Source organism: Pseudomonas lurida (genome assembly GCF_013522705.1).
Lineage (GTDB): Bacteria > Pseudomonadota > Gammaproteobacteria > Pseudomonadales > Pseudomonadaceae > Aquipseudomonas > Aquipseudomonas quebecensis.
Genome location: NZ_JAAMRE010000002.1, coordinates 115,344 through 170,554, shown reverse-complemented (window position 1 = coordinate 170,554; position 55,211 = coordinate 115,344). Strand labels below are relative to the sequence as shown.

At 61.5% G+C, this 55,211-nt stretch carries 57 protein-coding genes and 2 pseudogenes (2 of these 59 cut by a window edge); 24 read left to right on the top strand and 35 right to left on the bottom strand.

Annotated features, from left to right (window positions below):
- Window positions 1–888, bottom strand: the 5' portion of a protein-coding gene (locus G7025_RS02445; RefSeq protein WP_181076359.1) for a sterol desaturase family protein. It extends 348 nt beyond the left edge of the window; only the first 888 of its 1,236 coding nucleotides appear in the window; it begins with the start codon at window positions 886–888; the stop codon falls past the left edge of the window.
- A 116-nt stretch (window positions 889–1,004) separates the two neighbouring features.
- On the opposite strand from G7025_RS02445, the gene elbB reads away from it, so the two are divergent.
- Complete coding sequence (gene elbB / locus G7025_RS02440; RefSeq protein ID WP_181076358.1) at window positions 1,005–1,673, top strand: isoprenoid biosynthesis glyoxalase ElbB; 669 nt, start codon at window positions 1,005–1,007, stop codon at window positions 1,671–1,673.
- 23 nt (window positions 1,674–1,696) lie between these two features.
- On the opposite strand, the gene G7025_RS02435 is transcribed toward elbB, so the two are convergent.
- Together G7025_RS02435 and G7025_RS02430 are read right to left on the bottom strand one after the other, a co-directional pair.
- Window positions 1,697–2,152 carry a YaiI/YqxD family protein gene (locus G7025_RS02435; RefSeq protein WP_181076357.1) on the bottom strand — a complete coding sequence of 152 codons (456 nt, stop codon included), beginning with the start codon at window positions 2,150–2,152 and terminating at the stop codon, window positions 1,697–1,699.
- A gap of 2 nt (window positions 2,153–2,154) precedes the next feature.
- Window positions 2,155–4,050 carry an FTR1 family protein gene (locus G7025_RS02430; protein ID WP_181076356.1) on the bottom strand — a complete coding sequence of 632 codons (1,896 nt, stop codon included), beginning with the start codon at window positions 4,048–4,050 and terminating at the stop codon, window positions 2,155–2,157.
- A 266-nt stretch (window positions 4,051–4,316) separates the two neighbouring features.
- Between G7025_RS02430 and G7025_RS02425 the strand changes: the two genes are divergently transcribed.
- From G7025_RS02425 to G7025_RS02410, 4 genes are read left to right on the top strand one after another with little or no spacing between them, the layout of a single operon-like run.
- The gene (locus tag G7025_RS02425) at window positions 4,317–5,714 is read left to right on the top strand and encodes a COG3014 family protein (RefSeq protein ID WP_181076355.1); all 1,398 of its coding nucleotides are present in this window, start codon (window positions 4,317–4,319) and stop codon (window positions 5,712–5,714) included.
- A 10-nt stretch (window positions 5,715–5,724) separates the two neighbouring features.
- Window positions 5,725–6,096 carry a YcfL family protein gene (locus tag G7025_RS02420; RefSeq protein ID WP_181076354.1) on the top strand — a complete coding sequence of 124 codons (372 nt, stop codon included), beginning with the start codon at window positions 5,725–5,727 and terminating at the stop codon, window positions 6,094–6,096.
- A gap of 29 nt (window positions 6,097–6,125) precedes the next feature.
- A complete protein-coding gene (gene lpoB, locus G7025_RS02415) occupies window positions 6,126–6,713 on the top strand; it encodes a penicillin-binding protein activator LpoB (protein WP_181076353.1) in 588 nt (195 codons plus the stop codon).
- A 3-nt stretch (window positions 6,714–6,716) separates the two neighbouring features.
- The gene (locus G7025_RS02410; RefSeq protein ID WP_181076352.1) at window positions 6,717–7,457 is read left to right on the top strand and encodes a penicillin-binding protein activator LpoB; all 741 of its coding nucleotides are present in this window, start codon (window positions 6,717–6,719) and stop codon (window positions 7,455–7,457) included.
- Between the two features lie 73 nt (window positions 7,458–7,530).
- Here the strand turns inward: G7025_RS02410 and G7025_RS02405 are convergent, their stop codons facing one another.
- From G7025_RS02405 to G7025_RS02395, 3 genes are all read right to left on the bottom strand, one after another.
- Window positions 7,531–8,163, bottom strand: coding sequence for a LysE family transporter (locus G7025_RS02405; RefSeq protein WP_181076351.1), 633 nt, complete (start codon window positions 8,161–8,163; stop codon window positions 7,531–7,533).
- Between the two features lie 87 nt (window positions 8,164–8,250).
- A complete protein-coding gene (locus G7025_RS02400) occupies window positions 8,251–8,817 on the bottom strand; it encodes a mechanosensitive ion channel family protein (protein WP_181076349.1) in 567 nt (188 codons plus the stop codon).
- A complete protein-coding gene (locus G7025_RS02395) occupies window positions 8,817–10,727 on the bottom strand; it encodes an ATP-binding cassette domain-containing protein (RefSeq protein WP_181076348.1) in 1,911 nt (636 codons plus the stop codon). The genes G7025_RS02400 and G7025_RS02395 overlap by 1 nt, the downstream gene beginning before the upstream one ends.
- A gap of 50 nt (window positions 10,728–10,777) precedes the next feature.
- Here G7025_RS02395 and G7025_RS02390 point away from each other — a divergent pair, with 50 nt between their 5' ends.
- Window positions 10,778–11,245 (top strand): TIGR02444 family protein, encoded by a 468-nt coding sequence (locus G7025_RS02390; RefSeq protein ID WP_181076346.1) that lies wholly within the window; start codon window positions 10,778–10,780, stop codon window positions 11,243–11,245.
- Here G7025_RS02390 and G7025_RS02385 read toward each other — a convergent pair.
- A complete protein-coding gene (locus G7025_RS02385; RefSeq protein WP_181076345.1) occupies window positions 11,242–12,297 on the bottom strand; it encodes an AlgP family protein in 1,056 nt (351 codons plus the stop codon). The genes G7025_RS02390 and G7025_RS02385 overlap by 4 nt on opposite strands.
- Window positions 12,298–12,489: 192 nt before the next feature.
- Between G7025_RS02385 and G7025_RS02380 the strand changes: the two genes are divergently transcribed.
- Complete coding sequence (locus G7025_RS02380) at window positions 12,490–13,167, top strand: FKBP-type peptidyl-prolyl cis-trans isomerase (protein WP_181076343.1); 678 nt, start codon at window positions 12,490–12,492, stop codon at window positions 13,165–13,167.
- Between the two features lie 51 nt (window positions 13,168–13,218).
- Here G7025_RS02380 and rsd read toward each other — a convergent pair whose 3' ends face one another.
- The 8 genes and pseudogenes from rsd to G7025_RS26970 form a co-directional block, all read right to left on the bottom strand.
- Entirely contained in the window at window positions 13,219–13,677 is a 459-nt protein-coding gene (gene rsd / locus G7025_RS02375) for a sigma D regulator (protein ID WP_181076342.1), read from the bottom strand.
- Window positions 13,678–13,884: 207 nt separating this feature from the next.
- Window positions 13,885–14,406 carry a disulfide bond formation protein B gene (locus tag G7025_RS02370; protein ID WP_181076340.1) on the bottom strand — a complete coding sequence of 174 codons (522 nt, stop codon included), beginning with the start codon at window positions 14,404–14,406 and terminating at the stop codon, window positions 13,885–13,887.
- A gap of 236 nt (window positions 14,407–14,642) precedes the next feature.
- On the bottom strand, window positions 14,643–15,884 hold the full coding sequence (locus G7025_RS02365; protein ID WP_181076339.1) for a heme biosynthesis protein HemY: 1,242 nt from the start codon (window positions 15,882–15,884) through the stop codon (window positions 14,643–14,645).
- A gap of 5 nt (window positions 15,885–15,889) precedes the next feature.
- A complete protein-coding gene (locus tag G7025_RS02360) occupies window positions 15,890–17,002 on the bottom strand; it encodes a uroporphyrinogen-III C-methyltransferase (RefSeq protein WP_181076337.1) in 1,113 nt (370 codons plus the stop codon).
- Window positions 17,003–17,043: 41 nt separating this feature from the next.
- The gene (locus tag G7025_RS02355) at window positions 17,044–17,793 is read right to left on the bottom strand and encodes a uroporphyrinogen-III synthase (protein WP_181076335.1); all 750 of its coding nucleotides are present in this window, start codon (window positions 17,791–17,793) and stop codon (window positions 17,044–17,046) included.
- On the bottom strand, window positions 17,790–18,731 hold the full coding sequence (gene hemC, locus G7025_RS02350) for a hydroxymethylbilane synthase (protein WP_181076334.1): 942 nt from the start codon (window positions 18,729–18,731) through the stop codon (window positions 17,790–17,792). The genes G7025_RS02355 and hemC overlap by 4 nt, the downstream gene beginning before the upstream one ends.
- A gap of 138 nt (window positions 18,732–18,869) precedes the next feature.
- Window positions 18,870–19,616, bottom strand: coding sequence for a LytR/AlgR family response regulator transcription factor (locus G7025_RS02345; protein ID WP_181076332.1), 747 nt, complete (start codon window positions 19,614–19,616; stop codon window positions 18,870–18,872).
- A pseudogene (locus tag G7025_RS26970) lies at window positions 19,613–19,729 on the bottom strand (sensor histidine kinase); the annotation flags it as partial. The pseudogene G7025_RS26970 and the gene G7025_RS02345, both read right to left, overlap by 4 nt.
- A gap of 393 nt (window positions 19,730–20,122) precedes the next feature.
- Here G7025_RS26970 and argH point away from each other — a divergent pair.
- Window positions 20,123–21,517 (top strand): argininosuccinate lyase, encoded by a 1,395-nt coding sequence (gene argH / locus G7025_RS02340; RefSeq protein WP_024078056.1) that lies wholly within the window; start codon window positions 20,123–20,125, stop codon window positions 21,515–21,517.
- Between the two features lie 36 nt (window positions 21,518–21,553).
- Here the strand turns inward: argH and G7025_RS02335 are convergent, their stop codons facing one another.
- The gene (locus G7025_RS02335) at window positions 21,554–22,213 is read right to left on the bottom strand and encodes a glutathione S-transferase family protein (protein ID WP_181076330.1); all 660 of its coding nucleotides are present in this window, start codon (window positions 22,211–22,213) and stop codon (window positions 21,554–21,556) included.
- 127 nt (window positions 22,214–22,340) lie between these two features.
- On the opposite strand from G7025_RS02335, the gene G7025_RS02330 reads away from it, so the two are divergent.
- The 3 genes from G7025_RS02330 to G7025_RS02320 all read left to right on the top strand — a co-directional run bounded on the left by G7025_RS02330 (window position 22,341) and on the right by G7025_RS02320 (window position 25,985).
- Window positions 22,341–22,625 carry a hypothetical protein gene (locus G7025_RS02330; RefSeq protein WP_181076329.1) on the top strand — a complete coding sequence of 95 codons (285 nt, stop codon included), beginning with the start codon at window positions 22,341–22,343 and terminating at the stop codon, window positions 22,623–22,625.
- 96 nt (window positions 22,626–22,721) lie between these two features.
- Window positions 22,722–22,976, top strand: a complete 255-nt coding sequence (locus G7025_RS02325) for a TIGR02647 family protein (protein WP_181076327.1) — start codon at window positions 22,722–22,724, stop codon at window positions 22,974–22,976.
- 168 nt (window positions 22,977–23,144) lie between these two features.
- Window positions 23,145–25,985 (top strand): class I adenylate cyclase, encoded by a 2,841-nt coding sequence (locus G7025_RS02320; RefSeq protein WP_181076326.1) that lies wholly within the window; start codon window positions 23,145–23,147, stop codon window positions 25,983–25,985.
- Here the strand turns inward: G7025_RS02320 and rnk are convergent.
- From rnk to cyaY, 3 genes are all read right to left on the bottom strand, one after another.
- Window positions 25,982–26,395: a nucleoside diphosphate kinase regulator gene (gene rnk, locus G7025_RS02315; protein ID WP_181076324.1), complete on the bottom strand. Its 414-nt coding sequence runs from the start codon at window positions 26,393–26,395 to the stop codon at window positions 25,982–25,984. The two genes, G7025_RS02320 and rnk, sit on opposite strands and share 4 nt — an antisense overlap.
- A gap of 131 nt (window positions 26,396–26,526) precedes the next feature.
- The gene (locus G7025_RS02310; RefSeq protein ID WP_181076322.1) at window positions 26,527–26,745 is read right to left on the bottom strand and encodes a DUF1289 domain-containing protein; all 219 of its coding nucleotides are present in this window, start codon (window positions 26,743–26,745) and stop codon (window positions 26,527–26,529) included.
- 2 nt (window positions 26,746–26,747) lie between these two features.
- Window positions 26,748–27,080: an iron donor protein CyaY gene (gene cyaY, locus G7025_RS02305; RefSeq protein ID WP_181076321.1), complete on the bottom strand. Its 333-nt coding sequence runs from the start codon at window positions 27,078–27,080 to the stop codon at window positions 26,748–26,750.
- 238 nt (window positions 27,081–27,318) lie between these two features.
- Here cyaY and lptM point away from each other — a divergent pair, with 238 nt between their 5' ends.
- From lptM to G7025_RS02275, 6 genes are read left to right on the top strand one after another with little or no spacing between them, the layout of a single operon-like run.
- Entirely contained in the window at window positions 27,319–27,489 is a 171-nt protein-coding gene (gene lptM, locus G7025_RS02300; protein ID WP_181076319.1) for an LPS translocon maturation chaperone LptM, read from the top strand.
- A 9-nt stretch (window positions 27,490–27,498) separates the two neighbouring features.
- Window positions 27,499–28,746, top strand: a complete 1,248-nt coding sequence (gene lysA / locus G7025_RS02295) for a diaminopimelate decarboxylase (protein WP_181076318.1) — start codon at window positions 27,499–27,501, stop codon at window positions 28,744–28,746.
- A 3-nt stretch (window positions 28,747–28,749) separates the two neighbouring features.
- Entirely contained in the window at window positions 28,750–29,580 is an 831-nt protein-coding gene (gene dapF, locus G7025_RS02290) for a diaminopimelate epimerase (RefSeq protein WP_181076317.1), read from the top strand.
- Window positions 29,581–29,593: 13 nt separating this feature from the next.
- Window positions 29,594–30,310, top strand: coding sequence for a DUF484 family protein (locus G7025_RS02285; RefSeq protein WP_181076316.1), 717 nt, complete (start codon window positions 29,594–29,596; stop codon window positions 30,308–30,310).
- A 2-nt stretch (window positions 30,311–30,312) separates the two neighbouring features.
- Complete coding sequence (gene xerC / locus G7025_RS02280; protein WP_181076315.1) at window positions 30,313–31,212, top strand: tyrosine recombinase XerC; 900 nt, start codon at window positions 30,313–30,315, stop codon at window positions 31,210–31,212.
- Complete coding sequence (locus G7025_RS02275) at window positions 31,209–31,904, top strand: HAD family hydrolase (protein ID WP_181076314.1); 696 nt, start codon at window positions 31,209–31,211, stop codon at window positions 31,902–31,904. Before xerC ends, G7025_RS02275 begins: the two co-directional genes overlap by 4 nt.
- Window positions 31,905–32,059: 155 nt before the next feature.
- On the opposite strand, the gene sutA is transcribed toward G7025_RS02275, so the two are convergent.
- From sutA to glnK, 4 genes are all read right to left on the bottom strand, one after another.
- Entirely contained in the window at window positions 32,060–32,395 is a 336-nt protein-coding gene (gene sutA / locus G7025_RS02270) for a transcriptional regulator SutA (RefSeq protein ID WP_181076313.1), read from the bottom strand.
- A 101-nt stretch (window positions 32,396–32,496) separates the two neighbouring features.
- Window positions 32,497–32,922: a secondary thiamine-phosphate synthase enzyme YjbQ gene (locus G7025_RS02265; protein ID WP_181076312.1), complete on the bottom strand. Its 426-nt coding sequence runs from the start codon at window positions 32,920–32,922 to the stop codon at window positions 32,497–32,499.
- 210 nt (window positions 32,923–33,132) lie between these two features.
- Window positions 33,133–34,470 carry an ammonium transporter gene (locus tag G7025_RS02260; RefSeq protein ID WP_181076311.1) on the bottom strand — a complete coding sequence of 446 codons (1,338 nt, stop codon included), beginning with the start codon at window positions 34,468–34,470 and terminating at the stop codon, window positions 33,133–33,135.
- A 34-nt stretch (window positions 34,471–34,504) separates the two neighbouring features.
- Window positions 34,505–34,843, bottom strand: a complete 339-nt coding sequence (gene glnK, locus G7025_RS02255) for a P-II family nitrogen regulator (RefSeq protein WP_002555808.1) — start codon at window positions 34,841–34,843, stop codon at window positions 34,505–34,507.
- A gap of 419 nt (window positions 34,844–35,262) precedes the next feature.
- On the opposite strand from glnK, the gene G7025_RS02250 reads away from it, so the two are divergent.
- Both G7025_RS02250 and G7025_RS02245 read left to right on the top strand, forming a co-directional pair.
- The gene (locus G7025_RS02250; RefSeq protein ID WP_181076309.1) at window positions 35,263–35,523 is read left to right on the top strand and encodes an accessory factor UbiK family protein; all 261 of its coding nucleotides are present in this window, start codon (window positions 35,263–35,265) and stop codon (window positions 35,521–35,523) included.
- Between the two features lie 166 nt (window positions 35,524–35,689).
- Window positions 35,690–37,186: a YifB family Mg chelatase-like AAA ATPase gene (locus tag G7025_RS02245; protein WP_181076308.1), complete on the top strand. Its 1,497-nt coding sequence runs from the start codon at window positions 35,690–35,692 to the stop codon at window positions 37,184–37,186.
- Window positions 37,187–37,210: 24 nt separating this feature from the next.
- On the opposite strand, the gene G7025_RS26965 is transcribed toward G7025_RS02245, so the two are convergent.
- From G7025_RS26965 to G7025_RS02235, 3 genes and pseudogenes are all read right to left on the bottom strand, one after another.
- Window positions 37,211–37,933 carry a methyl-accepting chemotaxis protein gene (locus tag G7025_RS26965; RefSeq protein WP_375139320.1) on the bottom strand — a complete coding sequence of 241 codons (723 nt, stop codon included), beginning with the start codon at window positions 37,931–37,933 and terminating at the stop codon, window positions 37,211–37,213.
- 180 nt (window positions 37,934–38,113) lie between these two features.
- Window positions 38,114–39,187, bottom strand: a pseudogene (locus tag G7025_RS26960) (Cache 3/Cache 2 fusion domain-containing protein); the annotation flags it as partial.
- Window positions 39,188–39,364: 177 nt separating this feature from the next.
- Window positions 39,365–40,285 carry a LysR substrate-binding domain-containing protein gene (locus tag G7025_RS02235; protein WP_181076304.1) on the bottom strand — a complete coding sequence of 307 codons (921 nt, stop codon included), beginning with the start codon at window positions 40,283–40,285 and terminating at the stop codon, window positions 39,365–39,367.
- Between the two features lie 153 nt (window positions 40,286–40,438).
- On the opposite strand from G7025_RS02235, the gene G7025_RS02230 reads away from it, so the two are divergent.
- The gene (locus tag G7025_RS02230; protein WP_181076580.1) at window positions 40,439–41,842 is read left to right on the top strand and encodes a NorM family multidrug efflux MATE transporter; all 1,404 of its coding nucleotides are present in this window, start codon (window positions 40,439–40,441) and stop codon (window positions 41,840–41,842) included.
- Between the two features lie 27 nt (window positions 41,843–41,869).
- Here the strand turns inward: G7025_RS02230 and G7025_RS02225 are convergent, their stop codons facing one another.
- Entirely contained in the window at window positions 41,870–43,543 is a 1,674-nt protein-coding gene (locus G7025_RS02225) for a putative bifunctional diguanylate cyclase/phosphodiesterase (protein WP_181076303.1), read from the bottom strand.
- A gap of 268 nt (window positions 43,544–43,811) precedes the next feature.
- On the opposite strand from G7025_RS02225, the gene rep reads away from it, so the two are divergent.
- Both rep and G7025_RS02215 read left to right on the top strand, forming a co-directional pair.
- Window positions 43,812–45,821, top strand: coding sequence for a DNA helicase Rep (gene rep / locus G7025_RS02220; RefSeq protein WP_181076301.1), 2,010 nt, complete (start codon window positions 43,812–43,814; stop codon window positions 45,819–45,821).
- 58 nt (window positions 45,822–45,879) lie between these two features.
- Window positions 45,880–46,452 carry a xanthine phosphoribosyltransferase gene (locus G7025_RS02215; protein WP_181076300.1) on the top strand — a complete coding sequence of 191 codons (573 nt, stop codon included), beginning with the start codon at window positions 45,880–45,882 and terminating at the stop codon, window positions 46,450–46,452.
- Between the two features lie 135 nt (window positions 46,453–46,587).
- Here G7025_RS02215 and G7025_RS02210 read toward each other — a convergent pair whose 3' ends face one another.
- The 6 genes from G7025_RS02210 to dadA all read right to left on the bottom strand — a co-directional run bounded on the left by G7025_RS02210 (window position 46,588) and on the right by dadA (window position 52,680).
- Window positions 46,588–48,510, bottom strand: a complete 1,923-nt coding sequence (locus G7025_RS02210; RefSeq protein WP_181076298.1) for an acetyl-CoA hydrolase/transferase family protein — start codon at window positions 48,508–48,510, stop codon at window positions 46,588–46,590.
- Between the two features lie 136 nt (window positions 48,511–48,646).
- A complete protein-coding gene (locus G7025_RS02205; protein WP_305437754.1) occupies window positions 48,647–49,057 on the bottom strand; it encodes a c-type cytochrome in 411 nt (136 codons plus the stop codon).
- Between the two features lie 181 nt (window positions 49,058–49,238).
- Window positions 49,239–49,787, bottom strand: coding sequence for a cupin domain-containing protein (locus tag G7025_RS02200; RefSeq protein ID WP_005792468.1), 549 nt, complete (start codon window positions 49,785–49,787; stop codon window positions 49,239–49,241).
- Between the two features lie 114 nt (window positions 49,788–49,901).
- The gene (alr, locus tag G7025_RS02195; protein ID WP_181076296.1) at window positions 49,902–50,975 is read right to left on the bottom strand and encodes an alanine racemase; all 1,074 of its coding nucleotides are present in this window, start codon (window positions 50,973–50,975) and stop codon (window positions 49,902–49,904) included.
- A gap of 78 nt (window positions 50,976–51,053) precedes the next feature.
- Window positions 51,054–51,407 (bottom strand): RidA family protein, encoded by a 354-nt coding sequence (locus G7025_RS02190; protein WP_181076295.1) that lies wholly within the window; start codon window positions 51,405–51,407, stop codon window positions 51,054–51,056.
- A complete protein-coding gene (gene dadA / locus G7025_RS02185) occupies window positions 51,379–52,680 on the bottom strand; it encodes a D-amino acid dehydrogenase (protein ID WP_181076294.1) in 1,302 nt (433 codons plus the stop codon). The genes G7025_RS02190 and dadA overlap by 29 nt, the downstream gene beginning before the upstream one ends.
- Before the next feature lie 155 nt (window positions 52,681–52,835).
- On the opposite strand from dadA, the gene G7025_RS02180 reads away from it, so the two are divergent.
- Window positions 52,836–53,324 carry an Lrp/AsnC ligand binding domain-containing protein gene (locus tag G7025_RS02180; RefSeq protein WP_003176896.1) on the top strand — a complete coding sequence of 163 codons (489 nt, stop codon included), beginning with the start codon at window positions 52,836–52,838 and terminating at the stop codon, window positions 53,322–53,324.
- Here G7025_RS02180 and G7025_RS02175 read toward each other — a convergent pair.
- Window positions 53,321–53,674 (bottom strand): YkgJ family cysteine cluster protein, encoded by a 354-nt coding sequence (locus G7025_RS02175; RefSeq protein ID WP_181076292.1) that lies wholly within the window; start codon window positions 53,672–53,674, stop codon window positions 53,321–53,323. The two genes, G7025_RS02180 and G7025_RS02175, sit on opposite strands and share 4 nt — an antisense overlap.
- A 115-nt stretch (window positions 53,675–53,789) precedes the next feature.
- Between G7025_RS02175 and G7025_RS02170 the strand changes: the two genes are divergently transcribed.
- Window positions 53,790–55,082, top strand: coding sequence for an NAD(P)/FAD-dependent oxidoreductase (locus tag G7025_RS02170; RefSeq protein WP_181076291.1), 1,293 nt, complete (start codon window positions 53,790–53,792; stop codon window positions 55,080–55,082).
- Here the strand turns inward: G7025_RS02170 and G7025_RS02165 are convergent, their stop codons facing one another.
- Window positions 55,083–55,211, bottom strand: the 3' portion of a protein-coding gene (locus tag G7025_RS02165) for a DUF1127 domain-containing protein (protein WP_181076289.1). Its footprint extends 96 nt past the window's final position; the window shows 129 of its 225 coding nt (coding positions 97–225); the start codon falls outside the window, past its right edge; the stop codon is at window positions 55,083–55,085. It abuts the gene before it with no gap.

Sequence of the window (55,211 nt, the reverse complement as noted above, 5' to 3'; positions counted from 1 at the left end):
CAGCGGCACCTCGAACTTGCTGAACTGGCTCAGGTCCGGCTTGGCCAACGGGTACTTGGCCTTCACGTCCGCCGGGCGCCAGCCGGTACGCATGAACCAGATGCGCAGCTTGTCCCATAGGCTGTGCGTGCGCCGCGCATCGCTGCACAGTTGGGCATAGAACTGCAGGTTGGCCCACAGCGGGTTCCAACTGGCCAGCGGCGTGGTCACGCCGAAGATCACCGGTTCGTTTTCGTCCTCTTCCTGGAAGCTGCCGAATAGACGGTCCCAAATAATGAACACCCCGCCGTAGTTGCGATCCATGTAGAGAGCATTCTGCGCATGATGGGCCCGATGATTGGACGGCGTGACGAAGAACCACTCGTACCAACCCAGCTTGGGCACATGCCGCGTATGCACCCAGAATTGATACAGCAGATTGAGCGACGCCACGCTGATAAACACCACCAACGGCACACCGAGCACAGCCAGGGGCAGGTAGAAGATCCAGCTCAGCAAAAAGCCCGTGCTGGTCTGGCGCAGGGCAGTGGTGAGGTTGTAGTCCTCGCTCTGGTGATGCACCGAGTGTGCCGCCCACAGGATGTTGCGCTCATGCCCCAGCCGATGCAGCCAGTAGTAGCAGAAGTCATAGAACACGAACGCGAACAGCCACGTCCATGGGCTCTGCGCCGGCAACTCCAGCAGCGCCAGATGCTCAAGGGCAAAGGCATAGGTCAACACGCCCACACCCTTGGTCAACAGGCCCGTGGTGGTGGACAACACACCGGTGCTCAGACTGTTGATGGCATCCGCCACCCGGTAATTGCGCTGGCCGCGCCAACGGTCGGCGAGCAATTCCACCACGATCAAGGCAATGAAAAACGGTACCGCGTAAGGCACGAAGTCCATGGGCAAGTCCGGTCTATTTTTGTTACATCAAGATTAGGTGCAGCGCTGTGAGATCCCATTGGCAACAGGTTACAAATTAGTAGACATTTAACGCCAAGAACTCAGGAGAAACGCCCATGAGCAAAAAGATTGCAGTGATCCTTTCCGGCTGCGGCGTGTATGACGGCGCAGAGATCCAAGAAAGCGTGATCACCCTGCTGCGCCTGGATCAGCGCGGCGCTCAGGTCCAATGCTTTGCACCCGATATCGCCCAACACCATGTGATCAATCACCTGACCGGCGAAGAAATGCCCGAATCACGCAATGTACTGGTGGAGTCGGCGCGCATCGCCCGTGGCGAGGTGAAGGACATCAGCCAGGCCAATGTCGACGACTTCGACGCACTGATCGTGCCCGGCGGGTTTGGCGCGGCGAAGAACCTGTCGAATTTTGCCAGCGAAGGCACCGCCTGCAGCGTCAACCCGCAGGTACTGGCGTTGGCGGAGGCCTTTGCCGAGGCGAGCAAGCCCGTCGGGCTGATCTGCATCTCGCCGGCCCTGGCCGCGAAGATCTATGGGCCGGGCGTGACATGCACCATCGGTAACGATCCCGATACCTCGGCCGCCCTCAATAAAATGGGCGCTACCCATCAGGAGTGCTCGGTAGAAGACATCGTCGAGGATAAAGCGCGCAAACTGGTGAGCACGCCCGCCTATATGCTGGGCAAAAACATCAGCGAGGTGGCGTCAGGCATCAACAAACTGGTGGATCGCGTGCTGGAGTTGACCCACGAGAACGATGAGTGAGCGCCTGATCGCTACAGGCCCGCTCACTCCTGACGCATCAACTGCGTGAGGATACGATCCAGCGCGTTGGCAAACGCCTGCTTGTCCTTCTCTCCATGGGGCGGTGGTCCGCCGCCCATCTGGCCCTGTTCACGCAGGTCGGTGAACAGGTTGCGCACCGCCAACCGTTCGCTCATGTTTGCCGGGCTGAACTCCTTGCCTCGCGGGTCCAGCGCCGTGACGCCCTTTTTCACCAAACGATCAGCCAGCGGTACGTCGCTGCAAATCACCAGTTCGCCGGGCACCGCATGTTCCACCAGGTAGTCATCGGCGGCGTCCGGGCCGCTCGGCACCACGATCAATTTCACGCAGGAAAAGCCAGGCTTGATCTGGCTCTGCCCGGCTACCAGCACCACTTCGAACTGGCGCTTGAGGGCGAACTTCACCACCAGGTCCTTGGCCGCGCGTGGGCACGCGTCGGCATCGATCCACACGCGCACGTCTAGACCGCCACTCGACGTCTTTCGGCCAGGCGGCTTCGGCCGTACAGCACCACAATCGCCAGGATCGCCACCACCTGCGCACTCAGCGAGTAGGCGTCGGCGTGGATGCCCAGCCAGTCGAAGTCAAAGAACGCCACCGGCCGCGTGCCGAAGACACCGGCCTCCTGCAATGCCTTGACGCCATGCCCGGCGAATACCACCGACAGCGCGCACAGCAGCGCCGCGTTGATACCGAAGAACAGCGCCAGCGGCAGCTTCGCCGAGCCGCGCAGGATCACCCAGGCCAGGCCCACCAGCAGCACCAGCGCCGTGGCGCCCCCCGCCAGCACCGCGTTATGTCCGGCCGGACCGGCTTGCAGCCATAGGGTTTCGTAGAACAGGATCACTTCGAACAGCTCGCGGTATACCGAGAAAAACGCCAGCACCGCAAAACCAAAGCGCCCACCGCCGCCTACCAGGCTGCTTTTGATGTAGTCCTGCCAGGCCGCTGCGTGGCGTCGGTCGTGCATCCAGACCCCCAGCCACAGCACCATCACGCTGGCGAACAACGCCGTGCACCCTTCCAGCAATTCACGCTGGGCGCCGCTGACGTCGATCACATACGCGGCCAGTGCCCAGGTAGCCAGACCGGCCAACAGCGCCAAACCCCAGCCCGCGTTGACGCTGCGCACCGCCGACTGCTGGCCGGTATTACGCAGGAAGGCCAGGATCGCCGCCAATACCAGGATCGCCTCCAGGCCTTCCCGCAGCAGGATCAGCAAACCGGAGATGTAGCTCAACGACCAGCTCAGGCCATCGCCACCGAGCAAATCGGCCGACGCGGTGAGCTTCGCCTTGGCGACGTCCAGGCGCTGTTGCACTTGCTCGATCGGTAGCCCGTCCTGCAACGACTGTCGATAAGCCATCAACGCCTTCTCGGTGTCCTTGCGCACGTTGGCATCGACGTTGTCCAGAGAGCTTTCCACCAGCTCGAAACCTTCCAGGTAGGCCGCTACCGACAGGTCGTAGGCTTGTTCGTGATCGCCATTGCGGTACGCGGCGAGGCTTTTGTCCAAGGTCGTCGCGGTGTAGTCGAGCAACTGCGCCGGGCCGCGCTTGACCTGTGGCGGCTGCGCGCGCTGAGCGCGGAAGGTCGCGGCAGCAACGGCGCCGTCGGCGGCCAGCACTTCATTGGGCGTACGCCGGGCCAGGTCAGCGAGGTTGAATGGCTGCTCGCTCTTGGCGGCCGCCGGGTCGGCGGTAAACCCGGCGATGTAGGTGGCCAGGTCCCAACGCTGACGGTCGTCCAACTGATCGGCGAACGCCGGCATGTCGGTACCTTCGACGCCCAGGCCCAAGGTGTTGTAGATCGCGTAGAGGCTCAGGCGATCCAGCCGCGCGGCATCCCGTAGATTCGCCGGCGGCGGCGTAAGGCCCACGCCCGCCGGGCCATCGCCGGCGCCGGCGGTGCCGTGGCATACCGAGCAATGCTGGGCGTAGAGCGGTGCGCCACGCGTCGGGTCAGGCGTAATGGCCGGGGCCTGGCTCACTTCATAGGCCACCGCCAGCTTGGCGCCCAACTGCCGGGCCTGACGGGCAACGGTGGCACCGTCCTGACGAGCGGTCACCGCCGCGCGCAGTTCTTCGACGCCCGTTACCAGCTCGGCGCGTTCCGGCTTGGCCGGCAAGTCCGCCACCAAACCTTGCAACACCCCAAGAAACTCAACCTGCTCGCGGTATTCCGAGGTGTCCACCACCCTGCCCGCGTCCACGGTCGGCGGGTAATCAGCACCGATGTAGTCCAGCAAATGCAGGGCTTGGGGCGCGCCCTCGGCCGTCGCGGCCAACAGGTTGAAGCTGCACGACATCAACGCCGGCAACACCAGCCAGGCGAGAAAACGGTGGGGGGCAGTCATGAATGAATCTCAAAGGGAAATACGAAGTAACACATTGTTTAACGATAAGGGATTTGACTCAAGCCGTTCGTGACCTGGAACACCTGAGCGCATCGGTTTACGTGTTCAGTAGTGGCATTCTGTGGAGCACATCACAGCAAAAAGCCATTGTTTTGCCAGTTATGGCGCCTATAATGCCGCGCCCTGTTAGTGCGAAAGGGAATGTCATTGCCGTTTTTTATGCGCAATGACCACATTGGCTGACTACTTTCAGGGAAGAAATCTGCATGGCATTTCGCGCCTTAACTCCGCTTGCGCTCGCGGCGGTGACCTTGCTGTCCGGCTGTTCGATGTTGCGCAGCTACGACACCGAGCTGCAAGCCACTAACCAGCAACTGGCCACCGGCAACGTCGATGCAGCATTGACTCTGCTGGAGAAGAACAACACCGGCGAAGACAAAGACCTGCTGTATTTCTTCGAAAAAGGTGAGCTGCTGCGCGCCAAGGGCGACCTGACCGGCAGCCAGACCGCCTGGCGCAGCGCCGACCTGCAAGTCTACAAATGGGAAGAGTCGGTCAAGTTCGACAGCGCCAGGTACCTCGCCCAGTTCGGTAGCTTCCTGGCCAACGACAAAGTGCGCCGCTACGAAGGCTACGACTACGAAAAAGTCATGCTGACCACCCAGATGGCTTTGAACCTGCTGGCGGTGAACGACTTCGACGGCGCCCGCACCGAGATCAAGAAAACCCACGAGCGCGAAGCCGTGATCGCCGATCTGCGCGACAAGGAATACCTCAAGCGCGAAGACGAGGCCGAGCGCCAGGGCGTGACCACCCAGCTCAAAGACCTCAATGGCTACCCGGTGGCGGCCCTGAACGCGCCGGAAGTGGTCGGCCTGAAAAACAGCTACCAGAGTGCGTTCAGCCACTACCTGGCCGGCTTCGTCTACGAAGCCCTGGGCGAAAAAGACCTGGCCGCGCCCGGTTATCGCAAGGCGGCCGAGCTGCGCCCCAATACCCCGCTGCTGGAGCAGGCCTTGCGAGACCTGGACAAATCCAAGGTGGGCGCCAATGAAACCGACGTGCTGATTGTGGTTCAGAGCGGCCTGGCGCCGGCCCGCGACTCGATCCGCCTGCCGTTGCCGATCCCCATCAACGGCAACCTGGTGATCACCCCGCTGTCGTTCCCCGTGATTAAGGCCGACACCTCCACCGCCACCTTCGCTCAGATCGGTGTCGACGGCCAGCAACAGAACCTCACCGCGCTCAACAGCACCACCGCCATGTCCCGCCGCGCCCTGCGTGACGACATGCCGGGGATCATCCTGCGCACCACCGTACGCGCAGTCAGCCGTGGCGTGGCGCAGAACAACCTGAACAAGACCAACCCCATGGCGGGCCTGGTACTGGGCATCGCTTCGGCCGTGACCGAGGGCGCCGACACCCGCACCTGGCGCACCTTACCGGACATGACCCAAGTGACGCGCCTGCGCCTCAAGCACGGCGAGCACCAGGTCAGCCTGCCCAACGCGCTGGGCGGCACGCTGGTGACGGTCAAGGCCGATCAGCGCTATCAGGTGATCACTCTGCGCGTGGTCGGCAACCAAGTGTTTGCCGGTGGCCTCGCGGCCCATGTCGTGCCGAGCAGCACGCCTCAGGCAATCGCCACCCTTAAACAACCGTAAGGAGCACGCTATGCGTCATTTCATCCTCGGCGCTTTGGCGCTGGTCCTGCTCGTCGGCTGCGCCACCCCGCCGCCACCGGCGCCCGGCAGCGCCGCCAGCAAAATCGTAGTGATGGGCAAGTTCAAGGGCATCGCCGTCGGCGCTATCCGCGTCGCGCGCGAGAACGGCTTCCTGACTGCCAAAGTGCAACTGAGCAACATCACCAGCAGCAACCAGACGATGTATTACCGCTTCGCCTGGCTGGGCGCCGATGGCTTCCCGGTAGGCGACGAAGAGACCTGGAAAGTGCTCAACCTGTACGCCAACCAGGCCACCTTCCTGCCGGCCATCGCCAACCTGCCCCAGGCGGCGGACTTTCGTCTTGAAGTGAAAACCCCTTGAGCCGCTCACCCTTTCTGAGAGATTTCCCCATGTTTGCACGCTTCTCGATGCTCGCCGTGGTCGCCGTCCTGGCCAGCGGTTGCGCCAATACCTCGCCGGTACTCGGCAGCAAGCACATCAACTACGGCGACACCAAGGCCGTGGAAACCGTGACCAACGAGTTCGGCTCCACCGACCTGCAGATGATCGCCGAAAGCATGACCCGCTCCCTGGCGCAGTCCGGCGTGCTGCGAGGTCGCCCGGTGGTGCAGGTGTACGACGTGAAGAACAAGACCAGCGAGTACATCGATACCCGCGAGATCACCACGTCGATCAAGACCCAACTGATGAAGACGGGCACCGCGCGCTTCGCCAGCGACAATACCGACATGCAGAGCCAGGTCGACCAGCTCAAGCTGCAGAACCAGAGCGGCCTGTACAAGAAGTCCACGGTCAGCAAGACCGGCAACATGGTCGCTGCCCAGTACCGTCTGGAAGGCTCCATCAGTTCCATCGTCAAGCGCAGCTCGGACTACAAGGACGTGTTCTACAAATTCAGCCTGCAGTTGATCGACGTCGAGAGCGGCGTGGCCGAATGGATGGACGAAAAAGAAATCCGCAAAACCACGGAGCGCTGAACAATGCGTGCATGGATCGGCATGATCGGCCTGCTGTGCGCCTTTGGCGCCTCGGCCGCGCCGAAGATCGCAGTGACCGACCTGGCCTACGAGGCGCGGGTCGAGGAGTACATCCACCAGGTCTCGGCCAGCGACACCTTTCAGGCCAGCGCCTACCACGCCAGTGGCGCCTCGAATTACAGCGAGTACGAAAGCCGTACCAGCTATATCGAGCAGACCGAGCTGCGTAAATTCAGCGGTGATATCAAGGGGGAGATCCTCAAGTCGCGGCAGTTTCAGCTGGTGCAGGGCACGCCCTATACCGCCGATGCCAAGGGTGACGTCTACGACGTCATCAAGCGCATCAAGGCCGGCCACTTCAAGGGGGCCGATTACGTGCTGTTCGGCACTTTGTCGGATATCGACTTCACCCAGGACATCAACGCCCTGGACCACACCAACAGTTATTCGGCTGTGCTGGGCCTGACGCTGGTGGCGGATTTCAGCCTGATCAACACCCGCACCTACGAGATCACGTCGGCGTTCACCGCCATGGGCGAAGGCCAGGACACTAAACTGGTGAACAGCCGTGACATCCGCGTGAGCTTGAACCGGCCACGGGTGGTGAAGGAAGTGTCCAAAGCGTTGGGTGAGGATGTGGCCAGGCAGTTGGCAGAGCAATTGGGCGGTGGCTATCAGGAACCTGGCCAGCCGACACCGCGTAGCAATCTGCCAAGGGACGAAGCGCCGAAGATTCTGCGCTGACCGTTAATCCTCCAGGCAACACAATGTGGGAAGTGGCCAGCCTCCTCCCACATTCTTGACTCGGTTTGGCCAGTTACGCCGTTGCGCGATGCAGGCTGGCCAGAAACCCCGCCGCTCCCACGAACAACCCGGCAAACGTACGATTCACGCGTTTTTGCTGCGTGGGCGTGCGCAACAGGCGCAACACTTTCGACGCCAGCCCGGTGTAGCCCGCCATCACGATCATATCGACGCTGATCATCGTCGCGCCGATGATCAAATATTGAACCAGCAACGGCGCCTGCGGGTTCACGAACTGCGGCAACACCGCGAGCATGAACACCAAGGCCTTGGGGTTGCTGGCATTGACCAGAAAACCACGGAACATCATCGCCATCGGCTTGCCGACGGGGCGCACGGCCGCATCGTTGGCCATGTCCAGAGGCAAGGCACGCCATTGCTTGATGGCCAGGTACACGAGGTACGCCACACCGAACCACTTGATCGCATAGAACGCGGTGGACGATGCGGCGAGAATGGCACCCAACCCGCCCGCGACCACGGCAATCTGCATCGCCAGGCCCAGTTGCAGGCCGATGGCATTCCAGTAGCCGCGCAGAAAGCCGTATTGCAGGCCACTGGACATCGAGGCGATGGCGCCGGCGCCGGGAGAAAGGGAGATGATCCAACTGGCCAGGAAAAAGGCCAGCCACGTATCGAGTGCCATGACACACCTCGCAGAAAGTTAGCGGTTGTGCCTAAAGCTAACGCCAGCGACCAACGGCTGGCTATCAATTTTTACTCGATATGAACGCTAGCGGTCGCCCGGGAACACATGGGTGCCCGGCCAACGTCGCACCGAGCGCTGGAAGAATAGACTGTTAGGCACCTGCACGATCGCGCTGTCGGTGCCTGCGGCCTCCACTTCGACCAGCGTGGTATAGAGCAGATTGATTGCCACTACCCGCCCCTTGACGCCCGGTTTGTCGACGGTATCCACCAATTCCACAATGTCACCCAGACGAAACGGTCCGACCGTAAAGATCAGAATCGCGCAGAGCAGGTTGGACAACACCGACCACATGGCAAAAAACGCCACGGCGGCGACCGCCACAAACCCCGACAACGCGGTCCACAACACCGTGGCGGACACACCGAGGCGGCCGAGCACGAAGATCAGCGCGCTGCCCATGATCAGCCAGCGCAGGCCGCCCCGCAGCGGCATCAGCAGTTGCGGCGGGAATGGGTAGCGCTCGCCTAGGCGCGTGAGGCCCTTGCCCACAAAGCGCTGCGCCAGGTAACCGGCCAGCAGGATCAACAGGATCTGCGCGCCAATCCACACAGGCTCGACCCACTCTGCCGGCAGTTGCAATGCCTCCATCAGGACAGCGCCTCCAGCTCCGCCTGCAGGGTTTCAAGTAGTTCGAGGGCTTCCATCCAGGCTTCCTCCAATTGCCCTTCGCGCACCTTGAGCTTGGCCTGTTCGGCCAGCAGGTCGCGCAGTTCGTCTTTGCGTGCGGCTTCGTACACGGCACTGTCACCGAGGCTGGCTTCGATTTTGGCCAACCGCTCGTGCACCTTGCCCAGCTCGGCCTCCAACTTATCGGCTTCGCGCTTGTGCGGCGCCAATTGCTGGCGCAACGCAGCGGCGGCCTGGCGCTGGGCCTTTTTGTCGGTCTTGTCCGGGTTGACCGGCGTGTTGCTGGCCGGCGCATTACGCAGGCGGTAATCGGTGAGCCAGCGGGCGTAGTCGTCGAGGTCGCCATCGAACTCTTCGACTTTGCCATCGGCCACCAGCAGGAAATTATCCGTGGTGCTCTTGAGCAAATGGCGGTCGTGGGAGACCACCAACACCGCACCGCTGAACTCCTGCAAAGCCATGGTCAGCGCCAGGCGCATTTCCAGGTCCAGGTGGTTGGTCGGCTCGTCGAGCAGCAGCAGGTTCGGGCGATCCCAGGCGATCAGGGCCAGGGCCAGACGGGCTTTTTCGCCGCCGGAGAAATTCAGCACCGGCTCATCGATGCGCGCGCCACGGAAGTCGAAGCCACCCAGGAAGTCGCGCAGGGTCTGCTCGCGCTCGGTCGGTGCCAGGCGCTGCAGGTGCAGCAACGGGCTGGCCTTGGCGTCGAGGGAGTCCAACTGATGCTGGGCGAAGTAACCCACCACGGTGTTTTCGCCACGGGTCAGGCGGCCGGCCAAAGGCTCCAGTTCACCTGACAGGTTCTTGATCAATGTCGACTTGCCCGCGCCGTTAGGGCCGAGCAAACCGATCCGCGCACCCGGCGTGAGTTGCAGCTTGACATTCTCCAGGATGGTTTTATCGCCATAGCCCAGGCGCGCGTCAGAAAGATCCAGCAATGGACTGGAGATTTTCACCGACTCGCGGAACACGAAGTCGAACGGCGAATCGACGTGGGCCGCCGACAGCTCTTCCATGCGCTCCAACGCCTTGATCCGGCTCTGGGCCTGACGGGCCTTGGTGGCCTGGGCCTTGAACCGAGCGATGTAGCTTTCCATGTGCGCGCGTTGCGCCTGCTGTTTCTCGTAGGCCTGTTGCTGCTGGGCCAGGCGTTCGGCACGTGCACGTTCGAACGCAGTGTAGCCGCCGCGGTACAGGGTGATTTTCTTCTGTTCGACATGGGCGATGTTATCGACCACCGCGTCAAGGAAGTCCCGGTCGTGGGAAATCAGCAGCAAGGTGCCCTGGTAGCTCTTGAGGAAATCTTCCAGCCACAGGATCGCATCGAGGTCCAGGTGGTTGGTCGGTTCGTCGAGCAGCAACAGGTCCGAGGGGCACATCAGCGCCTGGGCCAGGTTCAGGCGCATGCGCCAGCCGCCGGAGAAGTCGGCGACCGGGCGGTCCATCTGTTCGTTGGTAAATCCCAGACCGGCGAGCATCTTGCGGGCACGAGCGTCGGCAGTGTAGCCATCGGCGCTGTCCAGCTCCGAGTGCAGGCGCGCCTGGGCGGCGCCGTCCTGAGCTTTTTCGGCTTCGGCCAGGTCGTGCTGCACCTGGCGCAGGCGCAGGTCGCCATCGAGCACGTAGTCGATCGCGATGCGGTCCAGGGTGTCGATCTCCTGGCGCATATGAGCGATGCGCCAGTCGGCCGGCAGCAGGCAGTCGCCGGAGTCCGGGGTCAGCTCGCCCAGCAACAGCGCGAACAACGTGGATTTGCCGGCGCCATTGGCACCGATCAGGCCGGCTTTGTGACCGGCGTGCAGGGTCAGCTCGGCGTCTTCGAGAAGACGTTGCGGGCCACGCTGTAATGTTAGGCTTTGAAGTCGGATCATAATGGCGGCGGAGTCTACCAGCTTCGTTGGCCGCTGGCTTGGGTGTGACTATGTGCGCTGACCTGTGGAGCTTTGCTCTTTCGATGTATGCCCGCCCGGGCATAGAAGCCGCCTGCCTGCGCCTTCAGGCCCAAGGGGCGGACGTGTGCCTGGTGCTCTGCGGCGCATGGCTGGAACAACGCGGCGTTATCCAGACCGCCGAGCGATTGCAGGCGCTCAGGCAAATTGCCGGCCCTTGGCAGACGCAGGTGATCGAGCCGTTACGCCAGTTGCGTGTGCAATGGCGAACGAACGCGCAGCAGGACAAGCCTTTGGCTGCCTTACGGGAACGGATCAAGTCGATGGAGTTGGAGGCCGAACGGCACTTGTTGATGCGTCTCGAAGAGTTGATCGAAACATGGTCATCTGGCGAGCGGGCTGATCAACAGCACTGGCTGGAAAGACTGGCGGCTGAGGATGCCGCCAACCTTGACCACGACGCGCTGCAGCAGCTGCGCGTCGCGGCCACCGGCACTTAAGAGGCGCTGGTTGGGGTAGCGGTTGGCGTCGCCGATGCAGGGGTGCTGCTGGCCGGTGCGGTTGCAGCGGTGGATGCTGCCGGGGTCGCTGCTGGAGTAGCGGGCTTGGCCGGCGAAGGCTTCGCAGCGGCCGGTTTGGCGGCAGCGGGTTTAGCCGTTGGCTTGGCTGCTGGCTTGACGGCAGTCGTTTTAGCCGCAGGCTTGGCAGCCGGTTTAGCGGCAGCGGTTTTAGCTGCTGGCTTGGTTGCTGGTTTAGCGGCAACGGTTTTGGCTGCAGGCTTGGTTGCTGGCTTGGCGGCAGCGGTTTTAGCTGCTGGCTTGGCTGCTGGTTTAGCGGCAGCGGTTTTAGCTGCTGGCTTGGCTGCTGGTTTAGCGGCAGCGGTTTTGGCTGCAGGCTTGGCTGCTGGTTTAGCGGCAGCGGTTTTGGCTGCAGGCTTGGCTGCTGGTTTAGCGGCAACGGTTTTGGCTGCAGGCTTGGCTGCTGGTTTAGCGGCAGCGGTTTTAGCTGCAGGCTTGACTGCTGGTTTAGCGGCAGCGGTTTTAGCTGCTGGCTTGGCTGCTGGTTTAGCGGCAGCGGTTTTGGCTGCAGGCTTGGCGGTTGGTTTGGCCGATGGCTTTTTAGCGGTGCTTGCTGCAACAGCTTTCACGGGGGTACGAGCACCCAACGCCTTAGCCACTGCTTCTTTCACACGACCAACGCCCTGGGCCAGCTTCAAGCTTTCCTGAGCATCTTTTTTCAGTTGGGAAATGTAGGCACGGGTTTCGGCCTGGCGATCCTTGAGGGCGTCCAGCAGGTCCTCAAGTTCTTTGACGGCGTCTTTGGCCTTGGCTTGTGCCTTGGCTTTGCCGGCAGTGGCGGCATCTTGCAATTTGGTACGGGATTTGTGCAGCTTTTCTTGCGCCTTACCGCGTTGTTTCTCCAGCTTGGCGAGCAGTTTTTCTGCATCAGCCAACGCTTGGGAACATGCGCTTTCCAGATGTTCGAGCAAGCTGCCCGAGAGTTGTTGGAGTAAGTGCAACGGGGTATTAACAGGCTTCTGTTTGGCCGACATGGTTTACCTCCTGGCTGACGTGGGTGCGGCTCATACTAGCCCTCTGCTCTTACCGCCGCTAGCGCATGTTGACAGTATCGATAGCCTTGCGTTGCACCGTACGAAAATTCTTATTGGGATGACGAAAATACCCAGCACTTTTTACCTTTCCACACTGGCATAATCCGTCGCACTTTCGGCTGGAGGATGCCCATGTTGCGCTACCTTTTTCTTGTGCTTGGCCTGGCGATCCCAGTGGCCGGTGCGAGCGAATCATCGCCGTCCAAGACCAACGACCAGGATCGGCACGACCTCGCCTACAGCGTGGGTGCCAGCCTCGGCGAACGCCTGCGTCAGGAGGTTCCCGACCTGCAGATACAAGCCCTGATCGACGGCCTCCAGCAGGCCTATCAAGGCAAGCCACTGGCGCTGGACGCTGCACGCATCGAGCAGATCCTGGCGCAGCACGAGGCGCAGATCGAAGCCGCTGCCCAGATCCCCCAAAGCGAAAAGGCACTGGCCGCCGAGCAACAATTCCTCGCCAGGGAAAAAGCCTCAAAAGGCGTTCGTGAATTAGCGGATGGAATCCTGCTCACCGAACTCACGCCCGGCACGGGCAACACGCCGTCGGCCAATAGTCAGGTTCAAGTGAAATACGTCGGCCAACTGCCCGATGGAACAGTCTTCGACAAGAGCAACCAACCACAGTGGTTTCGCCTGGACAGTGTGATCAACGGCTGGAGCAGCGCGTTGCGACAGATGCCGGTGGGCGCGAAATGGCGCCTGGTGATTCCATCGGCCCAGGCGTACGGCGCCGACGGTGCCGGCGAGTTGATCCCGCCTTATACGCCACTGGTTTTCGAGATCGAACTGCTGGGTACGCGTTCCTGAAGCCAAAAAAAACGGTGCGACCCGCGCACCGTTTTTATCGCATCCCCCAGGTCAGGCCTGGGCGACGGTTTGTTCCTTGTGCGCGTTGTGCAGCACTTCGATCAGGCAGTCTTCCAGCTCGAAGCGCTCGTGAAGCAGCGCACCCAATTCTTTGAATTTTTCAGCGACGCATTTGCCTTGATCACAGAGTTCGGTAAACGTCAGCAACATCTCGGTAATCACATCGATACGCGGGTAAAGGGTCTTTGCGAAATCCAGGCCACGCCGGTCATCGAACGCTTCGGCCTCTTTGGTGAGTTGGGTGTAAATGCTCAAATGCCCAGCCGATACGTAATCCACCAGTACAACGCAGAAGTCCTGCAACGGTTCGCGCTTCTCGGCCAACGCCTCGGGCTCGGCACCCAGCGCATCGAAAGCCCGAATCAGTTCATGGCGTGCCTTCAACCAGCTGTCGATCAGCTTGTGCACCCCACCCCAGCGTTCCCGAGCATTCTTGCAACGTTCCAACATGATGATCTCTCTTCCCTAATAGGGGGCGCTGCCGCCTGATGCCCGCGCTCTTCAAGGATAAGCGGGGGCGGAACAAGGCTGCATCTGACAACCGGTTTGAATAACGCGTGCGGGCCAGATTATGCCCGCACGACTGTGGCTTCAAGGTACGCAGGACAGAAAGTTCATACAAGTGTTTAATCCCCTCCTACAAACCACCGCCGGGTTTTAATGCCTCGCAGGGTGCAGGCCTCGCCTGAGCAGCAACCGTGAAAACTGCATGATGCCCAGGATCAGCATTCCCACGAAAAACAGCAGGCTCCACTCAGGGAGGCTCAAATCAAACAGCGTCCAGCTGATTTCCATGCAGTCGACGGTGCCTTTGACCGCCAGCTGCAGCGCCTGCCACCACGAAATATCTTCGAGCATGTGGCTGGCGTTCGGCCAACAATTGGCGGCCTGCCCAGGTGCGGAATTTTGCAGCAAGACCTGGCGCACGGCGGTGGCCGCCCCCAGTAATGCACAGCCCATGCTCGCCACGCCGTACACGTAGATGATGGGACGCCTGGGGTTATGGAGCGCGGCCACCAGATTGACCAACGTGAACGCCGCTAGAAATACGCGCTGCATTTGGCACAGAAAACACGGGCGCAGCGAGGCTCCGAATTCGAGGTAATAGGAAGCGCCCAACGTCAGCGTACCCGCCATGAACGCCAGAAAAAACAAGGAACGTGAAGGGGCCAAAGACATGCTTTATCCGCATCGCGAAAGACAGGTGGCTACGGTAGAGGAAAGGCCTGACTCCTTTCAATACGCGACAGATCAGCCGATTCCGTGAGCGCTTAAGGAGATCCCGCCAGAACCTGGAAGACTTTAAGCCACTGTGTGTAGGAGGCTGCCGCCAGCAACGCCCGGCCGAGTTTTGACCTCCCAGAAAGGGCTGACGCTCAGACGCATCTGAGGCAGCCCTCGGCTCTGTTCCTACATCAAACTCGCGCGGGAACTGGCAAGGGGGACGCCAGCAGACGGCTATCCAGCAAGCCCAGGCCTTCCTGGAACAGTTGGTTGCTGCGCTCGGTATCCCCCAGTTGCGCCAACAGGCGTGCCAGTTCGGCGCAGGCCTCGGGGTTGCGCTGCACCTGCAGGCTGCGTTCGAGGTAGTCGCGCGCCTTGCCCCACAAGCTGTTCTGCAGACACAAGCGACCCAAGGTCAGCAGCAGGCTGGCGTCGCCTGGATGCTCCTTGAGCCGGCCTTCGGCAAACTTCAACTGGCGCGCCGGGTCATTGCCACGCAGGAGGCCATACAGTCGCATCAGGTGGCTGTTGTAGTCGCGTTTGATCGCTGCACGCAGGGCCTCCTCGGCCTTGGCGTCTGCGCCCAACTGGCGCAACTGTTCGGCATAGGCCAGCACCAACTGTGGTTCCTGGCGCTGGGCGGAGGTGAGTTGTTGCCAGGCGCGCTCCAGCGACTGCAACCCCGCCTCGCCCTGCTCTTCGCGCTGAGCAGCCAGGCTCAGGTTCTCACCCCATGCGCGACGTTCCAATTCGGCCAGTTCAGCGGCGGGTAACACCTTGTCCTTACGCAGTTCCGGCAGCAGCCGGATCACTGAGGACCAGTCGCCACGCTGCTGATGCAAGCGCTGCAATTGGCGCAGGAGTTGCGCGTTATGCGGGTGGCGCTCATGCATCGCCTGCAGGGTGACCAGGGCCCCGTCCGTGTCGCCACGGTCCAGTTGCAGTTGGGCGTGGCTCAAGGCGACCGCCAATTCAGCCTGGGGCTGACGCTCAAGGGCCCGCTCGAGCAAGCCGTCGGCCTCTTCGTAGCGCCCCTGCTCGTTGGCCGCACGCGCGGCGCCGAGATAGTAGAGCAACGGTTGGCGCTCAGCTTCGGCAGCCCGATGCAAATGGCGTTCAGCGCTGGCCCAACGTCCCTCGGCGAGGTCCATCTGGCCCTGCTCGATAGCAATCTGCACACGACGGCTGCGGTTACGCCGCGACCAGGGGTTGACCACACCGCTCGACGTGGTGACCAGGCTCAGCGCCACGCGGATCAGATAGATTGCCAGGGCGATGCCACATACCGCGATCAGGGTCGCCCAAAGGCTCGACTCGTAATGCAACACATGGGGGTAGGTAATCAGCACGTAGCCGGTATGTTTCGAAATGCCCACGGCCAGCGCCAGGGCGATGGCAATCGCCAGCACCAGGATCACATAGAAACGCTTCATCGGCTCTACTCCTGGGTCGCCGGCTTGGCAGCCGCCTTGGCTTCATCGGCGGACAAGTGACGACGATCAAGATACGCCTGCACGGCCGCCAGGCTGGCGGCCAGATCGGGCGTCACCACCGAAACGGCTTTAGGCTCAAGCTCGGCAATACGCGCCAGCATCGCTTTGCTCTGGGGATTATCCTGATTGAAGTTGTCCTGCAGCACACTGCGCGCTTCTGCGAGCGAGCGACTGTACACCGCCGACTCGCCATTGAGCGCAGCCCATTGTGCTTGCTCAAGAGCCAGACTCAAGGCCAGGCGAACCTGGTTCAAGCCTTGCCCGGCGAGCAGCGGACGAATGTTGTCGTCCGGGTTGAAATCGATACGGAAGTAGCGGGAAATCTGCTCCCACCATTCGCTCCAACGGCTTTGTGTGTCAGTGGTCGGCCGCCCATCGCTGGATGGCTCGGTCAACTGATACTCCGGCGCAATCGCCGCCAGCTGCACCACTTGGTCGCGCAGGGCGGCCAATTGCAGGTAAAGCCCGGTGCGATCCGGTTGTTCGGTACTGCGCAGCGCCACCAGGCTCTTGGCCAATTGCTCACGCGCGGCGTACGCACCTGGGTCGCTTTGCTCGCGAAGAATCTCGTCGGCGCCCTGCACCAGCGCCAGGGCGCTGTTGATGTCCTGTAACGCCGACAGACGCAGGCTCGCCAGGCGGATCAAGTGCTCGGCCTCGGCCAGGCGCCAGTCCTGACGACTGGCACCCAGCACGGTCTCCAGCCGCTGGCTCAAGTGTTGTTGATCGGCCTGCAACTGCGTCACCAGGCGACGGCGCTCTTCCAGCTCGTCCGCAGCTGGCAACTGGGCCAGACGCGCGGCCAGTTGCTGCTGGTTCTGCTTGAGGGACTGGGATTGGTCGTCCAGGGCCTGCACCTGACCGGTCTGCTGCTGGCCGCTGGCTTGCAGGGCACGGACCTGCCAGATGCCCCAACCGCCGGCGGCCACCCCGGCAACGCCGAGCAGCAAGGCGACGACTGCCAGGCCATTGCCACGGCGCGGCGCGGTGACCGTTGACTCGACCGGCGCTTGAAGTGCGGGTTGAGCTTCATCTTTAGGCAAGGCTGTTTCGCTCACGTATCCGTCCTTTGCGTATCAGAGAGTGGGGCGGGATCTTTTTATAAGACAATGCCGCGTAACGCCACTAACAACGCCGCAGCGCTCGCGCCACGACAATCCACAACTTTTTCTGCGCCGGCAGCCTGCGCCATCTGCTGGACTCGCGGGCTGGGTACGAACAATGGCAGTTGTGCCACCTGTGGCCAATCGGCACCGGCCAGGGCTTGCAGATGCAAAAAACCCTGCCCACTGCTGACCACCACGCCGTTCAAGCGTTCCAACTGGATGCGCCGCGTCAGTTCACCGACGTCGTACTCAGGCAGGAGCCGCCGGTACAACTCCAGATAATCGACACTAACACCTCTGGCGCGCAACTGTTGCGCCAGCAACTCGCGACCGCCCTCACCCCGCACGATCAGCACTCGCGCATCGGGGCGAGCAATCGCCTCGCGCAACGCCGGCAGTTGCAGCAAAGCCTCGCTGTCGTCGCCGGTTTGCGGGTAATCAACCCTGTAGCCACGCTCGGCCAACACCTGCGCGGTGGCCGCGCCGACACTGAACCACTGCACCTGAGGCCATTGCCTGTCCAGGTGTTGCAAGGCCAGGCGCGCGGCCGGCTTGCTGACCACGATTACCGCGCAGTAACGGCCCAGATCACGAAGTACCGCCTGCCGTTCCGGGCTGACAGGCAGCGGCTCGATGTCCAGCAAAGGCAGGCTGCTGCTGTAGATCCCGACGTCGGATAACGCCGCCGCCAGCGCCACCGATTCCTCGGCGGGCCGCGTCAGCAGCAAGCGCCAGCCGATCACTGCGGCCCGGCCTCGCCATAGACTTTTTGCAGGATGGCGCCGGCGCCCTTGGCCAGCAGCTCTTCAGCCACCTGGACCCCCAGTGCCGTCGCATCGCGTTGCGGACCACGCACCTCGGCGGTCAGCAACGTGCCGCCGTCGGGGTCGCCCACCAGGCCACGCAGCCACAGGTTATCGCCTTCGAGCACCGCGTAGCAGGCAATCGGCACCTGGCAGCCGCCATTGAGGTGCTTGTTCAGGGCACGCTCGGCCGTGACGCGCACTTCAGTGTCGTAGTGATCCAGAGGCTTGAGAAGCGCGTGAATTTCGCTGTCCGCGCTGCGGCACTCAATGCCCACTGCGCCCTGCCCACCCGCTGGCAGGCTGTCTTCGACACTGATGGCCGAAGTGATGCGGTCCTCGAAACCGAGACGGATCAAACCGGCGGCGGCGAGGATGATGGCGTCATATTCACCGCTGTCCAGCTTGGCCAGGCGGGTGTTGACGTTTCCGCGCAGAAAGCGGATCTGCAGGTCGGGGCGGCGGGTCAGCAGCTGAGCCTGGCGTCGCAGGCTCGACGTGCCGACGATGCTGCCCAAAGGGAGGTCATCCAGCGATGCGTAGTTATTGGAAACGAAGGCATCGCGCGGGTCTTCGCGCTCGCAGATGCAGAACAGGCCCAAGCCTTCAGGGAAGTCCATCGGCACGTCTTTCATCGAATGCACGGCGATGTCGGCTTCGTTCTCCAGCAGCGCGGTTTCCAGCTCCTTGACGAACAAGCCCTTGCCGCCGATCTTCGACAGCGGTGAGTCGAGCAGCTTGTCGCCACGACTGACCATGGGCACCAGGGACACCTTGAGGCCCGGATGGGCAAGCTCCAGGCGTGCTTTGACGTATTCGGCCTGCCATAGGGCCAAGGCGCTTTTACGGGTGGCGATGCGGATTTCGCGAGAGGACATGAATCAATCCGTACTGAATAGATACGGCAGATAATAACAGCTCAGGCAAATACGCCTTGATTTGAATCAGCAAGTGCGGGGCCTCCCTGGCCTCGTCGCACCGGGATAAGGAATGCAAATTGCGCCACAGCCCTCGAGCTAAAGCTGCTGCATCATCTTGCGTACGCCGGCGACATGCCGTCGGCTGACGATCAAGGCATCGCCATTGAGCCCTTTGAGGAACAACTGGAAGTGCCCCAATGGCGTGCGTTGCAGGCGTTCGATACGCTCTCTGGCCACCAGCGCATTGCGGTGGATCCGCACGAAGCGGTCGCCGAACTCATCTTCCAGGGCCTTGAGCGGCTCGTCGAGCAAGACTTCTCCCGCTTCGTGACGCAAGGTCACGTACTTGTGGTCGGCAATGAAGTACACCACTTGATTCAGGGGAATCAACTCGATGCCCTTGCGGGTACGCGCACTGATATGACTGCGGGGGCCGTTGCCACTTTGGGCGGCAGGCTGGGTCAAGGCGGCGAGCTGGGCGCGGCTGGGGCGCTCGGCCTTTTTCAGGGCCTTGAGCAGCGCTTCGGCCGTCACCGGTTTAGTCACGAAACTCACACCGCTGTCTTCCAGCGTCTGCGCGGGAAACTCTTCCTGGGCCGCACACAGCACCACGGCCGGCGGTGATTCGCGTTCACTCAGGCGGGCGGCAACCTGCAGACCATCCAGGCCCGGCATGCGGATATCGAGCAGCAGTACATCCGGCTTGAGGCTGTCGATCAGCGTCAACGCTTCCTCACCGCTGGTGGCGCTCGGTTCTAGGACTGTATAACCCTCGAGCTCACCGACCAGACGGCTCAGTCGGTCGCGGGCTTGGGGTTCGTCATCAACGATCAGGACATTCATATTGCGCTGGATTCCTGCGTGAGTCTCGCACATGGATAACGTAGACAGGTGCGGTGACTTGCGTCACAGCGATCCACGCTAAGACTAGTGCGAGCGGCAAAAAGTGCCCCGACGGTGGCACCCATATTTACCCGGATCTGTTCAAGAGTGCCCAAGACCTGCAGCCTTCGGGCATCGTCGTAGGGTTTGCTGATACACAATCCGAATACCCCCCTTGTTTAATGGTTAGTCTGGGCTCTGACCGCAATAGCCGACTTTGGTGCATTCATACACTCTCAGTCCAACTGTAGACGCTCGCCGAGGCGACATTGCTCAATCGTCAAATATCGTTTCAATAAGCGTCTTTCTCCAGTCTCGTCCCGGACGTGATCGGCGGCAAGGCACTTAGCCATCCTTTGTACAAATAAAAATGCCGACGACCCTCGCCACCGCCTCCGCGAGCAACCCTGTTATGATCGGCGTCACACGTCCATGCCTTTTACTTACAGCAAATCACGAGCGAATCCATGAGCACCGACAAGACCAACCAGTCCTGGGGCGGCCGCTTCAGTGAACCCGTCGACGCCTTCGTCGCGCGCTTCACCGCCTCCGTCACCTTCGACCAGCGCCTGTACCGCCACGACATCATGGGCTCCATCGCCCACGCCACGATGCTGGCCAAAGTCGGCGTGCTGACCGACGCCGAGCGCGACAGTATCATCGACGGCCTGACCACCATCCGCGGTGAGATTGAAGCCGGCACCTTCGACTGGCGCGTCGACCTGGAAGACGTGCACATGAATATCGAGGCGCGCCTCACCGACCGCATCGGTGTGACCGGCAAGAAGTTGCACACCGGGCGCAGCCGTAACGATCAGGTGGCCACCGATATCCGCTTGTGGCTGCGCGATGAAATCGACCTGATCCTGGCCGAGATCACCCGCCTGCAAAAAGGTTTGCTGGAGCAGGCCGAGCGTGAATCGGACACCATCATGCCCGGCTTCACCCACCTGCAGACTGCGCAACCCGTGACATTCGGCCACCATCTGCTGGCCTGGTTCGAAATGCTCAGCCGCGACTATGAGCGCCTGGTGGACTGCCGCAAGCGCGCCAATCGCATGCCCCTGGGCAGCGCCGCGCTGGCCGGTACGACTTACCCGATCGACCGTGAGTACACCGCGCAATTGCTGGGCTTCGATGCCGTGGGCGGCAACTCTCTGGATGGCGTGTCGGACCGCGACTTCGCCATCGAATTCTGCGCCGCCGCCAGCATCGCGATGATGCACCTGTCGCGCTTCTCCGAAGAGCTGGTGCTGTGGACCAGCGCGCAATTCCAGTTCATCGACCTGCCGGACCGCTTCTGCACCGGTAGCTCGATCATGCCGCAAAAGAAAAACCCCGACGTGCCTGAGCTGGTGCGTGGCAAGAGTGGCCGTGTATTCGGCGCACTGATGGGCCTGCTGACCCTGATGAAAGGCCAGCCATTGGCCTATAACAAGGACAACCAGGAAGACAAGGAACCGCTGTTCGACGCCGCCGACACGCTGCGCGACTCGTTGCGCGCGTTTGCCGACATGATCCCTGCGATCAAGCCCAAGCACGCCATCATGCGCGAAGCGGCTTTGCGTGGGTTCTCGACGGCGACTGACCTGGCGGACTACCTGGTGCGCCGTGGCCTGCCGTTCCGCGACTGCCACGAAATCGTCGGCCACGCCGTGAAATACGGCGTGGACACTGGTAAAGACCTGGCGGAAATGAGCCTGGAAGAACTGCGCCAGTTCAGCGACCAGATCGAGCAGGACGTGTTTGCCGTGCTGACCCTGGAAGGTTCGGTCAACGCTCGTAACCATGTGGGCGGTACGGCGCCGGCACAGGTGAAGGCAGCCGTCGTGCGCGGCCAGGCACTGCTCGCCAGTCGCTAAGACATATGGGAGGGGTTTTGCCCCTCCCATACTTGATTACTTTTTGGCCGCAACCATCGCCATGAACCCCGGCATCGCGGCCTGCCTGTCAGCCTCTACCTTCCGGGCGTTAGGCATGTCATTCAGACGTTCCAGCAATGCCTTGGCCGCCGGCAGCTGCGCCAGCAGGTCCAGGCCAAACAATTTATCCCCCACCCCGCAGGCCAGGTTCAGGCTGTACATAAAGTACAGATCCGCGATCGTGAAGCTGTCTCCCGCCACATACGGCGCAAACTTGCCGTGCCTTCCCAGCGAAGCGATGCCCAGCAGCAATTCCGTCCTGGATTTTTCCTTGATCGCCTCCGGCACTTGCATGCCAAAAAATGCCTCGCCAAAACACGCCCGCGCAGGCAACTCGATGTACAGTTCGATCTCCCTGCACAACGCCAGCACCTGGGCTCGCTGGAACGGGTCGGCCGGAAGCAGCGCAGGCCCTTCCTGAGTCTGTTCGATGTATTCGAGAATTACGCTGGTTTCATTGATAAACCCCTGCTTCACCCCCAATACCGGCACCTTGCCGCGCGGGCTGACGGCCAGAACGTCAGGGGTTTGTCCGGCATAAAACGGCACTTCTTCAAAGGACAGGCCCTTCTCCAGCAGCGCCAGTTTCACCATGTTGTAGTAGTTGCTGACCGAAAATCCGTAAAGCTTGAGCATCGCAAAGCCTCCAGGCCGTGTGCGGGGTTGGCTGCAAGCGTTATAGACGCCGCCGGGCCATCTGACCAGCAGCATCACCTGGCTGAATGGGGGTAGACTGGCGCCCTTTCCTTGAAGGAGTCCCGCCATGAGCGAGCCCATCGATATCGATAGCGACGAAGAAACATTCACCGAAAATATGTTGATCGAAGCGATCGAAAACCAGATCGAAAACGACAACCCGCCTGCCGCCAAGGCCACGTTCAACAAGTTGACGCTGGTGGGTTACGAGCGCGAGGAGATTCTGAATCTGATGGCTCATGTGCTGGCGTTCGAAATCGACGCCATGTTGGATGAGGACCGCGCGTTCGATACCCAATGGTATGAAACAGCGCTGCGCGCACTGCCCGATCTGCCGCCTGAAAAGGATTAATCCCGACACGCAGCAACGCTGCTGGACAGTTCGGCAAAGTGCGTTCACCTTATGGTCTGCTAGCCTCTAATAAATTTTAGAAAGTCTGGAGTCCTTATGTCGTATACCCCTGAGTTGGTTGCCGAACTGGAAATCCTTGTACTCTTCCCCTTGGACAGCACCCAGGAAGGCCTGAAAGTCCATCAGACCGCCGCTCCCGCTGCCATCGCCGCGGCCAAGCGCCTCCACGCGAAAGGGCTGATCGATCAAGCGGATGGAGGCTACCTGACCAGCCTTGGCCGAGACGCTGCAGAGCAGGCCCAAACCCTGCTGACCATCCTCACCACCGCCAGCACTAAAGAAGCAGCCTGAGAGCGTACGCCGCCCATGGAGTCCGCTTCCTGCGGATTCCGAGGGCCGCATTATGGAGCGTCTCGATTTTTAACCTCGAAAGCCATTTCCCTCTAAACCTCCTACGTTTCTGGCTGTAAACTCCTACACGGCCGCCCATGCCGGGCCCTGCGAGCCGCCGAGTTCTACATGACCCGCACCCACGAAATCCGCCCCGACCTGGACGAAGGCATCGACCGCAAGGTGCTGGCCCAGTTGCGTGCGCGGTTCATGACCCTGAACGAAGGCCGCATGGCGCGAGCCGTCGAGGGGCTGACGCCACGCCAGCAGAGCGTGCTGACGCTGCTACCGCTGTTTTTTCATGTTAATCATCCGCTGCTGCCCGGTTATGTATCGGGCAGCACGCCGGCCGGGCTGTCGAATTTCGAGCCCGACGCCCAGGCCCTGGCCGAAGCTCAGCGCCTGACCCGCTCGTTCTCCTATAAGCCACGCCATGGCAACCCGCCAAGGCCGATTCACGGGCTGTACCTGATGGGCAGTCTCGGCACGCTGGCGCAGGCCGACCAGAGCGATATGGACGTGTGGGTGTGCCACGCAGCTGACCTGGGCGAGAGCGAACTGGCCGAATTGCGCAGGAAATGCCAGTTGCTGGAGACCTGGGCTCTGAGCATGGGTGCCGAGGCGCATTTTTTCCTGATCGAGCCGACCCGCTTCGTACTCGGTGAGCGCGATACGCAGCTCAGCTCCGATGATTGCGGCACCACCCAACATTACCTGTTGCTCGACGAGTTCTACCGCACCGCCATCTGGCTGGCCGGGCGCACGCCGATCTGGTGGCTGGTACCGGTCTATGAAGAACCTCGCTACGCCGAGTTCACTCACACGCTGCTGTCCAAACGCTTCATCCGTGCCGACGAGACCCTGGACCTGGGCCACTTGGCACACATCCCGGCGGGCGAGTTCATGGGAGCCGGGCTGTGGCAACTGTTCAAAGGCATAGAATCACCTTACAAGTCGCTGCTCAAACTGCTGCTGACCGAAGTCTATGCCAGCGAGCACCCACAGGTGCATTGTCTGAGCCTGCGATTCAAGCGAGCCGTGTTCGCCAATCAGGTTGACCTTGACGAGCTGGACCCCTACATCGTGGTGTACCGCCGCATCGAGGAATACCTCACGCAGCGCAACGAGCCCGAACGCCTGGAGCTGGTAAGGCGCGCGCTGTATCTGAAGGTCAATCGCAAGCTCAGCAGCGGCCAGCGCACGACCAGTTGGCAGCGCCTGCTGCTCGAACGTCTCGCCGATGAGTGGGGCTGGGACCATCGCCAACTGGCCCTGCTGGACAGCCGCAGCCAGTGGAAAGTACGCCAGGTGGCCTCTGAACGCCGTGCCCTGGTCAACGAGCTGAACCACAGCTACCGCTTCCTGGCCCAATTCGCGCGCACGGAGCAGACCGTCAGCCTGATCAACAAGCGCGACCTCAACGTGCTCGGCCGCCGGCTGTATGCAGCGTTCGAGCGCAAGGCCGGCAAAGTCGAGTTCATCAACCCTGGCATCGCCCCGGACTTGGCCGAGGACACCCTCACGCTGGTGCAGTCGCCCGTCCGCAAAGAGCCTGGCCAGCACCATTGGGGCTTGTATAACGGTAACCTCACCGCGCTCGAATGCGAGCACTTCGCGCCGATCAAGCGCAGCCGCGACCTGCTGGAAATGCTCACCTGGTGCCATCGCAACGGGGTCATCGACAGCAGTACGCGCCTGGCCCTGCATCCTGGCGTCAGTGACATGACCGAGTTCGAGTTGTTCAACCTGCTGGGCAGCCTGCAGCAGACCATCGCCCTGCCCCTGACCAGCGTTGATGAGGAGCGCCTGCTGCGCTCGGCGGTGCCCGAAGAGGTGCTGTTGCTGATCAACGTCGGCGTCGACCCGCTCAAACACCACCGCGACCTGAATATCCTGATGACCACCGAGCGCACCGACTCCCTGAGCTATGCCGGGGTGCGCGACAACCTGGTGCTGACATTGGACCAGGTGACCCTCAACAGCTGGAACGAGGTCATGGTCAGCCGCTACGACGGGCCGCACGCGCTGCTCGACTGCCTGCGCGATTACCTCAACCAATTACCGCCGAATCACCTGCCGCGCCTGCGGGTGCGCTGCTTCTGTCACAACCGTGCACAATTTATCGCGCAGCGCGTGGAAGAAGTCTTCGACACCGCGCAGAACCTGCTGCTGGGTCGCTCCAACCATCGCTACCTGTTGCAAGTGCAGCAGCATTACCACGTGATGGAGTTGACGCCGGGCCAGGCCGTCCACGTTTCATTGGCCACTCAAGAGGCGTTGATCGCGTACCTCAGCGAGGAACTGGCCAGCTACAGTCCGTTGCACCTGGACGCCATGGCTTTGGAAGACCACGACCTGGCGCTACTGTTACCCATGGGTATGGCGGACTGTGTGCAGGTGTTCTACCGGGTCAACGAAGGGTTCGCGGAGCTGTATGTGCTGGATGAATTCAACGCACTCTGGCAACAGCGCCTGCCTTTCCACGATGAGCAAAGCCTGTTGGTGCCGTTGCAGCGCTTTTTGCAATCGATCATCTACCGCCGCGACGCGCTGTCGCCACTGGACCCGCAACAGCCGATGAGCGCCGTACAGACGCTGTATTACCAGCTGTTGCCATCCGGCAGCGGACGCGCCCGTGGCATCGAGCCTCGGCCTGTGCCCTTGGCCTCGGAGAACAAACCGTTCTATGACGTGCAGGCCATTATCAGCAAGGCGGCACCCGGTCAGGTGGGCATCACCCTCTACTGCAATCAGCGCGAGTTCTCCGAACTGGAGTTCGGTGACCAGCTGTTCACCGTGGTCGCCCGGGAGATCGTCGGGCAGCGCCGCGAAACCGAGCGCTACCGCTGCTACATCACCGACCTGGACTTGTCGGGCCTGCTCGCCGATGTGCAGAGCCCGAGTAATCTGTACCTGCGCTATAAGGCCGAGCTGGAGCTGTCGCTCAATGAGGCGCTGCGCCAGATTTAGAGCGGGAAGGCGCCCCCATCCTTGGGCTGGCCTTCAACGCTGAGCAATTCAAGCTTGAGAGTCTTGCCGCCGGGTGCCGGCCAGTCGATGTGCTGGCCCACTTGCAGGCCGAGCAACGCGCTGCCCACTGGCGCCATGATCGAAATCTTGCCTTCGTCGGCATTCGCATGCTTCGGGTAGACCAGGGTCAGGTGGTAGTCCTTGCCGCTGCCTTGCTCGCGGCAATGCACGCTGGAGTTCATGGTCACGACACCCGCGGGCACTTCATCGTGGCCAACCACCTCTTCGGCGCGGTCGAGTTCGGCCTGCAACGCTTCGACGCCGGGAGACTCGTCGCCCAAACGGTCGATCAGTTGCTCCAGACGCTGCACGTCAAGGCGGGTGAGGATGATGGACGGTGCGGTGGTCATGATTCAGGCAGACTCCTTTTTTCTGCACAAAAAAGCAAAACCCCGCCAGAAAAAGGCGGGGTTCTCACGGGCCTCGATGAGTGGAGGCGTAACCGGACACTAACACAGCGTCACAAATAAACAAGACAGCCTCAGGCGTGGGCCTTGCGTCGTTCGGCCTGGGCGCAGATCACACGGCGTCGATCGTCGTCGGCCGAGCGCCATTCGCGGATGTCTTCCACATGGCGAAAGCACCCGAGGCAGACTTTTTGCTCATCCAGGCGACACAAACTGATACAAGGTGACGGCACCGCCGGGCTGACGTTGCTGAACAACGGCTTGGGCGGGCGTACGGGGGCGGGCTGGCTCACGATCAGATCTCGTCGAAGTCCAGCTCTTCGCCGGTATAGTCCTGGACCAGGCGCGCGAGCATCTCGCCCAACAACTCTTCACTCTTATCGCACTGCCATTTGCGGCTTTCTTCGTCGTAGTCAAAGTGGATGCCACCGGAGCGCGCCGCCAGCCAAAGCTGACGCAGCGGTTCCTGGCGACTGAAGATCAGTTGCTGGCCACTCTCGAACTTGACAGTCAACACACCGGCCGATTGTTCCAGATCCACGTCCAGGTCGCTGTCGTCGAAAATATCTTCCAGCTTCTCCTGGGTGGCATCCACCAGGTCGTGAAAACGGGCTTCGGTCAAACTCATTGTGGCAACCTCAAAAGTGTCTGGTTTTGCTCAAGCGCCGCACGATACGGGCGAGCCTCGCCGATTGCAAAGGATACCGATTTCATCGCAGATGGCGGTATGAAATATCCCCTTCCAGCGTAGTCCGCTTCCCTACCATCTCGGCAAACCCCCGCCGGACGGGTATTCCAGCGCATAGGCAAGGTGGCGGGTGGTCGGTATACTCGGGCGCAATTAATGCATATTCAAGGATTTCGCCATGAAGCGCCTGATCTCTTCCCTTGCTGCGCTCGTCGCGGTCGCCTGCCTCGTTAGTGCCTGTGGTCAGAAGGGCCCGTTGTACCTGCCCGATGACAGCAAAGACCCTGACGATCAGGCGCAATCGTCGCAAAAGCCAGCCAAAGCGCATAAGCACGACACCTTCGAATAAGGGAACCCCATGGACGCTTTTAACTACCGGGACGGCGAGCTGTTCGCGGAAGGCGTGGCGCTGTCCGCGGTTGCCGAACGCTTTGGCACCCCGACGTACGTGTACTCGCGTGCGCACATCGAAGCGCAGTACCGTTCGTTTACCGATCCGTTGAATGGCGTGCCGCATCTGGTGTGCTACGCGGTCAAGGCCAACTCGAACCTGGGTGTGCTCAATGTCCTGGCGCGTCTGGGCGCCGGTTTCGACATCGTGTCCCGTGGCGAGCTGGAACGGGTGCTGGCCGCCGGCGGCCAGGCCGACAAGATCGTGTTTTCCGGCGTCGGCAAGAGCCGTGAAGACATGCGCCGCGCCCTGGAAGTCGGCGTGCATTGCTTTAACGTCGAGTCCACCGAAGAGCTGGAACGCCTGCAAAAGGTGGCCGCCGAGATGGGCGTTCGCGCGCCGATCTCCCTGCGCGTCAACCCGGACGTCGACGCCGGCACCCACCCCTACATCTCCACCGGTCTCAAAGAGAACAAGTTCGGCATCGCGATTGCCGACGCCGAGGATGTGTACATCCGCGCCGCCCAGTTGCCGAACCTGGAAGTGCTGGGCGTCGACTGCCATATCGGCTCGCAACTGACCACACTGCCACCATTCCTCGATGCGCTCGACCGCCTGCTGGCGCTGATCGACCGCCTGGGCGAATGCGGTATCTACCTGCGCCACATCGATCTGGGTGGTGGTGTCGGCGTGCGTTACCGCGACGAAGAGCCGCCGCTGATTGCCGACTACATCCAGGCCGTGCGGGAGCGCATCGAAGGCCGCGACCTGACGCTGATGTTCGAGCCGGGCCGTTACATTGTCGCCAACGCCGGCGTGCTGCTGACCCAGGTCGAGTACCTCAAGCACACCGAACACAAGGATTTCGCCATCGTCGATGCGGCGATGAACGACCTGATCCGCCCGGCGCTGTACCAGGCCTGGATGAATGTCACAGCGGTAACGCCTCGCAACAGCGCTGCGCGCGCCTATGACATCGTCGGCCCGATCTGTGAGACCGGCGACTTCCTGGCCAAGGATCGTCAGCTCGCCCTGGAAGAAGGCGATCTGCTGGCCGTGCATTCGGCCGGTGCCTACGGGTTTGTCATGAGTTCCAACTACAACACCCGCGGCCGTACCGCCGAGGTGCTGGTGGACGGTGATCAAGCGTTTGAAGTGCGTCGCCGCGAGACGGTAGCCGAGTTGTATGCTGGCGAAAGCCTGCTGCCGGAGTAAGCCATGCTGCTGCGTTTTACCAAGATGCACGGGCTGGGCAATGATTTCATGGTTCTCGACCTGGTCAGCCAGCACGCGCACATCCTGCCCAAGCACGCCAAACAATGGGGCGACCGTCATACCGGCATCGGTTTCGACCAACTGCTGATTGTCGAGGCCCCGACCAATCCGGAGGTGGATTTCCGTTATCGGATCTTCAACTCCGACGGCTCCGAAGTGGAACAGTGCGGCAACGGCGCGCGCTGCTTCGCGCGCTTCGTGCTGGACAAGCGCCTGACCGCCAAGCGACAGATTCGCGTCGAGACCAAGAGCGGCGTGATCGAGCTGGACATACGCAATGACGGCCAGATCAGCGTCAACATGGGCGCGCCACGTCTGGTACCGGCGGACATTCCGTTCCAGGCCAGCGAGCAGGCGACCAGCTATGCGGTAGACGTCGATGGCAACGTGCTGGACCTGGCGGCCGTGTCGATGGGCAATCCCCACGCCGTGCTGCGCGTCAACGACATCAACAACGCGCCCGTGCACGATCTGGGGCCGAAAATAGAACACCATCCGCGCTTTCCGGCGCGGGTCAATGTGGGCTTTTTGCAGGTGATCGAGCGTAACCGCGCGCAACTGCGCGTATGGGAACGCGGCGCCGGCGAAACCCAGGCGTGCGGCACCGGTGCTTGCGCCGCTGCCGTCGCCGCGATCAGCCAGGGGTGGATGGATTCGCCGCTGCTGATCGACCTGCCCGGCGGACGTTTGTCCATCGAATGGGCAGGCCCGGGCCACCCGGTGATAATGACCGGGCCGGCCACGCGCGTATACGAAGGACAGGTCCGTCTATGAGAGAGCCAATCCAATGACCGATAAGCCTCAAGTACCCGCACAAGCATCCCCGGGCGAAACTCTGGAGGCCGCTGCCGTCGCGGCGTACCTTGAGGCTCATCCGGATTTCTTCGTCGAACACGACGAACTGCTGCCGGCCCTGCGCATCCCGCACCAGCGTGGCGACACCGTGTCGCTGGTGGAGCGGCAGATGAAAATCCTGCGTGAGCGCAACATTGAAATGCGCCACAAGCTCTCGCACCTGATGGACGTGGCCCGCGATAACGACCGCCTGTTCGACAAGACCCGTCGCCTGATCCTCACACTCCTGGACGCCGCCAGCCTGGAAGAAACAGTGATGGCCGTGGAAGACAGCCTGCGCCAGGATTTCCAGGTGCCCTTTGTCAGCCTGATCCTGTTCAGCGACAACCCGATGCCGGTGGGCCGCTGGGTCAGCGGCAGCGAAGCCCAGACTGCCATCGGCGGCCTGCTGTCCGAAGGCAAGACCATCAGCGGCACCTTGCGCGAGCACGAGCTCGACTTTCTGTTCGGTGCCGAACAGCGCAAGCAGATCGGCTCCACCGCCGTGGTCGCCCTCAGCCATCAAGGCCTGCATGGCGTACTGGCCATCGGCAGCCGCGACCCTGCGCATTACAAAAGCTCGGTGGGCACGCTGTTCCTGACCTACATCGCCGAAGTGCTTGGCCGCGTCCTGCCGCGCTTCACCACCGCCCTGCGCGCGGTGCGCTAGCCATGGAACGGCAACTGGACGCTTACTGCGCTCACCTGCGCAACGAGCGCCAGGTGTCGCCCCATACGCTGCAAGCCTACCGGCGGGATTTGAATAAGGTCCTGGCCTACTGCGAAAAGCATCAGGTTGCCAGCTGGAAAGCCTTGGACATTCAAAACCTGCGCAGCCTGATCGCGCGGCTGCACCAGCAGGGGCAGTCCTCGCGCAGCCTGGCTCGCCTGCTGTCGGCGGTGCGCGGGCTTTACCATTACCTCAATCGCGAGGGCCTGTGCGATCACGACCCGGCCACCGGCCTGTCACCGCCCAAGGGTGAACGACGACTGCCCAAAACCCTGGATACCGATCGCGCCCTGCAGTTGCTGGAAGGCGCCGTGGAAGATGACTTCCTCGCTCACCGTGACCAGGCCATCCTTGAGCTGTTCTATTCCTCGGGCCTGCGCCTGTCGGAGCTGACCAGCCTGAACCTCGACCAACTGGACCTGGCGGACGGCCTGGTGCAAGTGCTTGGCAAGGGCAGCAAGACCCGCGTTTTGCCTGTGGGCAGCAAGGCTCGCCAAGCGTTGCAGCAATGGCTGGCGCTGCGTGCGCTGGCCAACCCGGTAGATGACGCCGTGTTTATCAGCCAAAAAGGTCGGCGCCTCGGCCCACGGGCCATTCAGGTCCGGGTCAAGGCCGCGGGCGAACGCGAGCTGGGGCAGAACCTGCACCCGCACATGCTGCGACACTCCTTCGCCAGCCACCTGCTGGAGTCGTCCCAGGACCTGCGCGCCGTGCAGGAACTGCTCGGCCACTCCGACATCAAGACCACGCAGATCTACACCCATCTGGATTTCCAACACCTGGCAACGGTGTACGACAGCGCCCATCCACGAGCCAAACGCATCAAGGACAGCGACTCATGAGTATCAAGCTGATCACTTTCGACCTGGATGACACACTCTGGGACAACGTGCCCGTCATCATCAGCGCCGAAGCATCGATGCGCGAATGGTTGGCGACCCATGCATCCAAAGTGGGCGACCTGCCCCTGGAGCACTTCGCCAGCCTGCGCCAACAGGTGCTGCAACGCCACCCGGAGCTAAAGCACCGCATCAGCCTGTTGCGCCATCGGGTATTGATGCATGCATTCGAAGAGGCCGGTTATCCACAGCCCGAAGCCACCGAAATGGCTGATGTGTGCTTTGAAGCGTTCATCCATGCACGTCATCAACTGACGGTCTTCCCAGAAGCCGAGCCTATGCTGCAGGCGCTGCGTCGCCAATATCTGCTGGGGGTCATCACCAACGGCAACGCCGACGTGCAGCGTGTAGGCCTGGCGGACTACTTTCACTTCGCGTTGCGCGCCGAAGATATCGGCATCGCCAAACCGGATGCGCGGTTGTTTCAAGAGGCATTGCAACGGGGCGGAGTGGATGCCAGCGCGGCGGTGCATGTGGGCGATCATCCTGGGGACGACATTGCCGGCGCGCAACAGGCGGGGCTGCGTGCAGTGTGGTTCAACCCGACGGGCAAGACTTGGGCGGCGGATACGCGCCCGGATGCGCAGATTCGCAGCCTGACGGAGTTGCCGGAACTGCTCCATAACTGGCAATAACCGTGGAGATTTAACTTTGGAAGCCGGGGACTGATACACCGCTACCGGGGGCAAGCCCACCTTCCACAGTTGAATCGCATAAGACTCAATAAATCATCAGGCATGAAAAAGCCCGCAGCGACGGCGGGCTTTTTCTTAAAAGCAGGTGGCTGGCCTCAGATAGGACGGCTGCCGTACTTGTTATCCGGTTTCTTGGGTGGATCGGCTACCACGTTGGGCTCGACCTCGACCACTTTGCCGCCTTTCGCGAGAAACTCTTCCATCGCACGGGCCAGGGCATCACGCTCTTTGTTCTTGGCCTCAACGCTCGGCAACTCATCGACCGACACTGCGGCCTTGGCTTTGCCTTTGGCCTTGGGAGCAGCGTCATCGCCTACACTGTCATCGGCCTCGTCAGGCACGTCGTCAACCGCCGCCGCTTCGAGGCTATCATCAGCCTCGTCTTCGTCACCGACTTCAAGGTCGTCGTTTTCCAGATCATCGTCGCTCATGTTCTACCTCATGACTTGCGAAAAGCAGATTAGTTATAGCCCAGCTTCACCCTCTGTCGAGCTCGCCGGAAAAAAATCACATCCACTGGATTACCAGTGGCTTACGCCTCATCACCCTGCAGGGTGGCGAGGACTTTGCGAGCACCGCCATGATCACGGTGCTCGCCCAGGTAAACGCCCTGCCACGTCCCGATCGCCAAACGGCCGGCCTTCACCGGCAAACTCAGCTGACAGCCCAGGAGACTGGCCTTGAAGTGCGCCGGCAGATCGTCCGGACCTTCGTCGTTGTGTTCAAACCCTGCGCGGCCTTGCGGCACCAGCAAGTTGAAAAACCGTTCGAAGTCACGGCGAACCGCCGGGTCGGCGTTCTCGTTGACGGTCAACGAGGCCGAAGTGTGCTGCAACCACAGGTGCAACAGTCCTACGCGACACGCCTTTAATTCAGGCAAGCCGGCAAGCAACTCGTCGGTCACCAGGTGAAAGCCCCGGGGCTTGGCCCGCAGGGTAATCAGGGTCTGTTGCCACATACAGTTCTCCGCCCATCGGCGCGCATTCTAGCGCGCTCTGGGAAAAAACAAAGTGTCGAATACGCCTACATGCCTGTAAGACATTCGCATGCTGAAAAATGCTCTATACGTCCCGACGCAAACATGACGCAAAAACCGCCGGAGCCTGTATGACTGACAAACGCCAGGCAAAAAAATGCCCGGCAAGCCGGGCATCTTTTTTTCGCGTACTTACAAGTTGTAGCCGCGCTCGTTGTGTTGCGCCAGATCGAGGCCGACCGCTTCTTCCTCTTCGGTAACGCGCAGCCCCATGACCATATCCAGCACCTTGAGGATGACGTAGGTGACGATCGCCGTGTAGATCACGGTGAAGCCCACGCCTTTGCACTGGATCCAGACCTGTGCCGCTACGTCCGTCACGGTACCGAAGCCGCCCCATGCAGGCGCTGCGAACACACCGGTAAGGATCGCGCCGACGATACCGCCGATACCGTGCACCCCGAACGCGTCCAGGGAGTCGTCATAGCCCAGCTTGCGCTTGAGGCTGGTGGCGCAGAAGAAGCAGATCACACCGGCCACCAGGCCAATCACCAGGGCGCCCATCGGGCCCACGGTGCCTGCGGCCGGGGTGACGGCAACCAGGCCCGCCACCACGCCCGAGGCGATGCCCAGTGCGCTCGGTTTACCGTGGGTGATCCACTCGGCGAACATCCAGCCCAGTGCTGCGGCAGCGGTAGCGATCTGAGTGACCAGCATCGCCATGCCGGCGGTACCGTTGGCGGCCGCCGCGGAACCTGCGTTGAAACCAAACCAACCAATCCACAGCATGGCCGCGCCGATCAGGGTGTAACCCAGGTTGTGCGGCGCCATCGGCGTGGTTGGGTAACCTTTACGCTTGCCGAGCACGATGCACGCCACCAGGCCAGCCACACCCGCGTTGATGTGCACCACGGTGCCACCGGCGAAGTCCAGCACGCCCCAGTCCCACAGCAGGCCGCCGTTGCCGCTCCACACCATGTGTGCGATCGGTGCGTAGACCAGAGTGAACCAGATGGCCATGAAGATCAGCATGGCGGAGAACTTCATACGCTCAGCAAACGCGCCGACGATCAGCGCCGGTGTGATGATCGCGAAGGTCATCTGGAAGGTGATGAACACCGCCTCAGGGAACAGTGCCGCCGGACCGGTAATGCTGGCTGGGGTGACACCGGCCAGGAACGCCTTGCCCATGCCGCCGACGAAGGAATTGAAGTTGACCACGCCCTGTTCCATACCGGTGGTATCGAACGCGATGCTGTAACCGTAGATAACCCACAGGATGCTGATCAGGCCAGTGATGGCGAAGCATTGCATCATCACTGAAAGAATATTTTTGGAGCGAACCATGCCGCCGTAGAACAGCGCCAGGCCAGGGATGGTCATGAACAGCACCAGCGCGGTGGATGTGAGCATCCACGCCGTGTCGCCGGAGTTGAGGACTGGAGCAGCCACTTCGTCTGCCGCCATGGCCAGGCTTGGCATTACGATGGACAACAGGGCTCCGAGCCCTGCGAATTTACGCAGAGTCATATTGTTTTCTCCTGGGGCGTTGGGGTTTGGCGGCTTAGATTGCGTCGGTATCGGTTTCGCCGGTACGGATGCGAATAGCCTGTTCCAGATTGACCACAAAGATCTTGCCGTCACCGATCTTGCCGGTGTTGGCAGCCTTGGTTATCGCCTCGATAACCCGGTCAAGATCCTTGTCGTCAATGGCGACATCAATCTTCACCTTCGGCAGGAAATCCACTACATATTCCGCGCCGCGATACAGCTCGGTGTGACCCTTCTGCCGACCGAAGCCTTTGACCTCAGTAACGGTAATGCCCTGCACGCCGATCTCGGACAACGACTCGCGTACATCGTCCAACTTGAACGGCTTGATGATGGCAGTGACTAGCTTCATGAAAACTCTCTCCCGAATTGGTGGACTTGCCCCAGGAAAACAAACCCGTCTCAAGTCTAAGCGCAGTGCCTGGCTTTGTAACGCGTCGTCGCCTCGGCATGCCGTTGCGACGCCAGCTAACCACTGGTGACAAACCTGTACCCCTGATCCATCGGCGCACTGCATTCGTCACAGCGACTGCATCAGTGCATGGGTCATGATCGTCTAAGCAGAAACCTTGCCAGCTCCGTGAAACTCACTGAAATCAATCCTTTGCTCACTTATGCCCACCTGCGGGGCGATGTGGCGAGCCTGATGCGCACAAAAACGGTGCGCAGCCCGCCGGAGCCCTGCGCGAAAAGCGTGCGCCCAAGGCCGTGAAAAAGACTATAGACGGTGCGTGATACACTGCCCGCCAACTGTTTTCCGGAATATTTCCCATGCTCGCGCCCAAAGATTTCCTCGATGCCCTGAGCGGCCACGCCTCTCGCCTGTTCAGCGGCGAAACTCCGCTGCCCCGCAATGAAATCGAAAGCCAGTTCAAGGCCTTGCTGCAAAGCGGTTTCAGCAAGCTCGACCTGGTCAGCCGTGAAGAATTCGACAGCCAGATGGTCGTGCTCGCCCGCACGCGGGCACGGTTGGAGAGCCTGGAGACGAAGGTGGCGGAGCTGGAGGCGCGGCTGACGCCTGACCAGAAATAACCCACACGCCTTTGTACAAACGAGCTTGTTCGCGCAGATCTTCGCGAGCAGGCTCACCTCGCCACGCCCAAGATACGTTCTGTAAAACCTCCCCGCCCCGCGCTGACTTGCCTCGTCTACCCTTGAAAAACCGCAGGAAGCGGCCCTCATTTTTCAAGGAACGAGCATGTCACTGGCCATCGTCCACAGCCGCGCCCAAATCGGTGTCGAAGCCCCCGCCGTCACCGTCGAAGTGCACATGGCCAACGGCCTGCCGTCCCTGACGCTGGTAGGCTTGCCCGAAACCGCAGTCAAAGAAAGCAAGGACCGCGTGCGCAGCGCCATTCTCAACTCCGCGCTGCAATACCCGGCCCGTCGCATCACCCTCAACCTCGCGCCCGCCGACCTGCCCAAGGATGGCGGGCGTTTTGATCTGGCGATTGCCCTAGGCATCCTGGCCGCGAGTGTGCAGGTGCCGACGTTGATGCTCGACGACGTGGAATGCCTGGGCGAATTGGCGCTGTCCGGCGAGGTACGCGCCGTCAAAGGCGTGTTGCCGGCGGCGCTGGCTGCGCGCAAGGCCGGGCGCACTGTGATAGTGCCGCGCGCGAATGCGGAGGAAGCATGCCTGGCATCGGGCTTGAAAGTGATTGCAGTGGATCACTTGCTGCAGGTCGTGGCGCACCTCAATGGGCACGTGCCGATTGAGCCCTACACATCCGACGGTTTGCTGTACCTGAGCAAACCGTACCCGGACCTGAGCGAAGTGCAGGGCCAGATGACGGCCAAGCGGGCATTGCTGATCGCCGCGGCCGGCGCACACAACCTGCTGCTGAGCGGCCCGCCGGGCACCGGCAAGACCTTGCTCGCCAGCCGCCTGCCCGGCCTGCTGCCGCCTTTGAGCGAGCAGGAAGCACTGGAGGTCGCGGCGATTCAATCGGTGGTCAGCCTGGCGCCGTTGAGCCACTGGCCCCATCGACCGTTTCGCCAACCGCACCACTCAGCCTCCGGGCCGGCCTTGGTGGGCGGCGGCTCAAAACCCCAGCCGGGGGAAATTACCCTGGCGCATCACGGCGTGTTGTTTCTGGATGAACTGCCGGAATTTGATCGCAAGGTGCTGGAGGTTTTGCGTGAGCCGCTGGAGTCAGGGCATATCGTGATTTCCCGCGCGCGCGACCGAGTGAGCTTCCCGGCGCGCTTTCAACTGGTGGCAGCGATGAATCCATGCCCCTGTGGGTATCTGGGCGATCCTACCGGCCGTTGTCGCTGTACGCCGGAGCAGGTCCAGCGCTATCGCAACAAACTGTCCGGGCCGCTGCTGGACCGGATCGATCTGCACCTGACGGTCGCGCGTGAAACCACGGCGCTGAACCCCACCCAAGCGCCCGGCGATAACACCGCGACGGCGGCCGCACAGGTTGCCGACGCTCGAGAACGGCAGGAAAAACGCCAGGGCTGCGCCAACGCGTTTCTGGATCTGCCAGGGCTGCGTGAGCATTGCAGGCTGGCGAAGGCCGATGAAAGCTGGCTGGAACATGCCTGCGAGCGGCTGACACTGTCCTTGCGCGCGGCTCACCGGCTGCTCAAGGTCGCCCGTACCTTGGCCGACCTGGAGCAGGCGGAGGCGATCACTCGCGAGCATCTGCAGGAGGCACTGCAATACCGCCCTGCAGCGGTCACTTGACCCTCGTTTTTACCCGTCAGTGCTTCAGCGGAAGCGGTCCACCTCATGCCGCAAGCCCGACGCCAGGGTCTCCAGCTCCTTGGCGGTGATCGCCAGGTTCGACACCACTTCGCGTTGTTCGCTGTTGGCCAGCGCAATGCTCTGCAGATTACTGCTGAGCAGCGTTGCGGTGCTGCTCTGCTCCTGGGTGGCGGTGGTAATTGCGGCGAACTGCTGGCCGGCCGAGCGGCTTTGCTCGTCGATTCGCGCCAGGGCCGAGGCCACATCGGCATTGCGCGACAGGCCTTCCTGCATCAGCACCTTGCCCTGCTCCATGGTGCTGATGGCGTTACCGGTTTCCTTCTGGATGCTTTGAATCATTGCGGAAATTTCGTCGGTGGCTTCGCGGGTACGCGAAGCCAGGTTGCGCACTTCGTCCGCCACCACGGCGAAACCACGCCCCTGTTCACCAGCACGTGCCGCCTCGATGGCTGCGTTGAGCGCCAGCAGGTTGGTCTGTTCGGCGATGGCCGTGATCACGCCGACGATCCCACCGATTTCCTGGGAGCGCTGGCCCAGGGTGTTGATCACTGTGGCGGTGCTGTTCAACGCCGTGGCGATATGCTCCAGCGAAGATGAGGCCTCCTGCATCGAGTTGCGACCGATGCGGGTTTGCTGGGCGTTCTCCTGAGCCAGGCGTTCGGTGTTGCCCATGTTGTCGGCAATGTTCAGCGACGTCGCACTGAACTCTTCCACCGCGCCGGCCATGCTGGTGATTTCGCCGGACTGCTGCTCCATCCCTTCATAGGCGCCGCCGGACAAACCGGACAGCGCCTGTGCACGGCCATTAACTTCTTCTGCGGCCTTGCGGATATGCGACACCATGGTCGACAGCGCTTCACCCATCTGGTTGAAGGCGCGCGCCAGTTGGCCGATTTCGTCGTGACTGGAAACGTTCAGGCGTGCACTCAAGTCCCCCGCACCCAAGGCTTCAGCCTGGCGCACCAGATCGCCCAGCGGCGCCAGCTTGCTGCGCAGCAACCAGACCGTAGCGCCCACCGCCAGCAACATCGCCAACACACTGCCGATGACCAGACGCAGGCCGACGGCCCAGGTAACCGCACGAATTTCCGCCTTGGGCATGCTGGCAACGACCGCCCAGGGGCCACCGTCGAAGGGCACCGATACACTATAGAAGTCTTCGCTCTTATCGCTCCAGAACCGCCCCTTGCCCGGGGTTTTGGCCAGGTCCAGCATTACCGGCACCGCCTGCTCCGGGGTCTGTACGCCGGCCGGTGGCACCAGCCAGTGTTTCTGTTCATCCAGCAAGGCCAGCGAACCGGTCTGGCCGATACGGAAGCGCTTGAGATTCTCGAACTGGGCACTCTGCGCGTCCGTGTAGTCGAAGCCGATGAACAGCACGGCGATGACTTTACCGCCGGCGTCCCGCACCGGGCTGTACTGCGTCATGTAGGAGCGATCGAAAAGTACTGCCCGACCAATATAAGGCTGTCCGCTGAATACTCGCGCATAGGCCGGACCCTGACGGTCCAGCACGGTGCCAATCGCGCGGCTGCCGTCCTGCTTGGTCAGGGAAGTGCTGACCCGGATAAAGTCATCGCCACTGCGCACGAACACCGTAGCGACGCCGCCGGACATCTGCTTGAACTCGTCCACTTCGGTGAAGTTGTTGTTCAACACATCGCTGCCCAGGTACAGGCTCGGGGTCTGCACACCGGCGACGGCGATCGGCTGGTCCGCGCGCACGCTCAAACCGGCACTGAAACGCTGCTCGAACAGCCCGGTCAGGCGCTGGGTGCTTTCACGCAACGTGCTGTGGAACGTGTTGAGCTGGTCGGCGAGCAAGCGTGCCTCACTGGCCAAGTGTTCCTCGCGGGTATCAAGGTTGGCGGCATCCAGGGAACGCAAGGCAAAAACAGTGCTGCCGCCGATGGCGACAGCCAGGATCAAGGCGAGGGCAATACCCAGTTGTGAGGCGATCCGAGCGCGAGGTTGAGACATGACAGCTCCTGGCCGAGGCCAGGATCATCCTGATCTCTTAGCGATGCTCGGCAAATTATCCAGTGGGGTACGTCGGCGCACAGTGGCTCCAATACTGCTACTTCGGCGGGATGAGCAAATACTTGAGCAGATCGCAGGGGTATCACGCAAACGGTTGCGCAGCAGGCGCTGCGGGCTTCAATCCAGGCGTTCCACCGCCGGCAGGAGCATGGCCTGAACTTCACTCTGAAGAAAATCCGCCAGGCGTCGCAGGCGTTCGCCACCGGGACGGGTCTTTGGCCAAACCAGGTAATAGTTTTCTCCACTGGCCACGGCGGTCGGCCACGGCAGGCTCAACCGGCCCTGGGCCACGTCTTCGGCGACCATAAGCAGGTCCCCCATGGAAACCCCATACCCACGCGCCGCGGCAATCATGCCCAACTCCAACGTGTCGAAGACCTGTCCGCCCTTGAGCGACACTTGAGACGACAGCCCCATGCGCTCCAGCCAATAGCGCCAGTCACGCCGATCGGGCGTGGGGTGCAGCAGCTCGGCCGTGGCCAGGCGCGCCACATCCCAGGGACCATCGTCCAGCAGGTTCGGCGCGCCAACCGGAATCAGCATCTCGGGAAACAAGTGGCACGCCTCCCAGTCCGTCGGAAAATGGCCGTTGCTCAGCAGCACCGCGCAGTCGAACGGTTCCTGATTGAAGTCCACTTCATCGACGCTCATCCATGCGCTCGTCAATTGCACCTCGTTGCCCGGCTGCAAATGCCGGAAGCGGCTGAGCCGCGCCAGCAACCAACGCATGGTCAGGGTCGAGGGCGCCTTCATGCGCAGGATGTCGTCATCGGTGTTCAGGGTGTGGCAGGCCCGCTCCAGCGCGGCAAAGCCTTCGCGTACGCCAGGCAGCAGCAGCCGTGCGGCTTCGGTGAGTTGCAGATGGCGCCCGCTGCGCTGGAACAGGCGACAGGCAAAATGCTCTTCGAGGGTGCGGATATGCCGGCTCACGGCGCTTTGCGTGATCGATAGCTCATCCGCCGCCCGGGTGAATGAGTTATGCCGGGGGGCAGCCTCGAATGCCCTCAGGGCATACAGCGGAGGAAGACGACGAGACATAAGGAAAGCTCCGACAACGCAATAAGAGAACCGTACCAGAATCCACAGATGCATGAGTTTTAATCATGTGAACGATCGCATTTATCCCTTTGTGCAATAGGCCGGGAGCGCCGAGAATCAACCCTCCCCCCATTCCATGACTTTTCGAGCGTGATGATCATGCAGCATCCGGCACGTACCGAACTCTGGGCCATCCTGCGGCTGTCAGGGCCGCTGATCGCTTCGCAGTTGGCCCACATGTTGATGGTGCTGACCGATACGCTGATGATGGCGCGCCTGAGCCCCGAAGCCTTGGCCGGCGGCGGCCTGGGCGCGGCGAGCTATTCGTTCGTGTCGATTTTCTGCATCGGTGTGATCGCCGCCGTGGGTACGCTGGTAGCCATCCGCCACGGCGCGGGCGACATCGAAGGCGCCACGCGCCTGACCCAGGCCGGGCTCTGGCTCGCCTGGCTGATGGCCCTGGCAGCCGGCCTGCTGCTGTGGAACCTCAAGCCCGTGTTGCTGCTGTTCGGCCAGACCGAAACCAATGTGCATTCTGCGGGGCAATTCCTGACGATCCTGCCCTTCGCCCTGCCCGGCTACCTGAGCTTCATGGCGTTGCGCGGTTTCACCAGCGCCATCGGCAAGGCCACGCCGGTCATGGTGATCAGCCTTGGCGGCACGGTGCTTAACTACTTGCTTAACCACGCGCTGATTGAAGGTCTGTTCGGCTTGCCGAAACTGGGCCTGATGGGCATTGGTCTGGTCACCGCGATCGTCGCCAATGGCATGGCGCTGGCACTGATGTGGTACATCCGTAGCAATCGCGCGTATGCGGCTTACCCGCTGAGCAGCGGCCTGCTGCGTCTGAACACCCATTACCTGCGCGAATTGTGGCGCCTGGGCCTGCCGATCGGCGGCACCTATGCGGTGGAAGTCGGATTGTTTGCCTTCGCGGCACTGTGCATGGGCACCATGGGCAGCACGCAACTGGCCGCGCATCAGATCGCCCTGCAGATCGTCTCGGTGGCGTTCATGGTGCCGGCGGGCATGTCCTACGCGGTGACCATGCGCATCGGCCAGCATTACGGGGCCGGGCAGTTGCTGCAGGCACGCCTGGCGGGGCGCGTCGGGATCGGTTTCGGTGCCTTGGTGATGCTGGGTTTTGCCGCCGTGCTGTGGCTGTACTCCGACCCTCTGATCGGACTGTTCCTCGACCATAACGACCCGGCATTCCATGACGTCATTGTATTGGCCGTCAGCCTGCTGGCCGTGGCGGCCTGGTTCGAACTGTTCGACGGCGTGCAGACGATCGCCATGGGCTGTATTCGTGGGCTCAAGGACGCCAAGACCACCTTCCTGGTGGGGCTGGCTTGCTATTGGCTGATCGGGGCGCCGTCGGCATGGTTGATGGCGTTCACCCTGGGCTGGGGGCCAACCGGCGTGTGGTGGGGCCTGGCGCTGGGGCTGGCCTGCGCGGCGGTGAGCCTGACGTGGGCGTTTGAAGCAAAGATGAAACGCATGATTCATCAGGAACCTGCGACTCAAGGCGTGTTTCAGGCTGCGCAAGCAGACTGAAAGGCCAACTTCACCGGCTCCACCGCGCTACATAACCGCGCCCGGCATGGCCTGCTGGCCATCGCCGACGGTCAGGTAAGCCACCAGCTCAGGCAATGGCAATGGCTTGCTGATCAGGTAGCCCTGGGCCTGATCGCAGCCAAATAACCGCAACAGCGCCAGTTGTTCCTGGGTTTCCACGCCTTCGGCCACCACCTCCAGGTTGAGGTTGTGGGCCAGGTTGATCATGGCGTGTACCAATTTGCGGTTTTCTTCACGCTCCTCCATGCCGCCGACAAAACTCTTGTCGATCTTCAACAGGGCAATCGGCAGGCTGTTGAGGTGCACGAACGAAGAGAAACCGGTACCGAAGTCATCCAGGGAAAACCGCACGCCCAGGCGACCGAGGGCATCCATGGTCTGTTTGACCAAATCGCTGCGGCGCATCACGGCGGTTTCGGTCAGCTCGAATTCCAGCCACTGCGCCTCTACCCCACGTTCCGCAATCAGACGGCTGAGGGTGGAAAGCAGTTGGCTGTCCTGAAACTGGCGAAACGACAGGTTCACCGCCATGTGCAGCGGCGGCAGGCCGCGTTCGCGCAAGTCCTGCATGTCGCGCAGGGCACGGGAGATCACCCAATAGCCAAGCGGTACGATCAGGCCGCTTTGTTCGGCCAGCGGTACGAACTCGCTGGGCGGCAACAGGCCACGTTCGCCGTGGCGCCAGCGCACCAAGGCTTCGAGGCCGACAATGTGGCCGTCGTCCAGGTCCAGGCGCGGTTGGTAGTGCAGCTCCAGCTCATCACGCCGCAGGGCACGACGCAGTTCGCTTTCCAGGTCGGCCAGGCTGCGGGCGTTGCGGTTGATGCGTTCGTTGAAGATATGAAAGGTGCAGCCTTGGGTGCTCTTGGCCTGCTGCATGGCGATATGGGCGTGCCACATCAGCGGGTCGGCTCCGGCGCGAGCGCGGGCATGGGCCACGCCCAGGCTGCAGCCGATCAGCAGGCTTTCGCCATCCACCCAGTAAGGTTCGGCCATGACTTGCGTGATGCGTTCGGCCATCCACTCGGCACGTTGGGGCGCGCGGCGGGTATCTATCAACAGAGCGAATTCATCGCTGCCCAGGCGGGCGAGTTGGTCGCCGACTTCGAGTTGGCTCTTGAGCCGCGACACTACCTGCAGAATCAGGCGGTCGCCGGCCTGGTGGCCAAGGGCGTCGTTGGCATGTCGGAAATTGTCCAGGTCCAGGTGACCGAGAGCCAGGCCGCGACCGTCGTTCTCGGCCAGTCGCGCGGCCAGCAAGGTCAGGAAGCCCTGACGGTTGGCGATGCCGGTCAGCGGGTCCTGTTCGGCCAGGCGTTGCAGGGTTGTTTCCAGCACACCGCGCTCGCGAACATGGCGCAGGCAGCGGCGCAGCGTGTCGACGGCCACGCCATCGCGCACCAGCCAATCGCTGACGCCTAACGGCGCAACCAGCGGTTCCTGCTCCAGCAGGAGCACGCAGGGCAGGCTGCAACGGCCGGGGGCGGGTTGCAGCATCGGTGTGGTCAACAGCACCGCGCTCTGGTCGTCATCGAACAGACGACTCACGGAGTCCCAGTTTGGCGCGCTGATCAGCACAGCCCCATCGCCCATCGGCGCCAGGCACTCGCGCAACAACGCTGCCCACTCAGGCGTATCGGCCAGAAGCAGCAAACGCAAGGGTTCGACAGGCGTAGACAAGCTAGCTCCCTAGACTCTGCAAAATTTCGTTGGCGGCGGGCATTATGACGTGCGGCCTGATAATCACCAATGATAAGAGTTATCAAACACGCAGGCTGTAATCATTTGTCAGCGCTTTAACCACAAGAAGCCCCGACATCCTGCGGCAAAGTAGCAAAACCGGCAAATTTAGATCGAGTGGTACGTCACACCGTCGATCCAGAGCAGCAGAATCTTGCCAGCCTGTTAAAATGCCCGCCCTTTTGACCAACGACCCCACACATTCCGTATGTCCCGACTCAACCCCCGGCAGCAAGAAGCCGTGAACTACGTCGGCGGCCCTCTATTGGTGCTCGCCGGCGCAGGCTCCGGCAAGACCAGCGTGATTACCCGCAAGATCGCGCACCTGATCCAGAACTGCGGCATCCGCGCCCAGTACATCGTCGCGATGACCTTTACCAATAAGGCCGCGCGGGAAATGAAAGAGCGCGTCGGCACCCTGCTCAAGGGTGGCGAAGGCCGTGGTCTCACCGTGTGTACCTTCCACAACCTGGGGCTGAACATCATCCGCAAGGAGCATGTGCGGCTGGGCTACAAGCCAGGCTTTTCGATCTTTGACGAGACCGACGTCAAAGCCTTGATGACCGACATCATGCAGAAGGAATACGCGGGCGACGACGGCGTCGACGAGATCAAAAACATGATCGGCGCCTGGAAAAACGATCTGGTCCTGCCGCCCGAAGCCCTTGAAAACGCGCGCAACCCCAAGGAACAGACCGCCGCCATCGTTTACACCCACTACCAGCGCACGCTCAAGGCGTTCAACGCCGTGGACTTCGACGACCTTATCCTGCTGCCGGTCAAACTGTTCCAGGAACACAAGGACATCCTGGAAAAATGGCAGAACAAGGTGCGCTACCTGCTGGTCGACGAATACCAGGACACCAACGCCAGCCAATACCTGCTGGTGAAGCTGCTGATCGGCACGCGCAACCAGTTCACCGTGGTGGGCGACGATGACCAGTCGATTTACGCCTGGCGCGGCGCTCGTCCGGAAAACCTGATGCTGCTCAAGGAGGATTACCCATCCTTGAAAGTGGTGATGCTGGAGCAGAACTACCGCTCCACCAGCCGCATCCTGCGCTGCGCCAACGTGCTGATCTCCAACAACCCCCACGAGTTCGAAAAACAGCTGTGGAGCGAGATGGGCCACGGCGACGAGATCCGCGTGATCCGTTGCCGCAACGAAGACGCCGAAGCCGAGCGCGTGGCCGTCGAGATCCTCAGCCTGCACTTGCGCACCGACCGGCCCTATAGCGATTTTGCGATCCTGTATCGGGGCAACTACCAGGCCAAGCTGATCGAGTTGAAGTTGCAGCATCACCAGGTGCCGTATCGCCTGTCGGGCGGCAACAGCTTTTTCGGACGCCAGGAAGTCAAAGACCTGATGGCGTACTTCCGCCTGATCGTAAACCCGGACGACGACAACGCCTTCCTGCGCGTCATCAACGTGCCACGCCGGGAGATCGGTTCGACGACCCTGGAAAAGCTCGGCAACTACGCTACCGAACGTAAGATCTCGATGTACGCCGCCACCGACGAAATCGGCCTGGGCGAACACCTGGACACGCGCTTCACCGACCGCCTGTCGCGCTTCAAACGCTTTATGGACAAGGTGCGCGAGCAATGCGCCGGCGAAGACCCGATCAGCGCCCTGCGCAGCATGGTCATGGACATCGACTATGAAAACTGGCTGCGCACCAACAGCTCCAGCGACAAGGCCGCGGATTACCGTATGGGCAACGTCTGGTTCCTGATCGAGGCGCTGAAGAACACCCTGGAAAAAGACGAAGACGGCGAAATGACCGTCGAAGACGCCATCGGCAAGCTGGTACTGCGTGACATGCTCGAACGCCAGCAGGAAGAGGAAGACGGCGCCGAAGGTGTACAAATGATGACCTTGCATGCGTCCAAGGGTCTGGAATTCCCCTACGTGTTCATCATGGGCATGGAAGAGGAAATCCTCCCGCACCGCTCCAGCATCGAAGCCGACACCATCGAGGAAGAACGGCGCCTGGCCTACGTGGGCATTACCCGCGCGCGTCAGACCCTGGCCTTCACCTTTGCCGCCAAGCGCAAGCAATACGGCGAAATCATCGATTGTGCCCCCAGCCGGTTCCTCGACGAACTGCCGCCGGACGACCTGGCCTGGGAAGGCAATGACGACACCCCGACCGAGGTGAAGGCCGTTCGCGGCAATACCGCCCTGGCGGACATACGCGCGATGTTAAAGCGCTAGAATCGACTACTTTTTAATCTACTTTCGGCGCACAACGCGCCATTAGAGGAAGCTTTCCGTGGAAGCACTGCACAAGAAAATTCGCGAAGAAGGCATCGTGCTTTCCGATCAGGTACTCAAGGTCGATGCGTTTCTGAACCACCAGATCGACCCGGCGCTGATGAAACTGATCGGCGACGAGTTCGCCGCGTTGTTCAAGAACTCGGGCATCACCAAGATCGTCACCATTGAGGCCTCGGGCATCGCCCCGGCGATCATGACCGGCCTGAACCTGGGCGTGCCGGTGATTTTCGCGCGCAAGCAGCAATCCCTGACCCTGACCGAAAACCTGCTGTCGGCGACGGTGTATTCGTTCACCAAGAAAACCGAAAGCACCGTGGCCATCTCGCCGCGTCACCTCACCAGCAGCGACCGCGTCCTGGTGATCGACGACTTCCTGGCCAACGGCAAGGCGTCCCAGGCACTGATTTCGATCATCAAGCAGGCCGGTGCAACCGTGGCCGGTTTGGGGATCGTGATCGAGAAGTCGTTCCAGGGTGGCCGCGCCGAGCTGGACGCGCAGGGTTATCGGGTTGAGTCGCTGGCGCGCGTGAAGTCGTTGGAAGGTGGTGTGGTCACCTTCATCGAGTAATTTGCTACGAGGTGAACACGCATCAAAATGTGGGAGGGGGCTTGCCCCCGATAACAGTGGTTCAGCCAACACATTTGGGATTGATACGCCGCTATCGGGGGCACGCCCCCTTCCACAGTTGGCCCTGTGTTGGTTTTAGTGTGCGGTTGCTTGTAAGCCAGCGAGTAACAGGCGCTGATAGAGGTCCTCCTTCAAACCCTCAGGCTTGTCCAACTGCATCCGCCTCAAATGCTCTGGAAACGCTTCCGGTTCCGGCGCATCCAATGCAGCCTTGCCCAACTCGAGAATCTCCGTCAGCTTGAATTTGCTCTTGAGCCAGTTCAGCGCCCGCAACAGATCTCGCTCCTCCTGAGTGAAATCGCTGCCCAGCGGATATTCGGGGAACAAGCGTCGGTGTCGCGCCTGGATACCCTGCAACCGTTCGGGCGTGTTGTCGCTGAACCGCGGATCCAGCTGGAAATCCTTGGGCAATTTGCCGGCCTTCTGCGCCTGTTGGATCAGGTCATTCTGGAAGCGCGAGTCGGTGATGCTGAGCAAAGCCTCGATCACCTTGGCGTCCGTCTGACCGCGTAAGTCCGCGATGCCGTATTCGGTAATGACGATGTCCCGCAGGTGCCGGGGAATGGTGCAGTGACCGTAGTCCCAGACGATATTGGAACTGACCTCCCCGGCCGATTCGCGCCAGCTCCGCAGGATCAGGATCGAGCGAGCGCCCTCCAGCGCATGGCCCTGGGCGACAAAGTTGTATTGCCCACCGACCCCGCTGAGTACATGGCCGTCTTCCAACTGGTCGGCCACGCCCGCGCCCAGCAGCGTCACCATGATCGCGCTGTTGATAAAGCGCGCATCCTGGCGCTGCAGGCGCTTGAGTGCCTCCTGACCGTACAGCTCGTTGATGTAACTGATACCTGTCATGTTGAATTCAAGGCGCTTGGCGTGGGTCATTTCCTGCAAGCGCTGGTAAAAACTCCGAGGCCCTAGAAAGAAACCGCCGTGGATCGACACGCCATCGGTCTGCGCGGCGTCATCGAGCAAGCCCGCGTTGGCCTGTTCTTGAGTGGCGACATCCGGGTACACCTTGCGCCGCACGATGCCCGCGTCGGCCAGTACCAGCAGGCCATTCACGAACATTTCGCTGCAGCCGTACAGGCCACGGGCGAACGGCGCAACCCCGCCTTCACGGCTGATCAACGGCGCCCAGCGGTATACATCCAGGTCCGTCAGCAGCAGGCGATAGGCCTCGTTGTCCGCCTGACGCGCCAGCAGTGCGGCCGTGAGTGCATCGCCCATCGAGCCGATACCAATCTGCAACGTGCCGCCGTCGCGTACCAGGGTGCTGGTGTGCAGGCCGATAAAGTGATCCTGGAAACCCACCGGCATATTGGGTGTGGAAAACAGCGTGGTGCTGTCCTTTTCGTCGAGCAGGTAGTCGAACGCGTCCATGCCCAGCTCGGAATCCCCGGGCATGTAGGGTAAGTCGGTGTGAACCTGACCGACGATCAGGATGGTTTCACCCGCGTCACGGCGCCTGGCGATCATCGGCAGCAGGTCGAGGGTAATGTCGGGGTTGCAGCTCAGGCTCAGACGGTCGGGGTGTTCGGCACTGCTGGCGACCAGCTGCGCCACCAGGTTCAGGCCGGCGGCGTTGATGTCGCGGGCGGCGTGGCTGTAATTGCTGCTGACGTAGTCCTGCTGCGCAGATGCACTGTGCAGCAGGCTGCCGGGTTGCATGAAGAATTGCTGCACGCGGATATTGGCCGGCAAGCTGTCTGTGTGCAGGCCGGCGAGGAAATCCAGCTCGGGGTAATCGCCGAACACACGCTCGATGAAGGGTTCGAGAAAGCGCTTCTGCAAACCGTCGCCCAATGTCGGGCGGCCCAGGCTCAAGGCGGTGTAGATCGTCAGTGCCCGCTCCGGCAGCTTGGCGATACGCCGGTACAGCGCGTTGACAAACAGATTGGGCTTGCCCAGGCCCAGCGGCAGGCCCATATGGATATGCGCCGGCAACCGCGCCAGTACGTCATCAACTGCTTGCTCGATTGAACACAACTGCACCATCCGACCCTCCTGACATTCCATGAATTGGAGTTGGACCGAGCTTGCAGGGTCTTTGCTGCAATAACCAGCCTCGACCTATCAATTGCAGGCACAAAAAAGCCGCTCGGAAGCGGCATTTTTGGCGAAGCTAGCCGGGTTACAGACCGGACATCTTCTTGATGGCGCCCTTGAGCTCCTCATCGGAGCAATCGGCGCAGGTACCTTTGGGCGGCATGGCGTTGATACCGGTAATGGCTTTGGCCAGGATGCCATCAAGGCCGCCCTGGTGATCGGCGCGCTCTTTCCAGGCCGCGGTATCGCCGATTTTCGGCGCGCCCAGCAAACCTGTGCCGTGGCATGCATTGCAATGCTTGGCGATGATGTCATCCGGCGTTTTCGCACCGCCGCCGCCCGCCGTCACGGCCACCTCCATGCCCTTGCATTCCTGGCCCTGGACGCACACCTGGCCGACAGGCTCCAGGCGCTTGGCGATCTCATCGTTGGTCGCAGCTTGAGCGCTGACAGCCCAGAGGGCCAGTACGGTTGCTGGTGCAGCCAGCATTTTCATAATTAGGTTCACGCGTTCACCCTCAATGGTGGCTATTCACGCCTACGGCCACGGTTTCGCAGGCGGCGAAAGTATAACGGTTAGCCCGCCTGGCCGAAACAACCCCATTAAATAAAGGGAGATTCAGCCTCGCGGATACTGCCACGGGCGGCTCTGCAACGCTGGCAGGACGCCTCTTGTGTTAAAAGTTCGCGGGTGTGGCTGCGCTGATTAGTCGCGCCGGCACGTCGAACGGGTTGCGGAAACGGTGGGGCTTGGTGCTTTCAAAGTAGTAGCTATCGCCCGCTTCGAGCACAAAAGTTTCAAGACCGACCACCAACTCCAAGCGGCCCTCAAGCAAAATCCCGGTTTCCTCACCTTCGTGGGTGAGCATTTCCTCACCGGTGTCGGCGCCCGGCGGATAGATCTCGTTGAGGAACGCGATAGCCCGGCTGGGGTGCGCCCGGCCCACCAGCTTCATGGTGACCGCGCCGTCGGAGATATCGATCAGCTCATTGGCTTTATAGACGATCTGCGTCGGTATTTCCTGGAGGATCTCTTCGGAAAAGAACTCGACCATGGACATCGGAATGCCGCCCAGCACCTTGCGCAAGGAGCTGATCGAGGGGCTGACACTGTTTTTTTCGATCATCGAAATGGTGCTGTTGGTGACACCCGCGCGCTTGGCGAGCTCACGCTGGGAAAGACCTTTGAGTTTACGGATGGATTGCAGTCGTTCGCCGACGTCCAATGCAGGTGCCTCCTAGGATTCAGGCTTGTTGTAATTGAGCGTTATCATGGCGACAGCGTTCAGTATTTACAACACTTTGGCCTAAATCCCGACCAGCTCCATTCGTAACGGCGCTCAGGCCTCGGAGTAGAGCCTTGGCACCCGCCGCAGGTTGCAGAAAATCTGGTAGGGGATGGTGTCGGCGGCGACGGCGACGTCGCTGGCCAGGATGTTTTTTCCCCACAATTCCACCGTCGATCCCAGACCGGCCTGAGGCACGTCCGTCAGGTCGATACAAAGCATGTCCATGGACACGCGCCCCAGCAACCGGCTGCGCTGCCCAGCCACCAGCACCGGCGTCCCGGTGGGAGCGTGACGTGGGTAGCCATCGGCGTAACCCATGGCGACCACACCGATCCGCATGGGTTTGGGCGTGATGAACCTGGCGCCGTAGCCCACTGGCTCACCCGCCGGCAGCTCACGCACGCAGATCACTTTCGATTCCAGGGTCATTACCGGCTGCAGGCGCGCGGCCACGGCCTGGTCTTCGCCAAACGGCGTGGCGCCGTACAGCATGATGCCGGGGCGCACCCAGTCGCTGGACACATTCGGCCAGCCCATCACCGACGGCGAATTGCGCAGGCTCACCTCGGCCGCCAGGCCCTGGCGCGCCGCGTCAAACACCGCCACTTGCTCATCGCTGCTCACGCAATCGAGCTCATCGGCACGTGCGAAGTGGCTCATCAAGACGATTTTTGCAACGCTGCCGGTGGCCAGCAGGCGTTGGTAAGCCTCGTGATAATCCTTGGGATGCAGGCCGACACGATGCATGCCCGAATCCAGTTTCAACCACACGGTCAGCGGTTTGCTCAAGCGAGCCTGTTCGATAGCTTCCAGTTGCCACAGCGAATGCACCACACACCAGAAATCATGCTCGATGATCAGCGGTAGCTCGTCGGCTTCAAAAAAGCCTTCCAGCAGCAGCACCGGCCCACGAATGCCGGCGGCACGCAGTTCCAGTGCTTCCTCGATGCAGGCCACGGCAAAACCATCGGCCTGCGCCTCCAGCGCCTGGGCCACCCGCACGGCGCCATGGCCGTAGGCATCGGCCTTGATCACGGCAAGCGCCTTGGCGCCCGTGACTTCACGGGCCAATTGGTAGTTGTGGCGCAAGGCTTGGAGGTCGATCAGGGCACGGGCTGGACGCATGGCGGCAGGCTTCTAGGCGGCGGAGTGAAAAAAACCGGCACCGATCAACAGCCTCGGCGCCGGGAGAGGGATCTGAATCTAAGGCAGCGCGGCCACCACGGACAGCTCTACCAGGATGTGCGGTTCGCACAGCTTGGCTTCAACGGTGGCGCGTGCCGGGGCAACGCCTTTGGGCAGCCACGCGTCCCACACTGCATTCATGCCGGCGAAATCGGCGTCGATGTCCTTCAGGTAAATCGTCACCGACAGCAGTCTGGTTTTGTCGGTGCCGGCCAGGTCCAGCAAGCGCTCGATATTGGCGAGCGTCTCGCGAGTCTGCTGTTCAATCCCGGCGCTCATGTCATCGCCGACTTGCCCGGCCAGGTACACGGTACCGCTGTGAACAACGATCTGGCTCATGCGCTCATTGGTGAGCTGGCGCTGGATTGACATGTTTTGCGGACTCCTGGTGGTTGCCGTAACGGGAAATATCGAGGCCCGCGGCGCTGATCTGCGGGGTTTTCCTGGCCATCAGGTCGGCCAGCAAACGACCGGAGCCACAGGCCATGGTCCAACCGAGGGTGCCGTGGCCGGTATTCAGGAACAGGTTCTTGAACGGTGTGGCACCGACAATCGGCGTGCCGTCGGGCGTGGTCGGACGCAGGCCGGTCCAGAACGAAGCCTGGGCCAGATCGCCGCCTTGAGGATAAAGGTCGTTGACAATCATCTCCAGGGTTTCGCGTCGACGCGGGTTCAGCGACAGGTCAAAACCGGCGATCTCAGCCATGCCGCCGACGCGGATGCGGTTGTCGAAACGGGTAATCGCGACCTTGTAGGTCTCGTCGAGGATGGTCGAGGTGGGCGCCATCGCCGGGTTGGTGATCGGCACGGTCAACGAATAACCCTTGAGCGGGTACACCGGCGCCTTGATACCCAACGGTTTGAGCAACTTCGGCGAATAACTGCCCAAGGCGAGGACATAACGATCGGCTGTTTCCAGCTTGCCGTCGATCCATACACCGTTGATGCGCTCGCCCGCGTGGTCGAGGCGCTGGATATCCTGTTCGAAGCGGAACTCAACGCCCAATTGCCTGCACATGTCGGCCAGGCGCGTCGTGAACATCTGGCAGTCGCCGGTCTGGTCGTTGGGCAGGCGCAGAGCACCGGCGAGGATGTCGGTGACGCTGGCCAGAGCAGGTTCCACGCGGGCAATGCCGGCACGATCAAGCAGCTCGAACGGTACACCGGACTCTTTGAGTACAGCGATGTCCTTGGCGGCGCCGTCCAACTGCGCCTGAGTGCGGAACAGTTGGGTGGTCCCCAGGCTTCGGCCTTCGTAGGCAATGCCGGTCTCGGCGCGCAGCTCATCGAGGCAATCACGGCTGTATTCGGACAAACGCACCATGCGCTCTTTGTTCACCGCATACCGGCTGGCGGTGCAGTTGCGCAGCATCTGGGCCATCCACAGGTATTGATCGATATCGGCGGTGGCTTTGATCGCCAATGGCGCGTGGCGTTGCAGCAGCCATTTGATTGCCTTGAGCGGCACGCCCGGCGCGGCCCAGGGCGAGGCATAGCCTGGGGACACCTGGCCGGCGTTGGCGAAACTGGTTTCCATGGCAGCGGCGGGCTGGCGGTCGACCACCACCACTTCAAAACCGGCCCGCGCCAAATAGTACGCACTGGTTACCCCAATGACGCCGCTACCCAAGACCAGAACGCGCATTTTTATATCCTCATCGCGGCTTGGCCGCCGACGTGTGTTATTCGAGCAATGATGGGCGCAGTATAAAAAGCAATCGCCAGTGCATTTCACTATATAAATGCCTATATTTGGCGACAATTCTCGGCAAAAACCGTTTTAACAGAGGCGTATCCCCTATGCGTACCAACACCCAGACCAAGCGGGAGCTGGACAAGATCGACCGCAATATCCTGCGCATCCTGCAAACCGATGGGCGCATCTCGTTCACTGAGCTGGGGGAAAAAGTCGGCCTCTCGACCACACCCTGCACCGAGCGCGTACGGCGCCTGGAGCGCGAGGGAATCATCATGGGCTACAACGCGCGGCTCAACCCGCAGCACTTGAAGGGGAGTTTGCTGGTATTTGTCGAGATCAGCCTGGATTACAAGTCCGGCGACACCTTTGAGGAGTTCCGCCGCGCCGTGCTGAAACTGCCCCATGTGCTGGAGTGCCACCTGGTGTCCGGTGACTTTGACTATTTGGTTAAGGCGCGGATTTCCGAGATGGCCTCCTACCGTAAATTACTGGGCGACATCCTGCTCAAGCTGCCCCACGTGCGCGAATCCAAGAGCTACATCGTGATGGAAGAGGTTAAAGAGAGCCTTAACCTGCCGATCCCGGACTAAACCAATACCTGCCGGGTGCTGGCCATGTATTCGTGGATCTGTTTTTCCACCCGTGGGTGAATCAGCTCCACCGGTCGACGCCCATTGGGGCATGGCAAGGTTTCGGTGGTGCCGAACAGCCGACAGATCAGCGGCCGCTCGTCATACACCGTGCAGCCCGTGGGGCCCAGATGAACGCAGTTCAGCTCGTCCATGGCGGTCTCCTGCTCGGCAGCAGTCTTGCGCGGCAGGCGCGACATTTCTTCGGGCGAGGTGGTCACCGGCCCACAACAGTCATGGCACCCCGGCACACATTCGAACGAAGGAATCTGACGGCGCAATGCGCTGATCTTCTGACGGTTGCAACTCATCGAAACACGTACCCCACGGCGAACAGGCGTGGATTCTGCCGCAAATTGCCCTGCGCAGACAGCATCGTCCGACCGCTGTATCCTGCGTCAAATTTTCCAAACAGGGATGCTCCCCATGATCACAAGCGCCCGCCACACTGATTCCTACTACGCCGCCAGCAGCCTGCCGCAGCCCGACTACCCGGCGCTGACGGGCGAGGTGACAGCCGATGTGTGTGTGGTTGGCGGTGGCTTTTCCGGGCTCAATACCGCCCTGGAACTGGCCGAGCGCGGGTTCAGCGTGGTGCTGCTGGAGGCCCGCAGAATCGCCTGGGGCGCCAGCGGGCGTAACGGCGGGCAATTGATCCGCGGGGTCGGTCATGGCCTGGACCAGTTCGCCAGCATCATCGGCACCGACGGGGTCCGACAGATGAAACTGATGGGCCTTGAGGCCGTGGAGATCGTGCGCGAGCGCGTTGAACGCTTTCAGATCGCGTGCGACCTGACGTGGGGCTATTGCGACCTCGCCAACAAGCCTCGCGACCTGCAAGGCCTGGCCGAAGATGCCGAAGAACTGCGCAGCCTCGGCTATCGTCATGAAGTGCGCCTGCTGCAAGCCAACGAAATGGACAGTGTGATCGGTTCCGGGCGCTATGTGGGCGGCATGATCGACATGGGCTCCGGCCACCTGCATCCGCTGAACCTGGCTATCGGCGAAGCCGCCGCCGCCGCGCAACAAGGCGTAAAGCTGTTCGAGCAATCGCCAGTGACGCGTATCGACTACGGCCCCGAAGTCCAAGTCCACACCGCCCAGGGCACGGTACGCGCCAATACGCTGGTGTTGGCCTGCAACGCTTATCTCAATGGCCTTAACCCTCATCTGAGCGGCAAGGTACTGCCCGCCGGCAGCTACATCATCGCCACCGAACCCTTGAGCCAGGCCCAGGCCACTCAATTACTGCCGCGCAACATGGCCGTCTGCGATCAGCGGGTGACCGTGGACTACTTCCGCCTGTCGGCCGACCGGCGCCTGCTGTTCGGCGGGGCCTGCCATTATTCCGGTCGGGACCCCAAGGACATCGGCGCGTATATGCGTCCGAAAATGCTGCAGGTGTTCCCGCAACTGGCCGACGTGAAGATCGATTATCAATGGGGCGGCATGATCGGCATCGGCGCCAATCGCCTGCCGCAGATCGGGCGCCTGAGCGATCAGCCCAATGTGTATTACGCCCAGGCCTACGCCGGCCATGGCCTCAATGCCACACACCTGGCGGGCAAGCTGCTGGCCGAAGCAATCAGCGGCCAGCAGCACGGGCGTTTCGATCTGTTCGCCCAGGTGCCGCACATGACCTTTCCCGGCGGCAAGCATCTGCGCTCGCCGCTGCTGGCATTGGGCATGCTTTGGCACCGCCTCAAAGAGCTGGTCTGATCAATCACGCCAGAACGGTTTCAGGCCTTCCTCCAGCGCCTGTTCGGCACTCAAGCCGATGTCGCGCAGTTGCTCGCCGGTCAAGTGCAGCAAGGCCTTGCGGGTGTGGCGACGGCGCCAGAACAGCCC

What these genes read in the sequence shown, in the direction of transcription:
- elbB (WP_181076358.1), top strand. Translation starts at nt 1,005, where the DNA reads ATGAGCAAAAAGATTGCAGTGATCCTTTCCGGCTGCGGCGTGTATGAC.
- G7025_RS02430 (WP_181076356.1), bottom strand. Translation starts at nt 4,050, where the DNA reads ATGACTGCCCCCCACCGTTTTCTCGCCTGGCTGGTGTTGCCGGCGTTG.
- G7025_RS02425 (WP_181076355.1), top strand. Translation starts at nt 4,317, where the DNA reads ATGGCATTTCGCGCCTTAACTCCGCTTGCGCTCGCGGCGGTGACCTTG.
- G7025_RS02420 (WP_181076354.1), top strand. Translation starts at nt 5,725, where the DNA reads ATGCGTCATTTCATCCTCGGCGCTTTGGCGCTGGTCCTGCTCGTCGGC.
- lpoB (WP_181076353.1), top strand. Translation starts at nt 6,126, where the DNA reads ATGTTTGCACGCTTCTCGATGCTCGCCGTGGTCGCCGTCCTGGCCAGC.
- G7025_RS02410 (WP_181076352.1), top strand. Translation starts at nt 6,717, where the DNA reads ATGCGTGCATGGATCGGCATGATCGGCCTGCTGTGCGCCTTTGGCGCC.
- G7025_RS02405 (WP_181076351.1), bottom strand. Translation starts at nt 8,163, where the DNA reads ATGGCACTCGATACGTGGCTGGCCTTTTTCCTGGCCAGTTGGATCATC.
- G7025_RS02400 (WP_181076349.1), bottom strand. Translation starts at nt 8,817, where the DNA reads ATGGAGGCATTGCAACTGCCGGCAGAGTGGGTCGAGCCTGTGTGGATT.
- G7025_RS02395 (WP_181076348.1), bottom strand. Translation starts at nt 10,727, where the DNA reads ATGATCCGACTTCAAAGCCTAACATTACAGCGTGGCCCGCAACGTCTT.
- G7025_RS02390 (WP_181076346.1), top strand. Translation starts at nt 10,778, where the DNA reads ATGTGCGCTGACCTGTGGAGCTTTGCTCTTTCGATGTATGCCCGCCCG.
- G7025_RS02385 (WP_181076345.1), bottom strand. Translation starts at nt 12,297, where the DNA reads ATGTCGGCCAAACAGAAGCCTGTTAATACCCCGTTGCACTTACTCCAA.
- G7025_RS02380 (WP_181076343.1), top strand. Translation starts at nt 12,490, where the DNA reads ATGTTGCGCTACCTTTTTCTTGTGCTTGGCCTGGCGATCCCAGTGGCC.
- rsd (WP_181076342.1), bottom strand. Translation starts at nt 13,677, where the DNA reads ATGTTGGAACGTTGCAAGAATGCTCGGGAACGCTGGGGTGGGGTGCAC.
- G7025_RS02370 (WP_181076340.1), bottom strand. Translation starts at nt 14,406, where the DNA reads ATGTCTTTGGCCCCTTCACGTTCCTTGTTTTTTCTGGCGTTCATGGCG.
- G7025_RS02365 (WP_181076339.1), bottom strand. Translation starts at nt 15,884, where the DNA reads ATGAAGCGTTTCTATGTGATCCTGGTGCTGGCGATTGCCATCGCCCTG.
- hemC (WP_181076334.1), bottom strand. Translation starts at nt 18,731, where the DNA reads ATGTCCTCTCGCGAAATCCGCATCGCCACCCGTAAAAGCGCCTTGGCC.
- G7025_RS02345 (WP_181076332.1), bottom strand. Translation starts at nt 19,616, where the DNA reads ATGAATGTCCTGATCGTTGATGACGAACCCCAAGCCCGCGACCGACTG.
- argH (WP_024078056.1), top strand. Translation starts at nt 20,123, where the DNA reads ATGAGCACCGACAAGACCAACCAGTCCTGGGGCGGCCGCTTCAGTGAA.
- G7025_RS02335 (WP_181076330.1), bottom strand. Translation starts at nt 22,213, where the DNA reads ATGCTCAAGCTTTACGGATTTTCGGTCAGCAACTACTACAACATGGTG.
- G7025_RS02330 (WP_181076329.1), top strand. Translation starts at nt 22,341, where the DNA reads ATGAGCGAGCCCATCGATATCGATAGCGACGAAGAAACATTCACCGAA.
- G7025_RS02325 (WP_181076327.1), top strand. Translation starts at nt 22,722, where the DNA reads ATGTCGTATACCCCTGAGTTGGTTGCCGAACTGGAAATCCTTGTACTC.
- G7025_RS02320 (WP_181076326.1), top strand. Translation starts at nt 23,145, where the DNA reads ATGACCCGCACCCACGAAATCCGCCCCGACCTGGACGAAGGCATCGAC.
- rnk (WP_181076324.1), bottom strand. Translation starts at nt 26,395, where the DNA reads ATGACCACCGCACCGTCCATCATCCTCACCCGCCTTGACGTGCAGCGT.
- cyaY (WP_181076321.1), bottom strand. Translation starts at nt 27,080, where the DNA reads ATGAGTTTGACCGAAGCCCGTTTTCACGACCTGGTGGATGCCACCCAG.
- lptM (WP_181076319.1), top strand. Translation starts at nt 27,319, where the DNA reads ATGAAGCGCCTGATCTCTTCCCTTGCTGCGCTCGTCGCGGTCGCCTGC.
- lysA (WP_181076318.1), top strand. Translation starts at nt 27,499, where the DNA reads ATGGACGCTTTTAACTACCGGGACGGCGAGCTGTTCGCGGAAGGCGTG.
- dapF (WP_181076317.1), top strand. Translation starts at nt 28,750, where the DNA reads ATGCTGCTGCGTTTTACCAAGATGCACGGGCTGGGCAATGATTTCATG.
- G7025_RS02285 (WP_181076316.1), top strand. Translation starts at nt 29,594, where the DNA reads ATGACCGATAAGCCTCAAGTACCCGCACAAGCATCCCCGGGCGAAACT.
- xerC (WP_181076315.1), top strand. Translation starts at nt 30,313, where the DNA reads ATGGAACGGCAACTGGACGCTTACTGCGCTCACCTGCGCAACGAGCGC.
- G7025_RS02275 (WP_181076314.1), top strand. Translation starts at nt 31,209, where the DNA reads ATGAGTATCAAGCTGATCACTTTCGACCTGGATGACACACTCTGGGAC.
- sutA (WP_181076313.1), bottom strand. Translation starts at nt 32,395, where the DNA reads ATGAGCGACGATGATCTGGAAAACGACGACCTTGAAGTCGGTGACGAA.
- G7025_RS02265 (WP_181076312.1), bottom strand. Translation starts at nt 32,922, where the DNA reads ATGTGGCAACAGACCCTGATTACCCTGCGGGCCAAGCCCCGGGGCTTT.
- G7025_RS02260 (WP_181076311.1), bottom strand. Translation starts at nt 34,470, where the DNA reads ATGACTCTGCGTAAATTCGCAGGGCTCGGAGCCCTGTTGTCCATCGTA.
- glnK (WP_002555808.1), bottom strand. Translation starts at nt 34,843, where the DNA reads ATGAAGCTAGTCACTGCCATCATCAAGCCGTTCAAGTTGGACGATGTA.
- G7025_RS02250 (WP_181076309.1), top strand. Translation starts at nt 35,263, where the DNA reads ATGCTCGCGCCCAAAGATTTCCTCGATGCCCTGAGCGGCCACGCCTCT.
- G7025_RS02245 (WP_181076308.1), top strand. Translation starts at nt 35,690, where the DNA reads ATGTCACTGGCCATCGTCCACAGCCGCGCCCAAATCGGTGTCGAAGCC.
- G7025_RS26965 (WP_375139320.1), bottom strand. Translation starts at nt 37,933, where the DNA reads ATGGCCGGCGCGGTGGAAGAGTTCAGTGCGACGTCGCTGAACATTGCC.
- G7025_RS02235 (WP_181076304.1), bottom strand. Translation starts at nt 40,285, where the DNA reads ATGTCTCGTCGTCTTCCTCCGCTGTATGCCCTGAGGGCATTCGAGGCT.
- G7025_RS02230 (WP_181076580.1), top strand. Translation starts at nt 40,439, where the DNA reads ATGATCATGCAGCATCCGGCACGTACCGAACTCTGGGCCATCCTGCGG.
- rep (WP_181076301.1), top strand. Translation starts at nt 43,812, where the DNA reads ATGTCCCGACTCAACCCCCGGCAGCAAGAAGCCGTGAACTACGTCGGC.
- G7025_RS02210 (WP_181076298.1), bottom strand. Translation starts at nt 48,510, where the DNA reads ATGGTGCAGTTGTGTTCAATCGAGCAAGCAGTTGATGACGTACTGGCG.
- G7025_RS02205 (WP_305437754.1), bottom strand. Translation starts at nt 49,057, where the DNA reads ATGAAAATGCTGGCTGCACCAGCAACCGTACTGGCCCTCTGGGCTGTC.
- alr (WP_181076296.1), bottom strand. Translation starts at nt 50,975, where the DNA reads ATGCGTCCAGCCCGTGCCCTGATCGACCTCCAAGCCTTGCGCCACAAC.
- G7025_RS02190 (WP_181076295.1), bottom strand. Translation starts at nt 51,407, where the DNA reads ATGTCAATCCAGCGCCAGCTCACCAATGAGCGCATGAGCCAGATCGTT.
- dadA (WP_181076294.1), bottom strand. Translation starts at nt 52,680, where the DNA reads ATGCGCGTTCTGGTCTTGGGTAGCGGCGTCATTGGGGTAACCAGTGCG.
- G7025_RS02180 (WP_003176896.1), top strand. Translation starts at nt 52,836, where the DNA reads ATGCGTACCAACACCCAGACCAAGCGGGAGCTGGACAAGATCGACCGC.
- G7025_RS02175 (WP_181076292.1), bottom strand. Translation starts at nt 53,674, where the DNA reads ATGAGTTGCAACCGTCAGAAGATCAGCGCATTGCGCCGTCAGATTCCT.
- G7025_RS02170 (WP_181076291.1), top strand. Translation starts at nt 53,790, where the DNA reads ATGATCACAAGCGCCCGCCACACTGATTCCTACTACGCCGCCAGCAGC.